This is a genomic window from Pseudomonas sp. PHC1, from assembly GCF_046487845.1.
GTDB classification, from domain to species: domain Bacteria; phylum Pseudomonadota; class Gammaproteobacteria; order Pseudomonadales; family Pseudomonadaceae; genus Aquipseudomonas; species Aquipseudomonas sputi.
This window is the reverse complement of record NZ_JBJXHJ010000023.1, coordinates 1-57,671: the sequence shown is the minus strand read 5'-3', so window position 1 is coordinate 57,671 and position 57,671 is coordinate 1. Positions and strand designations below refer to the sequence as shown.

The 57,671-nt window shown below is 55.4% G+C and carries 52 protein-coding genes, 1 tRNA gene and 1 pseudogene (1 of these 54 running past the window's edge); 19 read left to right on the top strand and 35 right to left on the bottom strand.

The annotated features are described in order from the left end of the window. From ACKJSM_RS23730 to iolC, 11 genes are all read right to left on the bottom strand, one after another. Positions 1-744, bottom strand: the 5' portion of a protein-coding gene (locus ACKJSM_RS23730; protein WP_410239023.1) for an ABC transporter permease. Its footprint begins 279 nt before the window's first position; only the first 744 of its 1,023 coding nucleotides appear in the window; it begins with the start codon at positions 742-744; its stop codon lies off the left edge, out of view. A 57-nt stretch (positions 745-801) separates the two neighbouring features. Next, the gene (locus tag ACKJSM_RS23725) at positions 802-2,367 is read right to left on the bottom strand and encodes a sugar ABC transporter ATP-binding protein (RefSeq protein ID WP_410239022.1); all 1,566 of its coding nucleotides are present in this window, start codon (positions 2,365-2,367) and stop codon (positions 802-804) included. Positions 2,368-2,437: 70 nt separating this feature from the next. Then, positions 2,438-3,364 (bottom strand): sugar ABC transporter substrate-binding protein, encoded by a 927-nt coding sequence (locus ACKJSM_RS23720; protein WP_410239021.1) that lies wholly within the window; start codon positions 3,362-3,364, stop codon positions 2,438-2,440. Positions 3,365-3,525: 161 nt separating this feature from the next. Next, a complete protein-coding gene (locus ACKJSM_RS23715; RefSeq protein ID WP_410239020.1) occupies positions 3,526-4,575 on the bottom strand; it encodes a Gfo/Idh/MocA family protein in 1,050 nt (349 codons plus the stop codon). A 132-nt stretch (positions 4,576-4,707) separates the two neighbouring features. Next, positions 4,708-5,733, bottom strand: a complete 1,026-nt coding sequence (locus ACKJSM_RS23710; protein WP_410239019.1) for a Gfo/Idh/MocA family protein — start codon at positions 5,731-5,733, stop codon at positions 4,708-4,710. Between the two features lie 35 nt (positions 5,734-5,768). Beyond that, positions 5,769-7,700: a 3D-(3,5/4)-trihydroxycyclohexane-1,2-dione acylhydrolase (decyclizing) gene (gene iolD, locus ACKJSM_RS23705; protein WP_410239018.1), complete on the bottom strand. Its 1,932-nt coding sequence runs from the start codon at positions 7,698-7,700 to the stop codon at positions 5,769-5,771. 45 nt (positions 7,701-7,745) lie between these two features. Continuing rightward, complete coding sequence (locus tag ACKJSM_RS23700; protein ID WP_410239017.1) at positions 7,746-8,567, bottom strand: TIM barrel protein; 822 nt, start codon at positions 8,565-8,567, stop codon at positions 7,746-7,748. A gap of 25 nt (positions 8,568-8,592) precedes the next feature. Next, positions 8,593-10,095 carry a CoA-acylating methylmalonate-semialdehyde dehydrogenase gene (locus ACKJSM_RS23695; RefSeq protein WP_410239016.1) on the bottom strand — a complete coding sequence of 501 codons (1,503 nt, stop codon included), beginning with the start codon at positions 10,093-10,095 and terminating at the stop codon, positions 8,593-8,595. 30 nt (positions 10,096-10,125) lie between these two features. Further along, entirely contained in the window at positions 10,126-10,935 is an 810-nt protein-coding gene (iolB, locus tag ACKJSM_RS23690) for a 5-deoxy-glucuronate isomerase (protein ID WP_410239015.1), read from the bottom strand. Continuing rightward, positions 10,932-11,825 carry a myo-inosose-2 dehydratase gene (gene iolE, locus ACKJSM_RS23685; RefSeq protein WP_410239014.1) on the bottom strand — a complete coding sequence of 298 codons (894 nt, stop codon included), beginning with the start codon at positions 11,823-11,825 and terminating at the stop codon, positions 10,932-10,934. Before iolE ends, iolB begins: the two co-directional genes overlap by 4 nt. A 43-nt stretch (positions 11,826-11,868) precedes the next feature. Beyond that, positions 11,869-13,806: a 5-dehydro-2-deoxygluconokinase gene (gene iolC / locus ACKJSM_RS23680; RefSeq protein ID WP_410239013.1), complete on the bottom strand. Its 1,938-nt coding sequence runs from the start codon at positions 13,804-13,806 to the stop codon at positions 11,869-11,871. A 310-nt stretch (positions 13,807-14,116) separates the two neighbouring features. Between iolC and ACKJSM_RS23675 the strand changes: the two genes are divergently transcribed. Both ACKJSM_RS23675 and ACKJSM_RS23670 read left to right on the top strand, forming a co-directional pair. Beyond that, positions 14,117-15,037: a MurR/RpiR family transcriptional regulator gene (locus ACKJSM_RS23675; protein WP_410239012.1), complete on the top strand. Its 921-nt coding sequence runs from the start codon at positions 14,117-14,119 to the stop codon at positions 15,035-15,037. Positions 15,038-15,154: 117 nt separating this feature from the next. After that, on the top strand, positions 15,155-16,276 hold the full coding sequence (locus ACKJSM_RS23670) for a Gfo/Idh/MocA family protein (protein ID WP_410239011.1): 1,122 nt from the start codon (positions 15,155-15,157) through the stop codon (positions 16,274-16,276). Between the two features lie 143 nt (positions 16,277-16,419). Here ACKJSM_RS23670 and ACKJSM_RS23665 read toward each other — a convergent pair. The 9 genes from ACKJSM_RS23665 to thrS all read right to left on the bottom strand — a co-directional run bounded on the left by ACKJSM_RS23665 (position 16,420) and on the right by thrS (position 23,875). Then, a tRNA-Pro gene (locus ACKJSM_RS23665) sits at positions 16,420-16,496 on the bottom strand. 89 nt (positions 16,497-16,585) lie between these two features. Further along, positions 16,586-16,942: a MerR family transcriptional regulator gene (locus tag ACKJSM_RS23660; RefSeq protein ID WP_003179985.1), complete on the bottom strand. Its 357-nt coding sequence runs from the start codon at positions 16,940-16,942 to the stop codon at positions 16,586-16,588. Further along, entirely contained in the window at positions 16,923-17,225 is a 303-nt protein-coding gene (gene ihfA / locus ACKJSM_RS23655) for an integration host factor subunit alpha (protein ID WP_002553164.1), read from the bottom strand. The genes ACKJSM_RS23660 and ihfA overlap by 20 nt, the downstream gene beginning before the upstream one ends. Before the next feature lie 3 nt (positions 17,226-17,228). Then, entirely contained in the window at positions 17,229-19,607 is a 2,379-nt protein-coding gene (gene pheT / locus ACKJSM_RS23650) for a phenylalanine--tRNA ligase subunit beta (protein ID WP_410239010.1), read from the bottom strand. 26 nt (positions 19,608-19,633) lie between these two features. Next, positions 19,634-20,650: a phenylalanine--tRNA ligase subunit alpha gene (gene pheS, locus ACKJSM_RS23645; RefSeq protein WP_011333387.1), complete on the bottom strand. Its 1,017-nt coding sequence runs from the start codon at positions 20,648-20,650 to the stop codon at positions 19,634-19,636. Between the two features lie 109 nt (positions 20,651-20,759). Then, entirely contained in the window at positions 20,760-21,116 is a 357-nt protein-coding gene (gene rplT / locus ACKJSM_RS23640; protein ID WP_002553161.1) for a 50S ribosomal protein L20, read from the bottom strand. A 30-nt stretch (positions 21,117-21,146) separates the two neighbouring features. Next, the gene (gene rpmI / locus ACKJSM_RS23635) at positions 21,147-21,341 is read right to left on the bottom strand and encodes a 50S ribosomal protein L35 (protein ID WP_002553160.1); all 195 of its coding nucleotides are present in this window, start codon (positions 21,339-21,341) and stop codon (positions 21,147-21,149) included. A 60-nt stretch (positions 21,342-21,401) separates the two neighbouring features. Then, on the bottom strand, positions 21,402-21,953 hold the full coding sequence (gene infC, locus ACKJSM_RS23630) for a translation initiation factor IF-3 (RefSeq protein WP_169432615.1): 552 nt from the start codon (positions 21,951-21,953) through the stop codon (positions 21,402-21,404). Further along, positions 21,953-23,875, bottom strand: a complete 1,923-nt coding sequence (gene thrS, locus ACKJSM_RS23625) for a threonine--tRNA ligase (protein WP_007956031.1) — start codon at positions 23,873-23,875, stop codon at positions 21,953-21,955. The genes infC and thrS overlap by 1 nt, the downstream gene beginning before the upstream one ends. A gap of 371 nt (positions 23,876-24,246) precedes the next feature. On the opposite strand from thrS, the gene ACKJSM_RS23620 reads away from it, so the two are divergent. Then, complete coding sequence (locus ACKJSM_RS23620) at positions 24,247-24,549, top strand: hypothetical protein (protein ID WP_085747799.1); 303 nt, start codon at positions 24,247-24,249, stop codon at positions 24,547-24,549. Positions 24,550-24,839: 290 nt separating this feature from the next. Next, the gene (locus ACKJSM_RS23615) at positions 24,840-25,052 is read left to right on the top strand and encodes a cold-shock protein (protein ID WP_007956027.1); all 213 of its coding nucleotides are present in this window, start codon (positions 24,840-24,842) and stop codon (positions 25,050-25,052) included. A 72-nt stretch (positions 25,053-25,124) separates the two neighbouring features. On the opposite strand, the gene ACKJSM_RS23610 is transcribed toward ACKJSM_RS23615, so the two are convergent. Together ACKJSM_RS23610 and ACKJSM_RS23605 are read right to left on the bottom strand one after the other, a co-directional pair. Continuing rightward, positions 25,125-25,442 carry an I78 family peptidase inhibitor gene (locus ACKJSM_RS23610; RefSeq protein WP_236180734.1) on the bottom strand — a complete coding sequence of 106 codons (318 nt, stop codon included), beginning with the start codon at positions 25,440-25,442 and terminating at the stop codon, positions 25,125-25,127. Positions 25,443-25,609: 167 nt separating this feature from the next. Then, a complete protein-coding gene (locus ACKJSM_RS23605) occupies positions 25,610-25,915 on the bottom strand; it encodes a hypothetical protein (RefSeq protein WP_236180731.1) in 306 nt (101 codons plus the stop codon). Between the two features lie 128 nt (positions 25,916-26,043). Between ACKJSM_RS23605 and ACKJSM_RS23600 the strand changes: the two genes are divergently transcribed. Next, on the top strand, positions 26,044-26,256 hold the full coding sequence (locus ACKJSM_RS23600; protein WP_236180729.1) for a hypothetical protein: 213 nt from the start codon (positions 26,044-26,046) through the stop codon (positions 26,254-26,256). A gap of 33 nt (positions 26,257-26,289) precedes the next feature. On the opposite strand, the gene ACKJSM_RS23595 is transcribed toward ACKJSM_RS23600, so the two are convergent. The 8 genes from ACKJSM_RS23595 to ACKJSM_RS23560 form a co-directional block, all read right to left on the bottom strand. Beyond that, positions 26,290-27,318, bottom strand: coding sequence for a nucleoside hydrolase (locus ACKJSM_RS23595; RefSeq protein ID WP_236180727.1), 1,029 nt, complete (start codon positions 27,316-27,318; stop codon positions 26,290-26,292). Positions 27,319-27,361: 43 nt separating this feature from the next. Beyond that, a complete protein-coding gene (gene rbsD / locus ACKJSM_RS23590; RefSeq protein WP_410239009.1) occupies positions 27,362-27,766 on the bottom strand; it encodes a D-ribose pyranase in 405 nt (134 codons plus the stop codon). Beyond that, complete coding sequence (gene rbsK, locus ACKJSM_RS23585) at positions 27,763-28,680, bottom strand: ribokinase (RefSeq protein ID WP_410239008.1); 918 nt, start codon at positions 28,678-28,680, stop codon at positions 27,763-27,765. Before rbsK ends, rbsD begins: the two co-directional genes overlap by 4 nt. Before the next feature lie 23 nt (positions 28,681-28,703). After that, on the bottom strand, positions 28,704-29,723 hold the full coding sequence (locus ACKJSM_RS23580; protein WP_236180721.1) for a LacI family DNA-binding transcriptional regulator: 1,020 nt from the start codon (positions 29,721-29,723) through the stop codon (positions 28,704-28,706). A 3-nt stretch (positions 29,724-29,726) separates the two neighbouring features. After that, positions 29,727-30,704, bottom strand: a complete 978-nt coding sequence (locus ACKJSM_RS23575; protein ID WP_410239007.1) for an ABC transporter permease — start codon at positions 30,702-30,704, stop codon at positions 29,727-29,729. Beyond that, positions 30,701-32,254 (bottom strand): sugar ABC transporter ATP-binding protein, encoded by a 1,554-nt coding sequence (locus tag ACKJSM_RS23570; RefSeq protein WP_236180718.1) that lies wholly within the window; start codon positions 32,252-32,254, stop codon positions 30,701-30,703. Before ACKJSM_RS23570 ends, ACKJSM_RS23575 begins: the two co-directional genes overlap by 4 nt. 55 nt (positions 32,255-32,309) lie before the next feature. Then, positions 32,310-33,266: a sugar ABC transporter substrate-binding protein gene (locus tag ACKJSM_RS23565; RefSeq protein WP_236180716.1), complete on the bottom strand. Its 957-nt coding sequence runs from the start codon at positions 33,264-33,266 to the stop codon at positions 32,310-32,312. Positions 33,267-33,467: 201 nt separating this feature from the next. Then, positions 33,468-33,920: a hypothetical protein gene (locus ACKJSM_RS23560; protein ID WP_236180714.1), complete on the bottom strand. Its 453-nt coding sequence runs from the start codon at positions 33,918-33,920 to the stop codon at positions 33,468-33,470. Between the two features lie 350 nt (positions 33,921-34,270). On the opposite strand from ACKJSM_RS23560, the gene ACKJSM_RS23555 reads away from it, so the two are divergent. The 7 genes and pseudogenes from ACKJSM_RS23555 (at position 34,271) to ACKJSM_RS23525 (ending at position 42,121) form a co-directional block, all read left to right on the top strand. Then, positions 34,271-35,359, top strand: coding sequence for an asparaginase (locus tag ACKJSM_RS23555; RefSeq protein ID WP_236180707.1), 1,089 nt, complete (start codon positions 34,271-34,273; stop codon positions 35,357-35,359). Positions 35,360-35,545: 186 nt separating this feature from the next. After that, positions 35,546-35,815: a DUF1654 domain-containing protein gene (locus tag ACKJSM_RS23550; protein ID WP_373874307.1), complete on the top strand. Its 270-nt coding sequence runs from the start codon at positions 35,546-35,548 to the stop codon at positions 35,813-35,815. 4 nt (positions 35,816-35,819) lie between these two features. Next, positions 35,820-36,188: pseudogene (locus ACKJSM_RS23545) on the top strand (endonuclease); the annotation flags it as partial. A gap of 94 nt (positions 36,189-36,282) precedes the next feature. After that, complete coding sequence (locus ACKJSM_RS23540) at positions 36,283-37,428, top strand: tyrosine-type recombinase/integrase (RefSeq protein WP_410239006.1); 1,146 nt, start codon at positions 36,283-36,285, stop codon at positions 37,426-37,428. After that, a complete protein-coding gene (locus ACKJSM_RS23535) occupies positions 37,421-39,580 on the top strand; it encodes a hypothetical protein (protein WP_410239005.1) in 2,160 nt (719 codons plus the stop codon). The genes ACKJSM_RS23540 and ACKJSM_RS23535 overlap by 8 nt, the downstream gene beginning before the upstream one ends. Positions 39,581-39,584: 4 nt before the next feature. Next, the gene (locus tag ACKJSM_RS23530; RefSeq protein WP_236180693.1) at positions 39,585-41,549 is read left to right on the top strand and encodes a DUF5129 domain-containing protein; all 1,965 of its coding nucleotides are present in this window, start codon (positions 39,585-39,587) and stop codon (positions 41,547-41,549) included. Next, positions 41,546-42,121 (top strand): hypothetical protein, encoded by a 576-nt coding sequence (locus tag ACKJSM_RS23525; protein ID WP_410239004.1) that lies wholly within the window; start codon positions 41,546-41,548, stop codon positions 42,119-42,121. The genes ACKJSM_RS23530 and ACKJSM_RS23525 overlap by 4 nt, the downstream gene beginning before the upstream one ends. 109 nt (positions 42,122-42,230) lie before the next feature. Here ACKJSM_RS23525 and ACKJSM_RS23520 read toward each other — a convergent pair whose 3' ends face one another. The 3 genes from ACKJSM_RS23520 to ACKJSM_RS23510 all read right to left on the bottom strand — a co-directional run bounded on the left by ACKJSM_RS23520 (position 42,231) and on the right by ACKJSM_RS23510 (position 45,315). Then, positions 42,231-42,560, bottom strand: a complete 330-nt coding sequence (locus ACKJSM_RS23520; protein WP_236180691.1) for a hypothetical protein — start codon at positions 42,558-42,560, stop codon at positions 42,231-42,233. Between the two features lie 1,100 nt (positions 42,561-43,660). After that, on the bottom strand, positions 43,661-44,629 hold the full coding sequence (locus ACKJSM_RS23515) for a hypothetical protein (RefSeq protein WP_236180690.1): 969 nt from the start codon (positions 44,627-44,629) through the stop codon (positions 43,661-43,663). Beyond that, positions 44,620-45,315 (bottom strand): hypothetical protein, encoded by a 696-nt coding sequence (locus tag ACKJSM_RS23510; RefSeq protein WP_236180689.1) that lies wholly within the window; start codon positions 45,313-45,315, stop codon positions 44,620-44,622. Before ACKJSM_RS23510 ends, ACKJSM_RS23515 begins: the two co-directional genes overlap by 10 nt. Positions 45,316-45,746: 431 nt before the next feature. Here ACKJSM_RS23510 and ACKJSM_RS23505 point away from each other — a divergent pair, with 431 nt between their 5' ends. The 4 genes from ACKJSM_RS23505 to ACKJSM_RS23490 all read left to right on the top strand — a co-directional run bounded on the left by ACKJSM_RS23505 (position 45,747) and on the right by ACKJSM_RS23490 (position 48,264). Next, positions 45,747-46,043, top strand: a complete 297-nt coding sequence (locus ACKJSM_RS23505) for a hypothetical protein (RefSeq protein ID WP_236180802.1) — start codon at positions 45,747-45,749, stop codon at positions 46,041-46,043. Between the two features lie 468 nt (positions 46,044-46,511). Next, positions 46,512-46,913 carry a helix-turn-helix domain-containing protein gene (locus ACKJSM_RS23500; protein ID WP_236180688.1) on the top strand — a complete coding sequence of 134 codons (402 nt, stop codon included), beginning with the start codon at positions 46,512-46,514 and terminating at the stop codon, positions 46,911-46,913. A 208-nt stretch (positions 46,914-47,121) separates the two neighbouring features. Continuing rightward, positions 47,122-47,568 carry a hypothetical protein gene (locus ACKJSM_RS23495; RefSeq protein ID WP_236180687.1) on the top strand — a complete coding sequence of 149 codons (447 nt, stop codon included), beginning with the start codon at positions 47,122-47,124 and terminating at the stop codon, positions 47,566-47,568. A gap of 81 nt (positions 47,569-47,649) precedes the next feature. Continuing rightward, complete coding sequence (locus ACKJSM_RS23490; RefSeq protein ID WP_236180686.1) at positions 47,650-48,264, top strand: hypothetical protein; 615 nt, start codon at positions 47,650-47,652, stop codon at positions 48,262-48,264. A gap of 716 nt (positions 48,265-48,980) precedes the next feature. On the opposite strand, the gene ACKJSM_RS23485 is transcribed toward ACKJSM_RS23490, so the two are convergent. Next, positions 48,981-49,166, bottom strand: a complete 186-nt coding sequence (locus ACKJSM_RS23485; protein ID WP_236180685.1) for a hypothetical protein — start codon at positions 49,164-49,166, stop codon at positions 48,981-48,983. Positions 49,167-49,592: 426 nt separating this feature from the next. On the opposite strand from ACKJSM_RS23485, the gene ACKJSM_RS23480 reads away from it, so the two are divergent. The 3 genes from ACKJSM_RS23480 to ACKJSM_RS23470 all read left to right on the top strand — a co-directional run bounded on the left by ACKJSM_RS23480 (position 49,593) and on the right by ACKJSM_RS23470 (position 54,296). Beyond that, positions 49,593-50,060: a hypothetical protein gene (locus tag ACKJSM_RS23480; protein WP_236180684.1), complete on the top strand. Its 468-nt coding sequence runs from the start codon at positions 49,593-49,595 to the stop codon at positions 50,058-50,060. Positions 50,061-51,112: 1,052 nt separating this feature from the next. Next, positions 51,113-52,912 (top strand): DNA recombination protein RmuC, encoded by a 1,800-nt coding sequence (rmuC, locus tag ACKJSM_RS23475; RefSeq protein ID WP_410239003.1) that lies wholly within the window; start codon positions 51,113-51,115, stop codon positions 52,910-52,912. Between the two features lie 418 nt (positions 52,913-53,330). Beyond that, entirely contained in the window at positions 53,331-54,296 is a 966-nt protein-coding gene (locus ACKJSM_RS23470; protein WP_410239002.1) for an endonuclease, read from the top strand. A 691-nt stretch (positions 54,297-54,987) separates the two neighbouring features. On the opposite strand, the gene ACKJSM_RS23465 is transcribed toward ACKJSM_RS23470, so the two are convergent. Beyond that, a complete protein-coding gene (locus ACKJSM_RS23465) occupies positions 54,988-57,363 on the bottom strand; it encodes a hypothetical protein (protein WP_410239001.1) in 2,376 nt (791 codons plus the stop codon). Positions 57,364-57,671 lie beyond the last annotated feature (308 nt).

The window sequence follows — 57,671 nt, the reverse complement described above, 5'->3', positions numbered from 1 at the left end:
GCCCGCCAGCCCCGCGAGCAACCCGGCGATGCTGTAGACGATGACCAAGTGACGCTTGACGTTGATGCCGGATGTGCGCGCCGCCTGCATGTTGCCGCCGATGGCGTAGGTGTATTTCCCGTATTTGGTGTAGCGCAGCGCGATATGAAAGATCACCGCCACCACCAGAAAAATGATCACCGGCATCGCGCCATGGCCGATCGCCGTGTAGGAGTCGGAGAGCATGCTCACCGGCTGGCCTTCGGTGTAGTAACGCGCCAGACCACGGGCTGAAACCATCATGCCCAGCGTGGCAATAAACGGCGGAATCCCGGTGATGGCGATGATGCTGCCGTTGATCGCCCCCGCCAGCAGCCCGACACCGAGCCCGGCAATCACGGGAATCCAGACCGGCAAATCGGTCAGTGACGGGAACACCGCCCGGGCGAAATCCGAGGTCTGCGCCAGACTGGCCGCGATCATCGCCGACAAGGCGAGCACCGAGCCCGACGACAGGTCGATACCGGTGGTGATGATCACCTGAGTCACGCCAATCGCCAGCAGGCCGATGATCGACACCTGCAGGATCATCAACACCAACCGCTGGGAGTTCAGCAGAAAGCTCTGGTCGCGCACGATCCAGCCGAACAGTTCGAACACCAGGCCAATGCCGATCAGCACCAGGAAAATGCTCAATTCCGTCGGAAAGCGCCGGCGACTCTTGGCCGGTGCCGTGGCCGGTTTGTTTTCCAGTATCGCGTTCATAACCACTCACCTTTCTATCGCATCATCGACGGCGGCCTCGGCCACCACCGGCATCCATTAATGAACCGAGGACAGGCCCGAAGCCAGTTGCATCACCCGCTCCTGAGTCGCCTCGCTGCGGTCGAGGGTGCCCATCAGGTCGCCCTCGTGCATGACCATCACCCGGTCACTCATGCCGAGCACTTCCGGCAGTTCCGAGGAAATCATGATCACCGCCATGCCTTCGCTGGCGAGATAGGCGATGAGCCGGTAAATCTCGGCTTTGGCGCCGACATCAATGCCGCGGGTCGGCTCGTCGAGAATCAGGATTCGCGGGTTGGTCATCAGCCAGCGAGCCAGCAAGGCTTTCTGCTGATTGCCACCCGACAGGGTGTCGATGCACTGCTCCAGCGACGGGGTTTTCACTCGCAGCTTCTTGCACATGTCTTCGCACAAGGCACGCAAGGCTTTTTGCTGGATGAATCCGTGGCCGGCGTAATGCGGCAGGACGGCCATCTCCATGTTTTCCAGCACCGAGAGGCACGGAAACAGACCACTGAGCTTGCGATCCTCGGTCAACAACGCGAAGCCCTTCTCGATCGCCATGTGCGGATCGCTGATGCGCAGCACCTCGCCATCGAGACGGATCTCGCCACCGTCGCTGGGCGTGATGCCGAAGATCGCTTCGGCGACGTTGGTCCGGCCGGAGCCCATCAACCCGGCGATGCCCAGGATTTCCCCGGCATGCAGGTCGAAGGAGACACCCTTGAAGATGCCATCGAGCTTGAGGTCGCGCACCGACAGCAGCAGATCCCCGATCGGTTTTTCACGAACCGGAAACAACTGGCTCAACTCGCGACCGACCATCATCGAAATCAGACTGTCGCTGTCCATGGAATCGGCCCGCTGCAGGCCGATGTAGGCGCCGTCGCGAAACACCGCCACTTCATCGGCGATCGCGAACACTTCATTCATTTTGTGGGTGATGTAGATGATGCCTTTACCCTGGCTTTTCAGGTCGGCAATGATCGAGAACAGGTGGGCGACTTCCTTGTCGGTGATGGCCGACGTCGGTTCGTCCATGATCAGGATGTCAGAGTCATAGGACACGGCTTTGGCAATCTCGACCATCTGCCGCTCGGCGATACTCAGGTTGCCGACCAGCTCTTCGGGGTCGAGGTTGATCCGCAGGCGCGCCAGCAGTTTTGCCGTGCAGCGGCGCATTTCCCGGTGGTCGATCATGTGAAAGCCGTTGAGCTGCTCGCGGCCGATCCAGATGTTTTCGGCGATGCTCATGTGCGGCATCAGGTTGAGTTCCTGGTGGATCATCGCAACCCCGGCCTGAAGCGCTGCCAGCGGCGTTTCGAAGACCACCGGTTTGCCCCGAAGGCGCAGCTCGCCGGCATCTGGCTGATAAATGCCGGCAATGATTTTCATCAGGGTGGATTTGCCCGCGCCATTTTCGCCCATGAGCGCCAGCACGGAACCGGGGCGCACCCGCAGCTGCACATCGGACAACGCCACCACACCGGGGAAACCCTTGCTGACGTTGAAGATCTCCAGCAGGTACGGCTCTTCGACAGGTATTGCAGTGGGCGGGCTCCCCGTCAAAGGGGTGCTCGAAGCAGTCGCTGAAGCGAACATGATCAGGTACTCCATCAGCAAGGTCGCGATCGCCACCTTGCGGGCTTATTGTTGTTATTGAACGGACGGACTATTTGAACTGGTCAACGTTTTGCGGCGTGATCAGGCGGAACGGCACCCAGACCGCCGATTCGACCGGCTCGTTCTTCGCCATTCTTACTGCCGTATCGATGGAACCGTCGGCCTGACCCTTGGCGTCCTGGAACACGGAAGCGGCCAGCGAGCCCTTCTTCACGGCATCCAAGCCGTCCGGCGTACCGTCGACACCCGCAATCAATACGCTGCCTTTGGCGACACCAGCTTGCTGCAGGGCCATGGCGGCACCGATGGCCATTTCGTCGTTGTTGGAAACGACCGCGTCGAACTTGCGGCCCTGGGTCAGCCAATCGTTGACCAGAGTCATGCCTTTATCCCGCAGCCAGACGCCGCTTTGCTCCTGCTCGACCTTGATGTCCGGGTATTTGGCCAGCACCTCTTTGACGCCCTTGGTGCGGTTGGTGGTGGAGTTGTTCGCCAGGTCGCCCAGCAGAATCACGATATCGCCCTTGCCACCCATCTTGTCGGCCAGGTACTGCATCTGCATCTCGCCGGCCTCCAGGTCGTTGGAAGCAACGGTCACCACGCCTTTGGGCAGGTTAAGGTCGTCGGGACGGCGGTTGACGTAGACCAGCGGAATCCCAGACTTCACCGCCGCCTCGGTGATTTTCTTGGTGGCGGCGGTATCCACCGGATTGACCACGATGGCGTCGACTTTCTGGCTGATGAAGCTTTCGACCTGGCTCAGTTGCTTGACCACGTCGCTGCGGGCGTCTTCGAACTGCAGCTGGACGCCGTCGGGATAGGATTTGGCTTTCTTGTCCATGGACTCACGCAGGTAGGTCAGCCAGGTGTCATCGAACTGGGACATGCTGACGCCGATCTTCATATCGGCCAGCACAGCGCCGCTGGCAAACATCAGGGACAAGGCCAGTGAGGCAAAACGGGTCTTGGTCTTCATGAAAAGTCTTTCTCCACATTCTTGTTGGTTTTATGGATGAGGCATGACGATTTCAGTAAGCGGACAAGCAGTCGAGGCGTTGGATCGTATCGCGAGACAGTGAATCTGGAATCGACTTTATTGGAAAATATTTTCCACATCAACCAGTTTTAGAATTTTTATTATGATTTTGTTCCATGGCTTGTAAACTCGCTCAGCTCCACCACCTGATGACGTTTGAAACTCAGTCGCGCAGCGTCTAGCACGCGGGTTGTCGCCAGTGCATCACGGGCGTCCACGGGCAGTGGGCCACCGTTTTGCAACGCCATTTGTAGCTGCAAATAGAACTGACTCCAGCAGCCCCGTTCGGAAGGAACCCGCTCACGCTCTTCTCCGTGTTCGAACCAGCCCCAACGTCGGTGCTCCTCGACGCCCCAGCGCTCGCCTTCGGTTTTCGGCGAGAGCCCGGCCAGCGCCTGGGCCTCCTGCCCGTCCAGCCCCTCGACGCTGTAACAACCCAGCGTACCGCTCACCCGAAAGCGCGGGCCGGGGCTGTTTTGCAGGCAACTGCCGCCCAGGTGCGAAGTCACGCCGCTGGCGTGGGTCAGGGACATGAAGAAGCCGTGATCGAAGGTCTGGTCCTTTTCCAGGTAATCCAGTTCGGCGTAGACCCGTGTCACCGGGCCGAACAGCAACAGCGCCTGGTCGACCAGATGACTGCCCAGATCGCGCAGGAAGCCACCGCCGCTGCCGTTGTTGACCGACGACGGCGAGTAACGCTCGATCCGCGATTCGAAACGACTGACTTGGCCCAGCACGCCGGATTCGATGAGTTTGCGCACGGTTAAAAAGTCCGAATCCCAGCGCCGGTTCTGATAGACGCTGAGCCGCACATTCTGGCGCTCGGCCATGGTGATCAGGGTTTGCGCCTGCTGCCAGTCGGCGGCGAACGGCTTGTCGCTGACCACCGCCACCCCATGTTCGATGCCGTCCAGCACCAGTGCCGGCCGTCCCTTGAGCGGTGTCGATACCACCAGCACATCGATCCCGGCGTCCACCAACTGGCCGATGCTGTCAAAGGCCGGCACACCCGGATGCTCCGCCGCCAGCAACTGTCGGCGCTCCGCCGAACGGGTGACCACGCCGACGAACGTCGCCGCCGGCAGGCTGCTGATCAGTGGAGCATGAAAAAACCGGCCGCCGTGACCGTAACCGACAAGTCCGATGCGCATACAAGTATTTCCCTGAATAAAACGCGGCCCCTGCAGGAGCGGGCTTACCCGCGATGGCGGCGGCACATTCCACATTGATGTGTCCCGATAGACCGCTATCGCGAGCAAGCGCGCTCCCACAGGGGACCTGCGTCAGCTGTAAAAATGTGGACGATCAGGCAGTACGACATTGACGATCGCCCCGCTGTTCTGCGCTTCGATGCACGCATCGGCGGCAACCGCTGCGGCGAAGCCGTCCCACGCCGACGGTCCACCGACCTGCCCCGCCCGCACGCCATCGATGAACGCCTGCAACTCGACGTCATAGGCCGCGATGAAGCGATCCTTCCAGTCCATCAGAATCGCGTTGGACAGCTTGGCCCCGCTGCGCAATTGAACCTGGGACGGTTCCGGCAGTCTGGCGATGCCGGTCTCCCCCACCACTTCGCACTGGATGTCGTAGCCGTACTGGCAATTGACGAAAACCTCCACGTCGATCCGCGTGCCCCTGGCGGTTTCCAGCAGCACGATCTGCGGATCTTTCAAATGCGCGAGGGCTTTGCTGCTCTTGCGCGGGAACACCACCTGCACCGAGACATAATCGTCGTCGAGCAACCAGCGCAGCACGTCCAGTTCATGGATCAACGTGTCGGTGATCGCCATGTCGGTCTTGTAGTTTTCACCCACGCTCGGGTTGCGGTGGGCGCAGTGCAGCATCAACGGCTCGCCGATCTGGCCACTGTCGATCACCGATTTCAATGCGCGATAACCTTCATCGTATGGACGCATGAACCCCACCTGCACCAGCCGCTTGCCGTGGGCCACTTCGGCCTCGACGATTTTGCGGCAGCCTTCGGCGGTGACGGCCAGCGGTTTTTCGCAGAACACCGGTTTGCCCGCCGCAATGGCAGCCAGCACGAACTCTTCGTGGCTCGGACCCCACGAGGTGACGAGGATCGCCTCGACATCCGGCGCCTGGATCAGCGCGTGGCCGTCGGGATAGACCTCGGCGGTCAGTTTCAGGTCAGCGACGACCTTGGCCGCCTGCTGCAGATTGATGTCGGTAACCGCGACGACCTGGCTGTTGAGCAGGGTCTGGCTGCAACGACGGATGTGATCCTGGCCGATGGCTCCGGTGCCGATGACGCCTAGCCGCAACACCTGGGATAGCAATGACATGAAAGGATTCCTTGTGGTTGTTCGATTCAGGGCAATCAGTACTGACGGGCCTTGGCCAGTCGTTCGTTCAGGGTTTTGGCCACCGCGTCGGTGCGGGCGCTGGTGGAGACCTGCGCCACGCCGACCCGCCACCACGACAGGTAACCGTGAATCATGGTCTTGGGCAGAACCTTGATGTCGATCAGGGTCGAGACCGTCTGCAGGCGCGCATCGGCCAGTGCCGCCTGCAGGTCGTCAACGGTGTTCACCTTGTAGGTCTTGCAGCCGTAGGCTGCCGCGCTCATGGCGAAGTCCACCGGCACGAAAGCGCCGTCGAGCTTGCCGCTCTGCGGGTTACGGAAACGGAACTCGGTGGCAAAGCTGTCCATGCCGTTGCCCATCTGCAGGTTGTTGATGCAACCGAAGGTCATGTTGTCGAACAAAACTACGTTGATCTTGCGCCGCTCCTGGATCGAGGTGGCCAGTTCCGAGTGCAGCATCATGTAAGAGCCGTCACCCACCAGCGCATAGACCTCGCGCTCCGGCTCGGCGAGCTTCACGCCGAGTGCGGCGTTCACCTCATAGCCCATGCACGAGTATCCGTACTCGACGTGATAGGTATTCACCCCCTTGCTGCGCCAACTGCGCTGCAAATCGCCGGGCAGACTGCCGGCGGCAGCAACGATCACCGCGTCATCGGCGAGGGTTTCATTGAGCACGCCGAGCACGCGGCTCTGGGTCAGGCAGGAACCGGTCAGCTCGATGAATTCGCGCAACACCGCCGGATCGAGGTGGTCGTTGATTTCCGGGACGAAATCCCGGGACTGGTAGTCGATCCGATACAGGCGATCCACTTCCTCATCCAGTTGCACCCTGGCCTGACGGGGTTGATCGCCCCAACCGGAACGGTAGCCGCCCAGCGCTTCGGCCAGCGCCGACAGACCTGTCCGGGCATCCGCCAGCAGTTGCACGCCATCGAGTTTCAGGGCATCGCACGGGCTGATGTTGAGGTTGAGAAATTGCACGTCAGGGTGCTGGAACAAGGATTTCGACCCGGTGGTGAAATCACTGTAGCGGGTGCCGACCCCGATGATCAGATCCGCGTCCTTGGCCAGCAGGTTTGCCGCCAGGCAACCGGTTTCGCCAATGCCGCCGACGTTCAGCGGATGGTTGGACACCAGCGCGCTCTTGCCGGCCTGGGTTTCGGCGAAGGGAATATCGAAGCGCTCGGCGAACGTCTGCAACGCTGCGTTGGCACCCGAGTATTTGACGCCGCCGCCACAGATGATCAGCGGTTTGCGCTTGCCTTTGAACAGCGCCACGGCATCGTCAAGCATCGCGTCAGTGGCCAGACGACGCTCGATGCGGTGCACGCGTTTTTGCAGGAAATAATCGGGATAGTCGTAGGCTTCGGCCTGCACGTCCTGCGGCAGGGCCAGGGTCACTGCGCCGGTTTCGGCAGGATCCGTGAGCACGCGCATGGCGTGGATCGCGGCGGTCATCAATTGCTCGGGGCGGTTGATGCGATCCCAGTATTTACTCACGGCCTTGAACGCATCGTTGGTGCTGATGCTCAGGTCGTGGAACTGCTCGATCTGCTGCAACACCGGGTCCGGTTGACGGCAGGCATAGACGTCACCCGGCAACAACAGCAAGGGAATCCGGTTGGCGGTCGCGGTGGCAGCAGCGGTCAGCATGTTCGCCGCGCCCGGCCCCACAGACGAGGTGCAGGCGTAGATCTTGCGTCGCAGATGCTGCTTGGCAAAACCGATCGCCGCATGGGCCATGCCTTGTTCGTTGCGGCCCTGATGGACGATCAGGTCACCGCTGTCCTGCTCCAGCGCCTGCCCCAGACCCAGCACGTTGCCGTGGCCGAAAATGGTAAAGATACCGGCGACGAACTTGCTCTGAACGCCATCGACCTCGATGTACTGGTTGTCGAGGAATTTCACCAGGGCCTGGGCCATGGTCAGTCTTGTTGTAGTCATAACCTCACCTTTCAAATTCAGATCCAATCCCTGCGAGGGGCACTGTCAACTCAGGGATTTGCTCAGGTGGTCCATGCTCGCGCCGATCGCTGTCTGGATATCCGCCAGGCCATGGACACTGTCGGCGAACGGCTCAAACGACAGGTAGCCGCTATAGCCGCCAGCGAGCAGGCTGTTGATTTGTGCCGCATTGCCGAGAATGTCGTCCGCGCCCACCAGCACCCGGTGGCCATCGCCAAGGGTCGCCAGCGGCGCCTCGGTCTCCTCGACACCGGAGATGTGCACCAGCCCGGTCAGCTCGGGGAAAAACTCTTGTTCACCGGCCAGGTGGTGATGAAAGGTGTCATGCACCAGACGGAACACATCCAGCCCGCCGACTGCCTTGATCGCCTCTACCGCCGTGTGTTTGCGGCGCAGCGAGCAGGCCTTGAAACCCAGCGGCTCGATGAATCCGAGAAGGCTGTGATCACGCAGGATCGGCGCCAGCTCACTCAACGCGGTGCGCAGGCCCGACGCACGTTCGGCGACGCTGCGCGGATCGGCGCGATCGTTCAACGGGCACATCACCAGCCCCCGCGCACCACAATCGCGGGCATAGGCAGCCAGCTTCAAGGTCTGCGCGCGGCGTTCGTCACTCCACACGTCAAACGGATACAACGCGTTGATCGACAGCACGCTGATGCCGTGGGCCGCGCACAACTCACGCACGTGTTCGGGCGCGGTGCCGTCATTGATCTCGACGCCTTTGAGGTCGTTGCGGATCTCGATGGCGTCGGCCTTGAGGGCCACCGCCAACTCGATGAACGCCGGCAGGGACAAACGTGGAGCGACCATTCGATTCAGGGCAAAACGCAGGGGAGTACTCATTCTTGTTGTTCTCCGCGCAGATGATTTATTTGGCGGTCGGCATGCTGAACTCCGGGCCCTTGGCAATGCTGTCGGGCCAGCGTTGCATCACGCTCTTGTAGCGGCTGTAGAAACGAATGCCTTCTTCCCCATAGGCATGGTGATCGCCGAATAGCGAGCGCTTCCAGCCACCGAACGAATGCCAGGCCATGGGTACCGGAATGGGCACGTTGATGCCGACCATGCCGACCTTGATGCTGCGGGCGAAGGCGCGGGCGATCCCGCCATCGCTGGTAAAGCACGACACGCCATTGCCGAATTCATGGGCGTTGATCAGTGCTACGGCACTGGCGAAATCCGGCACACGCACGATGCCCAGTACAGGGCCGAAGATTTCCCGCTGATAGATGCTCATGTCGGTGGTGACCTTATCGAACAGCGTCGCGCCAACGAAAAAGCCCGCCTCGGCCCCCGGCACCTTGAAGTGGCGGCCGTCGACAATCAGCTGTGCGCCCTGGGCCACGCCCTGGTCGATAAAGCCCTCCACCCTGGCCTTGTGTTCAGCAGTGACCAGCGGCCCCATGTCGTTGTCGCCTTGCAGACCGTTGCCGACTTTCAACTGATCGATGCGCGGCAGCAGTTTGGCGATCAATCGGTCGCCGACTTCGCCGACCGCGACTGCAATCGAAATCGCCATGCAGCGCTCACCGGCCGAACCGTAAGCGGCGCCGATCAACGCGTCCGCCGCTTGATCCAGATCCGCGTCGGGCATGACGATCATGTGGTTTTTCGCGCCGCCCAGCGCCTGCACTCGCTTGCCGCGTGCGGTGGCCTGCTGGTGGATGTATTCGGCAATCGGCGTCGAACCGACAAACGAAATCGCCTCGATGTCCGGGTGCTGCAGCAAGGCGTCGACCGCCGCCTTGTCGCCCTGAACCACGTTGAATACGCCGTCCGGCAAACCGGCTTCGGTCAACAGGCGAGCCATCAGCAAACTGGCGGACGGATCGCGTTCGGACGGTTTGAGGATGAAGCAGTTGCCGGTGACCAGCGCCAGCGGAATCATCCACAGCGGCACCATCACCGGGAAGTTGAACGGCGTGACCCCGGCACAAACGCCGAGCGGCTGACGCAGGTTCCAGTTGTCGATGCCGCCGCCGATGTTGTCGCTGAACTCGGTCTTCAACAGGTTCGGTGCACCGCAGGCGAATTCGACAATTTCGATGCCTCGGGTGACTTCGCCCTTGGCGTCGGAAAAGACTTTGCCATGTTCGCGGCTGATGATTTCGGCCAGTTCGTCGTGATGACGATCAAGCAACTCCTTGAACTTGAACATTACCCGCGAACGGCGCAGGGACGATTGCTCGGACCAGGCCGGAAATGCTTTCAGCGCCGATGCGACGGCTGCGTCCACGGTCTTCTGGCTGGCCAACCCGACTCGCGCCTGAACGCCGCCGGTGGCCGGATTGAAGACATCGCTGAATCGTTCGCTACCGCTGTCCTGCACCTGACCGTCGATGTAGTGGCCTATGACCGGGGCGTCGCTCATTGTTCTTGTTCTCCGTGCGAAAGTTGGAATTCAGAGATCCAGCAGCCAGCTATGCTGCGGGTCGTTATGGAACTGCCAGACGCGCTTGGGCCCTGCCATCACATTCAGGTAATAAGACTCGTAGCCATATGGCACGCTGACCGGGTGATAGCCCTTGGGCACCACGACGAGGTCACTGTTTTCCACGGCCATGGCCTGATCGATGCTGCGGTCGTCGGTGTAGACCCGCTGGAACACGAAGCCCTGGGACGGGTTGATCTGGTGGTAGTAGGTTTCTTCGAGAAAGCTCTGGTGCGGCAGGTCGTCGGTGTCGTGCTTGTGCGGCGGGTAGCTTGAGGAGTGCCCCGACGGCGTGCGCACTTCCACCACCAGCAGCGAATGGGCCGGTTCGCTGTCCGGCAGAATGTCGCAGACATAGCGGGTATTGGCACCCTTGCCGCGCACGCTGCGCTTCATGGTTTCAGGCCTGATCAGGCGCGGACCGAGGTCCGTGGTGGTCGAACCGGGAGCGGCGCAAACCGCCACTTGCGCATCACTCAATGCCACCACCTGCGCCTGACTGCCGGGTGGCAGGTACGCGGCGAACGGGGATTTGTCTTCGAACACCGACTGGCGATCACCGAGGTTGTCCCAGTTGAAGGCCCCCTGCCCCGGCGCTTCGCCGTGGATGTCGACCCGACCGCTGAGCAGCACAAGGCACAGTTCCTTGTCGCCCGCTGCGACAGGCAAGGTTTCACCCAGGCTCAAGCGATAGGCGGCGAAGCCCACGTATTGCAGCTCACCTTCAGCCAGCTCGACCATGGTCCGGCCACGGGCATTGCTTTTGACCAGCAGGCTCATCGTGCAGCCCTCTCATCGAGCAACGCACGCAAGGTGTCGAAGCCTTTTTTCGCGTAGACATAACTCGGCGCCACTGCCGGATCCTGCTCGGCCTCGACCACCAGCCAGCCGTGGTAATCGGCCGCCAGCAGCATGTCCAGCAACTCGGCGAAGTCGATGTCGCCATCCCCCGGCACGGTGAACGTGCCGTTGATGATGCAATCGGGGAAGCTCCACAGATTGTTGCGTGCCAGTTGCACCACCGGCTTGCGCACGTCCTTGAAGTGCACGTGGCAAATGCGCGACAGGTGTTTGCGCAGCACCTGCAAAGGCTCGCCGCCGCCCATGTAGCAATGGCCCGAATCGAACAGCAGCCCGACTTCATTGCCGGTCAACGCCATCAGGGTGTCGATGTCCGACGGCGATTCGACGTAGGCGCCCATATGGTGGTGGTACGCCAGACGCACGCCTTGTGACAGCGTGAAGCGCGCCAGCTCGGTCAGCTTGTCGGCGTATTGCTGCCACGCCTGCTCAGTGTGAAAACGCGGGCGCTCGACCAGCGGAATTCTCTGGCCCTGAATGGAATCGGCCACTTCACCGTAAACCAGCACATTCGCGCCGTTCTTCGCCAGCAACTCGACATGGCTGGCAATTGCGTCGATTTCCTCGGCCACCGAACGCCGCGCCAGACGACTGGAATACCAACCGGACACCAGCGCCAGGTCATACGGGCGCAGTACATCACCAACGCCTTTGGCGTCCTTGGGAAACTTGCCGTTGAGTTCGAAGCCTTCATAACCGATGGACTTGCCTTCGCTGAGGGCGGTGCTCAGCGGCGTTTCACCGCCGAGGGACGGCAGGTCGTCGTTGCTCCAGGAAATCGGGTTGATGCCAATTCGGATAGCGGGCATGGCTGCACCTTTTATTGTTATTTCTGGAATGTTCAACCGCGGCTCAGGCCCGAGCCATACGCCAGGCATCGATCAGTTCGACGAAGGTGCCCTGTACCTGGCGGATCAGCGTCTCGTCGTCGATTTCTCCGGCCAGCCAGGCGCGACTCGGTTCCTGAAGAATCGTCCGGCCCACGGCGAACCCGCGGCAGGTCTGGCTCTGACTGGCCTGTTGAAAGCCTTCGGCCAATGCGGATGCCGGTGCATTCAGGCCCAGCAGCACCACACCTCGGCAATAGGGATCGCGCGCCCGGATCAGTTCGTCGAGCTGTTGCCATTCCTCGGCGCTTTGCGCTTCGATCTTCCACCACGCCGGATAGATGCCCAGGTTGTAGAGGCGTTTGAGCGCGCGATACAACACCTCGGGATGCGGCGAGGGATGATCCTTCGGCGGGATGATTTCCAGCAGCAGTTCATGACCGCTGACTTGCGAGGCCTGATACAGCGCCTTGATCTGCGCTTCCTGCTCCAGCCTCAGCATCGGCTCGTCGTCCGGATGGAATTGCACCAGGCATTTGATGATTTGTTCTTGCGGCCAGGCGATCAGGTTGCTGCCGATCGAGCGCCCGTGTTCGAAGGCCAGCGGCCGCGAACCCTGCACCTCGACCGGACGCGCCACCCACCAGCCACGACCGGTGGCGGCGTTCAGCGAGTCCTGGCCGAAACGCTGATCCGCCAGCAGCCCGACATCCGCCTCGATGCCCTGCTCGCGCAGATCGCTTTCGACCCGTTCCACGGCCTTGATAAACAGTTGCTTGAGTTCGCCGATGGCGCCGAGGTCGCGCCCGCCCTTCTGGGCCAGTTCCACCAATTGTCCGCGATGGTCGAAGGCAAAGATGAATAATTGCTTCCACTGTTTGCGCGGCACACTGACCTGATGCAGACGTTGCAGGGTGGCGTCCTGATCCGGCCGGGTAATCGGCACAGGGCTGCTGAACAGGTAATCGAGTTCGGCCCGGGTCGGCATCGCCGGCGCGCAGGCATGACGCGACACCACCAGACCGCCGCAGGCATTGGCCAACTGGCAGCAACGTTCGTCGCTGGCATCCTCCAGCCAACCACTGAGGAAACCCGACATGAACGCATCGCCGGCGCCCAGCACATTCAGCACCTCGACGCGCACGCCGGGATAAATCGCGCCGTCTGCAAGACGTTGCGGAATCTCGCCGTGAATCACTGTGCAACCTTGCGGACCGAGCTTGACCACCAGTGTCGCCGCGCTCAGACGCCGGACATTGCGCAGTGCGATGAGCAAATCCTCTGAACCGCCGGCCATCAGAAACTCTTCTTCGGTTCCGACCACAAGATCGAAGCGCGGGAGGATGGTCTGTACATGCTGAGTGACGTTCTGATCGGCAACGAAACGGGTTTCGCCGTCCGCCTTGCCGGCAAGCCCCCACAGGACCGGCCGGTAGTCGATGTCCAGCACTCGTTTGACGTTGTGCTTTTCGGCATAGTCCAGTGCCTGGATGCTCGCTTTGTAGACGCCGTCGGTGGAAAAGTGAGTGCCGGTGATCAGCAAAGCCTTGCTGGAGGCGATGAAAGCTTCGCTGATGTCTTCGGCCCGCAGCGCCATGTCGGCGCAATTCTCACGGTAGAAGACCAGGGGAAAGGTTTCCCGATCCTTGAGACCGAGCAGCACCATGGCGGTCAGACGCTGCGGATCGACCTTGATGCCACTGACATCGCAACCTTCACGGGCCAGGGACTCAATCAGGAAACGCCCCATGTGATCATCGCCGGTCCGGCTCAGCATCGCCGACCTGAGCCCCAACCGGGCGGTGCCGAACGCGATGTTGGCGGACGAGCCGCCGAGGTATTTGGCGAAGCTGCTCACATCCTCCAGCCGTGCCCCGACTTGCTGCGCATAGAGGTCGACGCCGAGGCGCCCGAGGCAAATCAGATCCAATTGACGTCCACTGGCAAAACGAGTCTGGCCCATGCTGGCTCCTGTTATTTTTATCAGCCTGTGCCCTACGCGGTGACCGCGCCGGACACTCTTGGTGGATGCAGACTAAAACGAGCCGGATCGAATAATCAATAAATATTCCAATTATTTTTAACATGGAATATTTTTTCCAATAAACTTCAGTACAGGTGCTCCAGACGCCGTGCATCGTTTCAGCAGGCATCGCGCTGGAGCAAGCCCAAGATTTTGTCCGGGCCGAGCCTGTAGACTGCGCACAGCCAACCTATTGTCAGGGGACGAGACGTACAACCGTCCCTATAAGAACAAGCCAGAAGGATTATTTATGTCCCGCACCGATCAGCCGGCTACCGCCGAGAGCACGCCCGAGAGCGATCTTGCCAGCCCTCCGATCAATGCCGAGCGCCTGCTGCAGCTCATCACCCGTGAATACGAAAGTCTGCCGCGCCAGCTCAAACGCATTGCCAGTTACATGAGCCAGCAAAGCGACCGGATCATGGTCGACCGCATCAGCGACATCGCCCGCGAATGCGAAGTGCACCCGTCGGCCATCGTGCGGTTTTCCCAGCGCTTCGGTTTCAGCGGTTTCAGTGAAATGCAGGCACTGTTCCGCGAGGCATACACCCATAAAGCCACGCCGGTGCAGAACTACCAGCAGCGCATTCGCAGCATGATCGCCAACAAGTCACAGAAAGCCAGCGGCGGCGATCTGGCCCGCGAATGCATCGACGCCACCCTGTCGGGCATCGAACGACTGGGCCAGGAACTCGATGACCGGGCTTTCGAAAAAGCCGTGGATCTGGTGGTCAACGCCGACAACATCTATGTGGTCGGCGTGCGTCGTTCGTTCGCCGTGGCTGATTATCTGGTCTACAACCTGCAACATACCAACAAGCGCATCCACCTGGTCTCGGGCCTCGGCGGCAGCTATCGCGAGCAGATGCGCAGCGTGCGCGCCAATGACCTGGTGATCGCCATCAGCTTCACGCCGTACGGCAAGGAAACCCAGCACTGCCTGCGCATTGCCCAGCACCATCAGGCGAAAACCCTGATCATCACCGACAGCAATCTCTCGCCGCTGGCCAAGCGCGCCAACACCCTGTTGCTGGTCAACGAAGGCAGTTCGTTCGCGTTCCGCTCTCTGAGTGCGACCCTGTGCCTGTGCCAGGCGCTGTTTATCGCTGTGGCCTATCGACTGGAGTTGAAGGTGGATGAAATTCACGAGCAGGTCGGATTTGAAGACTGAGCAGACCGCCATCCCAGCGAATCCAACAATTAAGAATTTTTATTCCACAATTTGAACAAATTGAATATTTATTCTATAAACAGGTTCTCTGAAAACAAGAACTCAAAGGATCCTGTCATGCGTGAACTCGGAATCGGCCTGATCGGCACGGGCTTCATGGGGCGCGCCCACGCTCTGGCCTTTCGCAACGTCAGCGGGGCATTCGAACTGCCCTTCACCCTTCGCCTGGCTACCCTGGCTGACGCCGATCCCGCACGCGCACAAGCCTGCGCCACCGCCTGGGGTTTTGAGCAGGCCCATGGCGACTGGCAGCGATTGATCGACGACCCCAAGGTCAACCTGATCGCCATCACCACACCTAACCACTTGCACTACCCGATGGCCATGGCCGCCCTTGCTGCCGGCAAACCGGTTTACTGCGAAAAGCCGCTGGCGGTGAACCTCGAACAAGCGCGTGCCATGCACGTGGCGGCGAAGCATGCCGGCGTCGTCACCCGGGTCGGCTACAACTACCAGCACAACCCGATCATCGGCTTGGCACGCGAGCTGATTCTGAGTGGCGAACTCGGCGAGATCATCAGCTTTCAAGGTGAATTCAGCGAAGATTTCATGGCCGATCCAGCTTCGCCCTGGTCGTGGCGCTGCGAACCCGAACATGCCGGTGGAGCACTGGCGGATCTGGGCAGCCACCTGCTCGCCATGGCGCGCTACCTGCTGGGCGATGTCGAAGCGGTGTGCGCCGATTACCAGACCGTCCATCGCCAACGCCCAACCACAACCGGCAGCCAGGAACAACGCCGCATTGCGGTCGATGACCAAGCCCATGCTCTGCTGCGTTTTGCCAGCGGCGCGCGCGGCACCTTCAGCAGCAGCTGGCTCAAGCATGGCTACAAGAATCATCTGAGTGTCGAAATCAGCGGCACCCGAGGCACCCTGGCGTTCGATCAGGAGCGCCTGAACGAACTACGCCTGTGCCGCGCCGGCCAGCACGGCTTTCAGCGTGTACTGGCCGGACCGGACTTGCCCGGCTACGCAGCATTCAGCCCGGCGGCGGGGCATCAGTTGGGCTACAACGAGCTGAAAACGCTGGAAGTGTATGAGCTGATCATGGCAGTGGCCGGGAACGGGCAAACCGGGACTGATTTCGAGGAGGCGTTTGAAGTGGAACGACTGGCGACGGCGATTCGGGTCGCGGCTGAGGAGCGACGTTGGGTGTCTGTCAGTGAAATCACTGGCTAGTTTTGTGTGGGCACAAAAAGCCGATCTGGATGATCGGCTTGAGTGTCTGACTTTGATGAGGAGGGAAACTGGATCCCCCTGCAAAAGTCACTGCTCATGAAAAAGCCCAACTCGCTAAAGTTGGGCTAAGTCATTGAAATATATGGTCGGGACGGAGTGATTCGAACACTCGACCCCTAGCACCCCATGCTAGTGCGCTACCGGACTGCGCTACGCCCCGACTAGGCGTGAAACTCGTTCTTCATCTCGAAAGACGCTCAAGAATATATCGCAAGCTTTTGAAAACTGGAAGTATTTAAAAGCAGGAAATTATTTCTTGAGAACCACCAGAACATCTTCGAGCTCGGCGATCATCTGGCGGATCATTTGCTTGTATTGGGTGGTGTCGTCTTTGGCTTCATCGCCGGACAGACGCAAGCGCGCGCCGCCGATGGTGAACCCCTGATCGTAAAGGAGCGCGCGGATCTGCCGGATCATCAGCACGTCCTGGCGCTGATAATACCGGCGATTTCCGCGGCGTTTGACGGGGTTGAGCTGAGGAAACTCCTGCTCCCAGTAGCGCAGCACGTGCGGCTTTACCGCACACAGCTCGCTGACTTCACCGATGGTGAAGTAGCGTTTGCCCGGGATGACGGGGAGTTCGTCGTTATGACTTGGTTCCAGCATAAGCCTCAACTCGGGCCTTCAACTTCTGCCCTGGACGAAAGGTGACCACACGGCGAGCCGTGATCGGGATTTCTTCCCCCGTTTTCGGGTTGCGGCCAGGCCGCTGGCGTTTGTCCCGAAGGTCGAAATTGCCGAAACCCGACAATTTGACCTGCTCGTTGTCTTCAAGAGCGTGCCTGATTTCCTCGAAAAACAGTTCTACCAATTCCTTGGCTTCCCGCTTGTTCAGGCCCAGCTCTTCATACAGACGTTCCGCCATCTCAGCTTTCGTCAAAGCCCCCATACGTCACTTCCTTAACGTGGCGTTCAACCTTTGTTCGAGCGAGGTGAGGATGTTTTGCGTCGTCGAATTCACCTCATCGTCATTAAGAGTGCGCGATGGATGCTGCCAGGTCAAGCCGACTGCAAGGCTTTTTCTATCAGGATCAATGCCTTTACCCTGATACACGTCAAATAGCCTGAGGTCTGTCAGCCATTCACCTGCATTTTCACGGATTACGTCCAGCACAGCCGAGGCTGCAACGTCTTTGTGCGCAATCAGAGCCAGGTCACGGCGCACTTCAGGAAAGCGCGACAACTCGTGGAATTTCGGCATTTTCCCCAGAGCGACTTCAGCCAGAACCAGCTCGAAGACGAAAACCGGACGGTCGAGACCCAGGGATTTCGACAATTCAGGGTGAATCGCGCCGATAAAGCCGACTTCACGCCCATCCCGCTCGATGCGTGCGGTCTGGCCCGGATGCAGCGCAGGATGCTTGCCCGGTGCAAAAGCGAACTGATCCAGCGCACCGGCAAAGCCGAGCACCGCTTCTACGTCAGCCTTGACGTCGAAGAAGTCGACAGTATCGCGACCTTGCGCCCAGCCTTCCGGCAAACGGCTGCCGCACACCACACCGGCGATCATCGGCTCTTGCTTGAGACCTTCCAGCTGACCGACAAAGCGCAGACCGCTCTCGAACAGACGAACACGATCCTGCTGACGGTTGAGGTTGTGCTGCAGCGCCTTGACCAGGCCCGGCCACAACGACGAACGCATGGCGGCCATGTCATTGGAGATCGGATTCGCCAACAGCAGCGGCTCGACGCCTGGGCTGAACAGCTCGAACTGCTTCGGATCGATGAAGCTGTAAGTGATCGCCTCCTGGTAACCACGAGCGACCAGCAGACGACGCAGTTCCGGCAAATCGCTGCGCGCTTCGGCCTTGGCCTGTGGCGCCAGACGAGCTTGCGGGTAACGAACTGGCAGGCGGTTGTAACCGTACAGACGTGCCAGCTCTTCGATCAGATCGACTTCCAGGCTGATATCGAAGCGATGGCTCGGCACTTCTACGCGCCACTGCCCTGCTCCGTCGGCGGAAACCTTCAGACCCAAAGCATTGAGCAGACGCTCGACTTCGGCCGAATCCATTTCCATGCCCAACATCTGGGTGATGCGCTGCGCACGCAGGGTAATCGGCGCGATCGACGGCAGGTGCTGCTCGCTGACGGTCTCGATAATCGGACCTGCTTCGCCACCAGTGATTTCCAGCAGCAGGCTAGTGGCGCGCTCCATGGCTTCACGGGCCAGTTGCCAGTCCACACCACGCTCGTAGCGGTGCGAAGCGTCGGTGTGCAGACCGTAGGAACGAGCCTTGCCCGCCACAGCGATCTGGTCGAAGAACGCACTTTCAAGGAATACATCGCGAGTGGTCGCGGACACGCCGCTGTGCTCGCCACCCATCACGCCGGCAATGGCCAGAGCACGAGTGTGGTCAGCGATCACCAGCGTATCGTTACGCAGGCTGACTTCCTGACCGTCGAGCAGCACGAGCTTCTCGCCCTCTTCCGCCATGCGCACCCGGATGCCGCCATTGATTTCGGCGAGATCGAAGGCGTGCAGCGGCTGACCCAGCTCAAGCATCACATAATTAGTGATGTCGACGGCGGCGTCGATGCTGCGGACTTCGGCGCGACGCAGGCGCTCAACCATCCACAGCGGCGTCGGCTTGGACAGGTCAACGTTACGAATGACACGGCCCAGATAACGCGGGCAGGCGGCAGGTGCCAAAACTTCTACCGAGCGCACCTCGTCATGCACCGCTGGAACGGCCATCACCACCGGGCGAGTGACCGGAGCGTCGTACAGCGCGCCAACTTCACGGGCCAGACCGGCCAGGGACAGGCAGTCGCCACGGTTCGGAGTCAGATCGACTTCGATGCTGGCATCTTCCAGGTCCAGATAAACACGGAAATCTTCGCCCACCGGCGCATCGGCCGGCAGCTCCATCAGACCGTCATTGCCTTCACCGACCTGCAGCTCGGATTGCGAGCACAGCATGCCGTTGGATTCGACACCGCGCAGCTTGGCCTTCTTGATCTTGAAGTCGCCCGGCAGCTCGGCACCGATCATCGCGAACGGAATCTTCAGGCCCGGACGCACGTTTGGCGCACCGCACACGACCTGAAAAGTTTCCGCGCCATTGCTGACCTGGCATACGCGCAACTTGTCGGCATCGGGATGCTGCTCGGTGCTCAGCACCTCGCCCACCACCACGCCACTGAAAACACCGGCGGCCGGCGTAACGCTATCGACCTCAAGACCGGCCATCGACAGACGGGCAACCAGCGCGTCGCGATCCACCTGCGGGCTGACCCAGCCACGCAGCCATTGTTCACTGAATTTCATCCTGCTCTCCTAAGAATTCGTTACGACTAGCGAAATTGCGCGAGGAACCGCAAGTCGTTGTCGAAGAACAGACGCAAGTCGTTCACGCCGTAACGCAGCATGGCCAGACGCTCAACGCCCATGCCAAAGGCAAAGCCCGAGAACTCTTCCGGGTCGATCCCGGACATGCGCAGCACGTTCGGGTGAACCATGCCGCAGCCCATCACTTCCAGCCAGCCAGTCTGTTTGCAGACGCGGCAGCCTTTACCGCTGCACATCACGCATTCCATGTCGACTTCGGCGGAAGGTTCGGTGAACGGGAAGTACGAAGGACGGAAACGCACGGCCAGTTCTTTCTCGAAGAACACCCGCAGGAACTCTTCGATCGTGCCTTTGAGGTCGGCGAAGTTGATGTCGCGATCAACCAGCAGGCCTTCAACCTGATGGAACATCGGCGAGTGGGTAATATCGGAGTCGCTGCGATACACACGGCCTGGGCAGACGATGCGGATCGGCGGCTTTTTCGACTCCATGGTGCGGACCTGTACCGGCGAGGTATGGGTGCGCAGCAACATGTTGGCATTGAAATAGAAGGTGTCATGCATCGACCGGGCCGGGTGGTGGCCTGGGATGTTGAGCGCCTCGAAGTTGTGATAGTCGTCTTCGACCTCGGGGCCTTCGGCAATGCCGTAGCCGATATGGGTGAAGAACTGTTCGATACGTTCCAGAGTCCGGGTTACCGGATGCAGACCACCGGAGGTCTGACCGCGGCCCGGCAGGGTCACGTCGATGGATTCGGCAGACAGTTTGGCAGCCAGTTCGGCTTCCTCAAACAGAGCCATGCGCGCATTGAGAACGCCTGTGACACGTTCCTTGGCAACGTTGATCAGGGCGCCGACCTGCGGACGCTCTTCTGCCGGCAAATTTCCCAGGGTCTTCATCACCTGAGTCAATTCACCTTTTTTGCCGAGGTATTGAACCCGGATTTGCTCCAGGGCATTGATATCTTCAGCGCTTTGCACAGCCTCTAGTGCTTGAGAGACCAGCGCATCCAGGTTTTCCATGTACAGACTCCAGATACAAAATAGGGGAAGAGCTTGAAGGCTCTTCCCCTATTTATGACGTTTAACACCTGGCCCCACAGAGGTGAGGCCGGGTGACTGTCGGGGGTACTTAAGCCAAGGTGGCTTTAGCTTTCTCGACAATCGCAGCAAACGCCGCTTTTTCGTTCACTGCCAGATCAGCCAGAACCTTACGGTCGATCTCGATGGACGCTTTTTTCAGGCCAGCGATGAAACGGCTGTAGGACAGACCGTTAACACGAGCACCAGCGTTGATACGAGCGATCCACAGAGCGCGGAACTGACGTTTTTTCTGACGACGGTCACGGTAGGCGTATTGGCCTGCCTTGATTACCGCTTGCTTGGCAACACGGAATACGCGGGAGCGTGCGCCGTAGTAGCCTTTAGCAAGTTTCAGAATTTTTTTGTGACGTTTACGGGCAATGACGCCACGCTTTACACGAGCCATGAGTTACTTCCTCTATTCTTGATCCAAAAATTAACGAAGGCGCAGCATGCGCTCGACTTTTGCCACGTCAGACGGATGCAGCAAGCTGCTACCGCGCAGTTGACGCTTACGCTTGGTCGACATTTTGGTCAGGATGTGGCTCTTGAAAGCGTGCTTGTGCTTGATACCGTTAGCAGTTTTCAGAAACCGCTTAGCAGCACCACTTTTGGTTTTCATCTTTGGCATGTTCGGATACTCCGCATTCAGTTGATAAACATAATCAGAAGGCCTGCCGTGCCCTGTTGATTACTTCTTCTTTTTCGGGGCGATGACCATGATCAGCTGGCGTCCTTCCATCTTAGGATGCTGTTCGACCGAACCGTACTCGAGCAGGTCTTGTTCAACCCGCTTGAGGAGTTCCATCCCCAGCTCCTGGTGGGCCATCTCACGGCCGCGGAATCGCAAGGATACCTTGGCCCTGTCCCCGTCACTCAGGAAACGTACCAGGTTGCGCAGTTTTACCTGGTAATCCCCTTCCTCCGTCCCTGGACGAAACTTGATTTCTTTTACCTGAATCTGCTTCTGGTTCTTCTTCGCCGCGGCAATCTGCTTCTTCTTTTCGAAGATCGATTTGCCGTAGTCCATCACACGGCAAACCGGTGGGACTGCGTCGGCAGAGATTTCTACCAGATCAAGCTTTGCTTCTTCAGCAATACGAAGCGCTTCATCAATCGAGACGATGCCAATCTGCTCGCCATCAGCGCCAATTAACCGAACCTCGCGTGCCGAGATATTCTCGTTGATCGGGGCTTTCGGTGCAGCTCGTTTATCTTGTCTCATTTCACGCTTAATAATAATTACTCCGAATCTGGGCGACCACGCCGGGAAACCGCTTGCGCGAGAAACTCAGCGAACTGGGCGACGGGCATCGAGCCCAGGTCAGCACCTTCACGAGTACGCACAGCGACAGTCTGCATCTCGACTTCCTTATCCCCAATAACCAAGAGATATGGAACCTTGAGCAAAGTATGCTCGCGGATTTTAAAGCCGATCTTTTCATTTCTCAAGTCGGACTTGGCACGAAACCCGCTTTCGTTGAGAGTTTTTTCGACCTGAGCGACGAAATCTGCCTGTTTATCAGTGATATTCATGATCACTGCCTGGGTTGGCGCGAGCCACGCAGGGAATGCACCTTCGTAGTGCTCGATCAGAATCCCGACGAAACGCTCGAACGAACCGAGGATCGCACGGTGCAACATCACCGGATGCTTGCGGCTGTTGTCTTCGGAGACGTATTCGGCTCCCAGACGCACAGGCAGGTTGAAATCGAGCTGCAAGGTACCACACTGCCACACGCGGCCGAGGCAATCTTTCAGAGAGAATTCGATCTTCGGACCGTAGAACGCCCCCTCACCCGGCTGCAGATCGTACGGCAGACCCGCGCTATCAAGAGCTGCAGCCAGCGCAGCTTCAGCGCGATCCCACAGCTCGTCGGAACCGACGCGCTTTTCCGGACGAGTGGACAGCTTCATCTCGACGTCGGTAAAGCCGAAATCGCGGTAAACATCCATGGTCAGCTTGATGAACGCAGCGGATTCAGCCTGCATCTGCTCTTCGGTGCAGAAGATGTGCGCGTCGTCCTGAGTGAACGCACGCACACGCATGATGCCGTGCAGCGCACCCGAAGGCTCGTTACGGTGACAGGCACCGAACTCGGCCAGACGCATCGGCAACTCGCGGTAGCTCTTCAGGCCTTGGTTGAACACTTGCACGTGACAAGGGCAGTTCATCGGCTTGATCGCGTAGTCGCGGCTTTCCGACTCGGTGGTGAACATGTTGTCGGCGTAGTTGGCCCAGTGCCCGGACTTTTCCCACAGGCTACGGTCAACGACTTGCGGCGTTTTGATTTCAAGATAGCCGTTGTCGCGCTGCACCTTGCGCATGTACTGCTCAAGTACCTGGTACAACGTCCAGCCATTCGGGTGCCAGAACACCATGCCCGGCGCTTCTTCCTGGGTATGGAACAGGCCCAGGCGCTTGCCGATCTTGCGGTGATCGCGCTTTTCAGCTTCTTCGATACGCTGGATGTAAGCCGCCAACTGCTTCTTGTCAGCCCAAGCGGTGCCGTAAACGCGCTGCAATTGCTCGTTCTTGGCATCACCGCGCCAGTAGGCGCCGGATAGCTTGGTCAGCTTGAAGGATTTCAGGAAGCGGGTATTCGGCACGTGCGGACCGCGGCACATGTCAACGTATTCTTCGTGATAGTACAGGCCCATGGCCTGCTCGTTCGGCATGTCTTCGACCAGGCGCAGCTTGTAGTCTTCGCCACGGGCCTTGAACACTTCGATCACTTCGGCACGCGGAGTGACTTTCTTGATGACGTCATATTCTGTATCGATCAGCTGTTGCATGCGCTGTTCGATAGCCGCCATGTCGTCCGGAGTAAAAGGACGCTCGAAGGCGATGTCGTAATAGAAACCTTCGTCGATGACCGGCCCGATAACCATCTTTGCAGTCGGGTACAGTTGCTTGACCGCATGGCCGACCAGGTGGGCGCAAGAGTGGCGAATGATCTCCAGCCCCTCTTCATCCTTTGGCGTGATGATTTGCAGCGTCGCGTCGCTGTCGATGATATCGCAGGCGTCGACCAGCTTGCCGTTGACCTTGCCGGCCACGGTGGCCTTGGCCAAACCGGCACCAATGGATGCGGCGACCTCGGCTACGGAAACCGGGTGATCGAATGAACGTTGACTGCCGTCGGGAAGAGTAATAGTTGGCATGGCGCCTCCTCTCCTAGTGGTGACCCCTACCAAAGGTCACGTGGGTTGGGATGAGCCAGTACAAGATCCGATCCTGGCCATTCAATGACGAACGCCTGCCTTACAGCGGCAGGAGCCTTGCGGCCAACCGGAAAACCGAACCAGAGTGACTGGGATTCAAATCAGAAAATTCGTGCACTGCCGCTACCGGGACTGAAGGTCATCCGGAGCCTGCGAACGCCCGAGCCAGGCATGCTAGCACAGATGAACGGTCGCCGATGCACTGTGGTTTTATCGGGAGGCAAATCATCTGTTTTATGCCAGAGTGCTGAACTTGATCGGCCTTCGGGCCCTCAGATAACAAGACATTGACCCACAAGGAGCATCCTCGCATGCGTCTTAATACCCTGCTTGCTGCAGTCGCCCCCCTCGTCTTGCTGCTGCCGCTGAGCGCCCACGCTGACTGGCCAAAGGGCGAGCGTGAGAAATACATGGCTCAGTGCACCCAGGCGGCCACTCCGCAAATCGGTGCCGCTGCCGCAAAATCCCACTGCGCGTGCGGTGCCGATGCCATCAAATCCTATCCGGCCAGTGACATTCAGGCGCTGATGGACAACAAGGCCAGCCAGGAATTGCAACAAAAAGCCCTGGGGCAAATTGCCAAATGCAAGGCCAATACCCCGGCGAAAAAATGATGAAAAAGGCCTTTTCACTGCCCCCAGCACCGCTGAAAAGCATCTGATTCAGGCCTTTTCGTACGATTTATGCAGGTTTTACAGGTTTTTTTATTGTCTTTATTTTTCGCTCGAGGCCTTTTAAACCGGGGCCTCCAGCCGAAACAGGCAGTAAAGAAAACACGACTGATTGGCAAACAGCACGTCCGGGGGGCTACCAAAGCGAACATTTCGACTATGATACCCCGGTGTGCCCAGTTGGCCTGAGCAGCACAGTACTACTGAAAATATATGTTTCTTGGAGATACACCATGTCTAATCGCCAAACCGGCACCGTTAAATGGTTCAACGATGAAAAAGGCTTCGGCTTCATCACTCCTCAAGGTGGCGGTGACGACCTGTTCGTACACTTCAAAGCTATCGAAACTGACGGTTTCAAAAGCCTGAAAGAAGGCCAGACCGTCTCCTTCGTGGCTGAGAAAGGCCAAAAGGGTATGCAAGCTGCACAAGTCCGCCCAGAGTAATCTTCCGGCGCACTAAAAAAACCCCGTCCATGTGACGGGGTTTTTTATGGGTGAAACAAAAGCCCGAGAGGCTCAGCCACAGTTGACGCGAGTGATCACCAAGTTCTGATCGGTATTGAGGTTGAGGCGATCAGAGCGGTACTCCAACGTAATCATGTCATTAGGCTTTAGGAACCGAGCGTTCTGCGCACCGGCCTTCTTGCGCGCCTGCTCCAACAGCTCCGGCGAAGCTTTCTTGCCGAGAGCGAACTCCGCAGCTGATGCCTCACAACGATCATGACCCGCCTCAGTCGTCACGGGATCCTTCTGCGATTCACTGGAGGTTGTACCGCAACCCGCCAACAGAGCAACGATCATCAGTGCACCCAGTGACACGAACTTGCAAGGCATTGAAGCCTCCTTATTTCAATTTTGAGCAGAGATCGTGCGACCGCCAATACGGCGTTTGGTTTCACGGTGAGTGCCATCACCCTGCCCCACGATCGGAAAAACGCCGAGTGTGCCTTAGCCAAGCCTGAAGCATCACCCCGTAAAACGTCACTGAATATTAATGACGTTCAGTAGACGTCTATGTAGTCGTAGGAAGGGTTCGGCCAATTGTCCTTGAGTGCATTGAAGATCTGCATGACCCAGACTTCATCGCTGGCCGCGACATTTCCCACATATCCCGAGCCTTTAGCCCAGGTCTCCAGGCGAAACAGCAGGCCATCGATGTCCTGCCCACCAGTGACACCCGAAGAGATATAGGCAATCCCGCCCTTGGTCACACGCAGCTGAGTGTGATCATCATCACTGGCCGACGCCAGCATCTGGCGGACAGCATCAAGGCTAAGGCCGTCGGGGCTATTCAAATCGATCTGCACTGCTCAATCCTTGTTTTATTGCGGAAACAACCAAGTGTCGCATAGCCCCACGCTCATGCCTAAGTCGCAGTGCCAAACGTTCGGCAAAGTGGTTAACTCAGGACTCAGATCCTGTGACCGAGCCTGCCATGACTACCGTGAGTATTACCGCCGACATCAAGGCCACCTGGCCACAGGGGCACAGTTCTTACAGTCCAGGCAGTCCGGAAGAATTGGCATTGATCAGCATCGATTTACTGGTGAAGACGCTGGGACCGCAGGGCGCACAGTCGTTCATTGCCCAATTGTTCGAGAAGTATCCCGATGACTTCAAAGGGACATCGGATACCGAGAGGGAGTAAAAGCCCGCAAGCTGACACCTGCGGGCGCATGGCTTACTTCAGACGTTTCAGACGCTCGGTCAGCAGATCGAAGAAGCCCTGGGCGTCGCCGTTCTCAACCCAGAAGGCGTTCTTCGGTGCCTTGAGGCCGTCATACCAATCGACAATGGTCTGGCCGAACGTCGGGCCTTCACGGCTGTCGACGACCACATTCACCGAACGACCCGTGAACAGTTCAGGCTTGAGCAGATAAGCCACGACGGTGGCATCATGCACCGGACCACCCGGAATGCCGTAGTGCTCCATATCCCCTTTGATGTACTCGTTGAGAATGTCGCCGACAATCTTGCTTGCATTGTTGTTCAGCGCCGCGATCTGCTTCAGGCGCGCATCGCTGGTCAGGATCTTGTGGGTCACGTCCAGCGGCAGGTAGGTCAGTTTCACGCCGCTTTTGAGCACCACCTCCGCTGCCTGCGGGTCGGCGTACAGGTTGAACTCGGCCACTGGCGTGATGTTGCCGCCGTTGAAGTGGGCGCCCCCCATGATCACCACTTCCTTGATCCCCTGAACGATCTCCGGTTCCTGAATCAGTGCCAGGGCCAGGTTAGTCTGTGGACCGAGCATCGCGATGGTGATGCTGTGCGGCTTGGCTTTTTTCAGGGTGTCGATCAAGTAGTTGACCGCACTGCCTTCGGCCAGGCCTTTTTTCGGCTCGTGCACGGTGACACCCGACAGGCCTTCCTTGCCATGGATGTTTTCGGCGTAGATCGGCGTGCGCATCAGCGGTTTCGGCGCACCGGCGTACACCGGGACCTCTTCTCGCCCTGCCCACTCACGGGCCAACCGGGCATTGCGCGAAGTTTTGTCCAGACGCACGTTGCCGGCCACGGTGGTCAACGCGCGAATGTTCAGTTCCTCCGGGGAGGCCAGGGCAAACAACAGGGCGACCACGTCGTCGGCGCCCGGATCGGTGTCGATGATCAGGTCGATCTTTTCTGCCGCCTGGGCGCCGGTCGCGGTTATAACGGACAAAAGCAGCAGACTCCGAATCAGTTGATGCATTTTTTGAGCATAGCGGTGCATGGCGCACTCCTTGTGCAAATGAAATCGAAAGGGTTGAATCCTGTTAGAACGTAACACCGGCTACCAGCACGATGTTGCAGTACGGCTGACATTCGCCCGTACGAACAATCGCTCGTGCCTGTCGGCTGAGTACCTTGAATTGCTCGTGACTGAGCAGGTCACGCCGCCCCAGCGAGCCTTCGTTATTCAGCTCGTCCAGCGTGGACAGCGCAGTCGGTTGCTTGTCGAAAATCTCCTTGGCCAGCGCATGGCTTTCCACCTGCATTTCGCTGAGCACGACTTTCAGGGTACTGACAAAGTCCGGTACGCCGTGCGTCAACGCCAGGTCGATCAGCTCGACACCCGGCGGCACCGGCAGGCCAGCGTCGCCGATCACGACCATGTCGCCATGTCCAAGAGAAGCAATCAGCCTCGACAGGGCGACATTGAGCAAAGGAGTCTTTTTCATGCGGGTTTGAATGCCTGTACGTCGGAGGTGGTAGGAATGGAGGGCTGGGCACCTGCCCGGGTGACCGACAGGGCCGCAGCGACTTGCCCGAAACGAATGGCCTCGTCCTCGGTTTTGCCGGCCGCCAGCGCAGCCGCAAATCCGCCGACAAAGGTATCCCCCGCGGCAGTGGTATCGACAGCCTTTACTTGGGGTGCAGGAAAATGCTGGTAACCCGTGTCGTTGGCGAACAATGAGCCTTGAGCCCCAAGTGTGATGATGACCTTGCCAGCGCCCAGTGAAATCAGGTGCGCCGCAGCTTTTTCAGCGGTCTCCAGCGAATCCACCGGCAGGCCGCTGAGGGCGGCGGCCTCGCTCTCGTTGGGAATCAGGTAATCGATGGCGGCAAACCAGTCCGCCGGCAGCGGGCGACTGGCCGGCGCCGGGTTGAGGATGACCATCTTGCCCAGCTCACGTCCACGTTTCAGCGCATGGCCGACCGTCGCATCGGGGATTTCCAGCTGGCAGATGATCACGTCGGCAGCCTGCAGCACGGCGTCGAACCGGTCGATAACCGCCGGAGTCATCGAACCATTGGCACCGGCCACGATGACAATCGCGTTCTGACTGTTGTCATCGACCACGATCAGCGCCACGCCACTGGAATCCTCCACCACACTGACCGACTGACAATCGATCTGCTCGGCCAGCAGGGCTTCGCGCAATTGCACGCCATAGGCATCGTTGCCCACACAGCCGATCATCGACACCTGCGCACCCAGTCGCGCGGCAGCTACGGCCTGATTGGCGCCCTTGCCACCGGACACGGTCGCGAAGGAATGGCCGATCAGCGTCTCGCCGCCCCGGGGCAAGCGCGGCGCCCGGGTGACCAGGTCCATGTTCAGACTGCCTATTACCACTACATTTGCAGACATACATCACTACTCTTCAATTCGTTTCAGCGGTATTCGGTGAACACGCCGGACAGCGGTGCAGTCGATTCGCGCAGGACAATACTCGGGGTCACGATCCGCTGATCCGTCGCCAGATCCGGGGCAGCAATTCTTCGCAACAAGACTTCCGCCGCCATTTCACCTAACTGAAGGATCGACTGGCCCACGGTCGTCAGCGCTGGATACACGTAGCGACTCATCTGAATGTCGTCGAAGCCGATCACCGACAGCTCGGCGGGCACCCGCACGTTACGTTCTGCCGCCGCTCGCAACACGCCAATGCCGATCATGTCGTTACCGGCAAAGATCGCGCTCGGCGGGTTGCGCTCAAGCAGGACCGAAGCCGCGCTGTAACCGCCGGTGCTGGTGAAGTCGCTTTCCAGCATGCGCGACGGGGACACCGCAACACCGGCTTCTTTCATCGCGCGACAAAAACCGGCCTGACGCATTTGCGCGACGCTGGTGCTGGCCGGACCACCGATCGTGGCGATATCGCGATGACCGAGCTCAAGCAGATGCCGCGTCGCGAGGTACGCGCCATATTCGTGATCGATGCGCACCAGATCGGCATCCACACCTTCGAGCCCACGGTCGACAATCACCATCGGCGTCTTTACGCCCGCCAGTCCTTGCGCCAGACCGCTGTCGCCACCCGCAGAGGCGACGATCAAGCCGTCGATGCGTTTTTCCAGCAGGACCCGCAGGTAGCTGCGCTGCTTGTCCGGGTTGTCGTCGGAGTTGCAGAGAATCACGCAGTAGCCGTTGCGCTCGCAGTAATCCTCGATCCCGCGCGCCAGTTCGGCGAAGTACGGATTGAGGCTGTTGGGTACCAGCAACCCGATGGTAGCGGTGGTTTTCGCTTTCAGCGAACGGGCCACGGCGCTCGGCACATAGTCGAGACTCTTGATCGCCGCCTCGACCTTGAGCCGCACCTCTTCGCTCACCGGTCGGGTTTTGTTCACTACGTGGGACACGGTCGTGTAGGAAATTCCTGCAAGTGCCGCCACATCCTTGATCGTTGCCATTTATCAGCCCCGTCGGCTTGCGCGTTGACTGCGATAGGTATCGAGCACCACGGCGATCACGATCACCGCGCCGGTGATGATGCGCTTGGTCGGCTCAGTCGCGCCAATCTGCGCCAGACCGGCCGCCAGTACGGAGATGATCAATACACCGAAAAAGGTACTGATTACCGAACCACGTCCGCCCATCAGGCTGGTGCCACCGATCACCACAGCAGCGATCACTTGCAGCTCAAGGCCGGAACCGGCGTTCGGGTCGGCCGCTTCCAGCCGGGAAATCTGGAACAGCGCCGCCATACCGGCGAGCAGGCCCATCAGGCTGAACACCAGGATCTTGTAAGGTTTTGGATTGATCCCCGCCAGACGCACCGCTTCTTCGTTAGTGCCAATGCCGATCAGGTAGCGACCGAACACGGTACGTGTGAGAACAGCCTGGGCAACGAAAATGACCAGCAAGGCAATGATGAACGACGGCGAAATACCAAAGGCGATCGGGTTCGACAGCCACGCAAAGGAATCACCGATGTAGGCTGTGCGCGAACCGGTCATCTGATAGGCCAGGCCACGGGCCATCTCCAGAACACCCAGAGACACGATGAACGACGGAATTCGCCACGCCACGGTAATCGAGCCGGTAACCGTGCCGGCCAACGCCGCGACGGCCATACCCAACAAGGCAGCCGGCAACACGCTCCAGCCCCAGCCAAGAATCGCCACGCTGACAGTAGAGGCCGCGAGTGCCAGTACCGAGCCTACCGACAGGTCGATCCCGCCGATGATCAGGACGAACGTCATGCCCACCGCCAGCACCATCAGGTCGGGAATCTGGTTGGCCAGAGTACTGAAGGTGTTGTACGACAGAAAATGGCTGCTCATGACCGAGAACAGCGCAATCATTGCCAGCAATGCGCCGGCGAGGCCCAGATAAGTGCCGAGGCCGTAGAAATTGCCACTGGATTTGCCGGCGGAAGATGCAGTTTTCATGGGAGATCCCTAGGCGCTGCTTCGTTGAGCAACGCATCACGTTTCTGGTAGCCGGCAAACGCGGCGGCAAGCAAGTCATCCTGGGTCCAGCTGTCGCGCTCGAAGGTGTCGATCAGACGCCCCGCCGACAACACGCCGATGCGATCGCAGATCAGCATCAGCTCGCGCAAGTCGCTGGATACCACCACCAGCGCCTTGCCCTGGCGGGTCAATTCGCCAAGCAATGCATAGATATCGAATTTGGCGCCGACGTCGATACCGCGAGTCGGTTCATCGAACAGCAGCACCGAACAATCGCGCTCAAGCCAACGCCCGATCACCACTTTTTGCTGATTACCGCCGGACAGCTCGGACACCAACTGCGTCGGGCTGGAACTGCGGATGCGCATGGCGTCGATCTGCCGCTGTGCGAGCTTCGTTTCATCGCCGTTGTTGACGAATCCACCGCTGGAAATTTCCGGCATGTTGCCCAAGGCAATGTTGGCGCTGATCGACTGGCTCAGCAGCAGGCCTTCTCCCTTGCGATCCTCGGTGATCAAGGCGATGCCATTGCGCACGGCATCGACTGGCGAGCGAATGCTCACCGTTTTTGCCGGAGAACCGAGTGCAACGGTGCCACTGTCCGCGATATCGGCGCCGAAGATCAGCCGCAAAAGTTCGGTGCGCCCCGCCCCGATCAGACCCGAGATGCCAAATATTTCACCGGCGCGCACTTCAAAGGACACGTCTCGAACCTTGTCGGAGCGGGTCAGGCCTTTGACTGTCAAGGCTGGCGCACCGATATGGCGAGCCCCTAGATCGATATGCTCGCCCAATTCGCGACCGACCATCAGAGTGACCAGTTGCTCGCTGTTGTAATTGGCCATCGGCTCAACGCATACCAGGTTGCCGTCGCGCAGTACGGCAATGCGCTGGGCGACCCGGGCCAGTTCTTCCAGGCGATGGGAGATATAGATGATCGAGACACCACGCGCCTGCAACCGGGTGATCTGCTCGAACAACATCTCGACTTCGCGCGCGGTCAGCATCGCGGTCGGTTCGTCGAGAATCAGCACATGACAATCGCCGATCAGGTTGCGGGCGATTTCGACCATTTGCTGGTGACCGATGCCCAGCTCGCCGACCAAAGTGTCCGGGTCGATGGCATCGAGGCCAACTTGAGCCATGGCTTCGATGGCAGCCTTGCGCAGTTGCTTGCGACTGATCCAGCCACCGTTGCTCGGCAGGTTGTCGAGGAACAGGTTTTCCGCCACCGATAGCGTCGGCAGCAGATTAAGCTCTTGCATGACCATGCGCACACCCAGCTCTTCAGCCTGCGTGCGGCTGCCGGGGCGATAATCCTTGCCGTGAAACTGCATCTGGCCGGTGGTGGGCGTGACCAGCCCGCCGATGATCTTCGACAGGGTGCTTTTGCCGGCACCGTTCTCACCGGTCAGCGCCAGCACTTCACCGCGCATCAACGTCAGGTCGATGCCGGTCAGAACCGGTTGCGCATAGGTCTTGCCGATACCGCTGACCGAGAGGACAGCGTTCGGAGCGGAAACTGACATAAAAATCTCCATGCGCTCGCCCGGGCGGACGAGCGCCGTTGTGTCGCCAAAGGACTTACTTGGTGACCAGCTCGACAGGCGTTTCGATCACGCCATTTGCACCGCTGTCGACTTTCTCGCCCTTCATGATTTTCAGCGCGGTCTCGATGCCAAACACCGCTTGCTTCGCGGCGTACTGGTCGGCCGTCGCCAGAACGCGGCCGTCCTTCAGCATGGGCTTGATGGCATTGATGTTGTCGTAGCCGACAACCTGCACCTGACCGGCCTTGCCGGCAGCGCGCACGGCGGAAACGGCGCCTACGGCCATACTGTCGTTGCCGGCCAGCAGTGCCTTGACGTCCGGGTACTCGCTGAGAATCGAAGCGGCCACCTTGTTGCCCTTGTCAATTTCCCAATCGCCGGACTGCAGGGAAACAACCTTGATCTGCGCAGCCTCCATCGCATCCTTGAAGCCAGCGGTACGCTGCTGGGCGTTGGTCGTCGTGGAAACGCCTTCAATGATGCCGACTTCGTCACCGGCCTTCAGCTGCTTGGCCAGGTACTCGCCCACCAGACGCGCGCCTTTGCGGTTGTCCGGGCCTACAAACGGAACGCTGATGTTCTTGCTTTTCACCACAGCCGGATCGAGCTGATTATCGATGTTGATCACGGTGATACCGGCATCGACGGCCTTCTTGATCACCGGCACCATCGCCTTGGAATCAGAAGGCGCGATGACCAGCGCGTTGACCTTAGCCAGAATCATCTGTTCGACGATGCGCGTCTGCCCCGCCGTATCGGTTTCGTCCTTGATGCCGTTGGAGATCAGGTCGAAATCGGCGGAATGTTCTTTCTGGTAGGCCTTGGCGCCGTCTTCCATGGTCAGGAAGAATTCGTTGGCCAGGGATTTCATGACCAGAGCGACTTTGGGTTTTTCAGGGGACTCGGCGAAAGCCGAAGAGACAGGCAGTGCGGCGGATGCGGCAGCCAGCATGGCGACAGCAAGAAGACGTCCAGCGAATGGCAGCTTCATGGGTTCACTCCGATCTTATGATTATTGTGAGCAACGCTTGCGCTGGCGTAAGCTCGCTGTACCCCACGACGAAATCAATTCACCGCGAAGACCGCGCAAACGTTTGCGTAGACCGAACTATGCGAATCACGCCGACATTTGTCAACAATCAGAAATCGGTATCTTATTGCAGGGCGAATCCACGAATTCGCCCTCGAGTGTTCAAGCCGTAGTGTTGACCACGTTTCCGGCGGAAGAACCCTTCGACATTTCCTTGACCAGTGCAGCCGAGACTTCCAGCAGGGCACCGCTGGTTTGAGCGATCTGCCCCTGGATGGACATCACCGCTTGCGACTTGGCTTCTGGCGTTGGATAACTCGCAGCCTGCGCGGCAGCCAGTTGCTGTTGCTGCTCCTGAAGCTGCTTCTGCAATTCCTGCATGCGTTTGAGCAGCGTCTTGATAGTGACGCTCAGATTATCACCGCCTTCAGCCGTGCCTGTGCTTGCCTCCTGGGCAGGAGTACTGGTTCTGATCTGATTGGTTTCAACCTTTTCAGTACCCAGTGCCTCGTCGGACGCGTCGGCTTCGGCTTCACTCATTGCATTGATCGTTGCTGCGGTTTTTCCGCCGATCGTGACCGCACCGGGATTTGAAATACCGATCGTCAGTGACATGTTAACTCCCTAAATTTCAGTGTCCTTTTAGCTCCCATCGGCCCGGGGGGAGGTTTCTTTAGCAGAAAACGCAAAAACGGCAACCTGATTTGCATCGACAGATGCAGTAGTCCTTTTCGGAGAGCCGAACAAGAAAGCCTCCACTGTTCGGAATACCGAATAAACGGCTCCTGCAAAAAAAACAAAACTCAACAAATACTGATATAAATCAGAAGGTTAAATACTTCTCTAAAGCAAAGTACGACTGGTACAGATCCTGCTCCCTCCCTGCACCCCTGGCATTCAGATCGGCCCGGGGCGCATCTAGATGAACCTGCATCAGCACCGTCTCACTACTAGAGAGAAAAATAATGACATCTGCTTTGAAGAATTTCGTTCCGGGCGCTTTGGCCCTTCTCCTGCTCCTGCCAACCGCCCTCCAGGCAAAAGAAGCTGAAACCCAGGCCAAACTGGCGAACGTGGTGGTATTGGCCACCGGCGGCACCATTGCCGGCGCTGGCGCCAGCGCAGCCAATAGTGCGACCTATCAGGCCGCGAAGGTGGGCGTCGAGCAATTGATCGCCGGCATTCCCGAACTGAGCAAGCTGGCCAATGTGCGGGGCGAACAGGTCATGCAAATCGCCTCGGAAAGCATCACCAACGAAAACCTCCTGCAGTTGGGTCGTCGCGTTTCCGAACTGGCCGACAGCAAAGACGTCGATGGCATTGTCATCACTCACGGCACCGACACGCTGGAAGAGACCGCGTACTTCCTGAACCTGGTTGAAAAAACCGACAAGCCGATCATCGTCGTCGGCTCCATGCGCCCCGGCACCGCCATGTCGGCGGACGGCATGCTCAACCTGTACAACGCCGTGGCCGTCGCCAGCAGCAAAGAAGCTCGCGGCAAAGGCGTATTGGTGACCCTGAACGATGAAATCCAGTCGGGTCGAGATGTCAGCAAGATGATCAACATCAAGACCGAAGCCTTCAAAAGCGCCTGGGGCCCGCTCGGCATGGTGGTTGAAGGCAAATCCTACTGGTTCCGACTGCCAGCCAAGCGTCACACCATGGATTCGGAATTCGATATCAAAAACATCAAGACTCTTCCCGATGTAGAAATCGCCTATTCCTACGGCAACGTCAGCGACACAGCCTACAAGGCTTTTGCCCAGTCCGGCGCCAAGGCGATCATCCACGCTGGTACCGGCAACGGCTCGGTTTCCTCCCGCGTGGTTCCGACCCTGCAAGCGCTGCGCAAGGACGGCGTGCAAATCATTCGCTCCTCGCACGTCAATGCCGGTGGTTTCGTTCTGCGCAACGCCGAACAGCCTGACGACAAATACGACTGGGTGGTTGCTCACGACCTGAACCCACAGAAAGCCCGCATCCTGGCCATGGTTGCGCTGACCAAGACCAACGACAGCAAAGAGCTGCAACGGATGTTCTGGGAATACTGATCTGCTTTCGTCCGATCCTTTCCTGATCGGGCACTGGCTTCCCCCTTCGTCAACCTGACGAATGGGGAAGCTCCCGCCTCCTCCAAAGAAAAATTTCACCCGAGTGACATCAAAACCGGAAAACCGCTGTCAGAGGATTTTCTTGAATTTTAAGCAGTTGCGAAAATGCCTACAGTTAAATACTGTATGCACGTACAGCTTAATAAGGATAACCTCGTGGCCACTTCCCCTGATGCTCCTGACGCTTACGAACGCATGGGCATGCGCGTTCAAAAAATCATCAACTCCCCCACCGCACAAAAAGCCAAAGCCGCACTGATCTTCCGCCTCCCGGAAGAGCCGGCGGACGCGTGGGAGCGCTTGCTGGAGGAAATCGACGAGAACGACAACGTCACCCTCGCCTACCGTGACGATGGCGGCGTACAGATTTTCTGGGTTGTACCGAAGGAAGATTGATTCAATGATTCTGCGTTTTGCTGCTGTGCTGTTGCTGTTTATCTCCCTTGGTGCGCAAGCTGGCGCACCGCGTACGTTCACCGAGGCCAAGAAGGTCGCCTGGAAACTGTACGCCCCACAATCCACCGAGTTCTATTGCGGGTGCAAATACACCGGCAACAAGGTCGATCTGGCCGCCTGCGGCTATGTCCCACGCAAGAACGCCAAGCGGGCGTCCCGCATCGAATGGGAGCACATCGTTCCCGCGTGGCAATTCGGCCATCAACGTCAATGCTGGCAGGAAGGAGGTCGCAAGAATTGCACACGCTACGACCCGGTTTATCAGAAAGCCGAAGCCGATCTGCACAACCTGGTGCCGAGCATCGGCGAGGTTTATACGGTAGAGAACCAAATCTGACGAAACGTTGACGCTCCCTAACTCACTGATTTACCTTGAATTCAGACAAATAAATTCGAGGCACTGCCCTGTGAGGATCCGTTACGTAGAAAACATCGCATGGTCGGGCGGCGCCATCAGCACCTACGCGATCCTCAAGGATGGGCCGCTTGAAGCAGACAGTATCGTCCCTGCACCCTCCCTTTTTTTGACGCATCTGGCTCAAAAGGGCCACTTCAAAAACAGCCTCAAGGCAGCCGCAGACGACCTGAAAAGCTTCTTCCAAGCCTTGAGCGATCACGATCAGGATTGGAGGAATCTCAGGGACACGGATATGTCCGGATACCTTTATTCGCACCTAGCGATGCAGAGGGCGTTTGTAGACAAATCAATTCAACGGCATATTTCAACACTGAGATCATTCTATAACTTTGCGTGGGAAACTGGCCTACTTATCTCACCTCCGAAATTCAGTTACACGTACCGTACAACAGAATTAAAAAAGCAAGGCGACGCTAAGAAGAAAGTCAACTTCGACTTATATAATCAGTACGTCGACAAGAGCTTATTCGAAACACTATTGGGCAACGTAATTACAAAGTCCGCCTTTGAAAAAGAGCGAGATGAATTGGTACTTCAGCTTGGATACCATTGCGGACTTAGATCTAGCGAAGTTACCGACCCAAGAAACCTCATTACCAGTGATTTGCGGAAACTCATAGCGAGCGCAGAAAAGATTGAGAGCCAAACGATTACTGTATCGATTATTGGCAAAGGCGAGAAATTAAGAAAAGTTGATATCCACCCTAAAGCATTCAGAAAGATAAAGTTCTTTATAGAAGGCCGAAGAAGTTCGATACCAGATGGCTCATTGATATGCAAGGCCGATGGCTCATCCTTATCACTGGAACATGCCACATACGTTTTTAGGGTAGCCAAGAAATCAGCTAGCGCCCATATCGATACCGTCATAGCAAAACTTCACAAAGAAGATCCGCTCATGCATTTCATCAGCGATATATCTTTCCATTCGCTGACATTTCATGCTATGCGACATACATACGCAACAAATCTTGTTGACTTCTGCTACAAACATGGTTACGACCCTTGGCAATACGTACCAGAACAAATGGGGCATGAAGATGAGGAAACAACAGAAGAATATGTAGTCTTCGATGGTAAAATTCATCGTCGAGAAAAAATAAGGCGGGCACTGAACGATGAATCAGATGAATGATGATCCTAATGTTGAAGACCATAAACCGAAACTCTCCTCTCTGGCTCCTAGCTCATTATTAAACTTTAGTCCATCAGATTTTTTTGCGATTGTGGCAGTGCAGAAAACTATGGGTGGTCAAGTAGAGCAGATGCGCGTTGACATTCCAGAGCAGTTCAAGTCCTGCCCTGTTTTTTTGTGTCTGATTCGTTATCTCAACAGTGGTGCACTCAAAAAAACGTCCCCGCATAACGCCTACTCTAGGGTTAACAGGTTCAAAAACCTTGAGAAGTGGGCAATCACAGAATACCCCAACGCGTCAACATTGCCAGACGCATTTATTCAAGATTATGTTCGTTATTTTCGGACAGTTAAAGAGCTTGAACAAAACTCGATTTGCGCATACATGTCCGGATACCGGACGGCATTCCAATGGTTTGTCGAGGATACGCACGGCGAGCCCCTCCAATCGGAAGCAGCATCCAAAATCAAAAGGGTAATGGCGTATATCCCATCTGTCTCCAATAGGGCAGCGCGCGCCACAAAAAGCCTTGGGCAGATTACAGACCAACTCGAAAAAGACGAACTGAAAATTGTACGTTCGACAATCCGGTTTTGCTGCCAATTTTTGAAAGAGATGAATAGACAGCGCCTAGATTTGTTCAGCAACCCAGAAGTCATGAACAAAGTAGCAGAGATACTGTCGCAATGTGGTGATGACTTTGAAGAGCTCAAATTCAGCACAAAAAATAGCAAACGAAGCGTTCAGTACAAACCCTTAGCATTGGCTATCCTCCACAGCGACAACCTGCAGCTTAAAGAACGTTTGTTGCATAACCAAACTGATTTCCGTTACGCACAAATTGAACAAAGCCAACCTTTAACTCTTGAACAAGCAAATCTGCAGATCAAGCGAGGCTTGCGTGAATCAGGAGCGTTAGATACTCAACCTGAAAATATTGAAGACACATTATATTTTCATAATATCGATTACCTATTCTTGATCAAACACACGCCAAGCGAAGAACTCGCTTTTGCATGGCTCCTTGCCACCGACCGGATACAACTGACTGGCATACTAGACATGTTGGTTAGTGATCTACGGATAACGCCAAGCGCTGCATCTCCAATTTACATTAAAAACCGCAGTGCGAAACGTATCAGAGAGGTAGCTGCACATCCGCCAAGATCAATGCAATACGAAGCCTACGCCGTTTTCGAATCACTGAAGCAAAGTTTTCGTAGATTTTTCCCTTTGAGCAGTGAAAAGCTATTCGACCTGCCTACTACCGGTAATATCCAATGCATCGATAGCGCTGTATTCAGACCTTTGGCAATGGCCTCTTATCCACAAACCGCCCAATACAAAGCGCAGTTTTCCTCATCGCAAGAAGTGGAGCTTTTCTCTGATATTGTTCGACGTGTATCAGAAAACAATCGGGCTATCTGGCGAAATACTAAGACGAGACGAGAAAATGAATCTCGTGGCGTTACTGGAGAATCCCCTACACCGGTGAAGAGACAAACAATCACTGTGACCGCGATAGCCCAATCCCGAGCCATTCTAGATGTTGACGAAGGTAATGCCTCCAACGAAGCTTTTGAAAAGTATTCACAGGAAGTAGTTGGTGCTGATGCAACAGCGCATTCTGTAGGCGTAAAGAAGGTTGTTTACATCAATGCCAGCGAGACAAAATATCGCCTAGACAAGCGCGCAAAATTCGCCACCAGTGTCGGCCATTTAATGGTTGAAGATGCTAGAAAGGTTCAAGCGGCGCTAAGCGAAGAAAGTTTCATTAGCATTGAAGACCTGAAAGTCATGCTAGGTTGGGCGGAGCAAAAGAGCGACCAAGGAGAGCTGGAGGAATTTGACAATTTGCTATTGTCTGCTCAGCAAGCTGGATTTACGGTTTCACCTTTTGGGGAATTGGAAAAGGGTAATGAAAAATTCATTATTACAAATCCAATCACAGCCGCTTTGCTTCTCAATTACCGCGATGCATGCATTAATCATCTCCAATCTCTTTCCGTGGTGGATGACCTGAAAGCATTTTCCATTGCAATGCAGGTAGCTCACATTGAAAGCGCGCTTGAAAAATTCGATCAGAAAACAACTTTTCAGGGAAAAGAAATGATGGATAAGTTTACTTTCCCTACGCCGATTATCAGGTGAGACGATGATACTAGAAAGAGCTGTAGATAACGCCCTTATCACGTTATCGTCCCAAATTGAATCAATGCCCAATCAGTTAGGAGACGATTGCTTTCTGATCCAGGAGCCTCTTCATGGAAAATTCTACACTGTTAGTTTTGAGTGGAATTGCTCTGAGTCGAAGAAAGTTTTTGCACAGATGTATTTTCTGCAAAGCGATATTTCCCAAGGGTATGCTGATGACAAGGGGCGAATTGTCGTAAGCAGTCTATCAAGCGCGCGCCAGGAACTGGCCTACCTTCGCGATATCTGTGAATACTGGGAAAGCTACTTCCCAGACAGGGCACTGCAGTCCCTCTCCAGATTAGAAATGCAGACAATGTATCGTTATTTTATGGTACGTAAGGACAACACCAAAGAGGCAATAGGCGTTCTCGGCACTTCCACAATGGTAATGTTGAGTAAAATTTTCGACAGAACAAATACCATGGTGCACACGGGCGAGCTACCTGATGGAACCACTCATCGGATGACTGAGCTCTTTAGAAAGACCATCATGGAGCCGTTGCTCGCCCCCTTAGAGATTGAATATTCTGAGTGGAAAAAAGGCGGCAGCTACGGGTCGATTCCCATGACCTGCGCCTCAATAATGCTAGCTGAGGCCATAACGCTAATAGAATCAGACGAAGCGAAAATTGCAGTTATTTTCTTTAGCCAGTGGCGCAAGCTCAAATCAAACATTGCGAATTGGTTCGGGACAAAAGATCGGTTAGCTTTATTTCGAAGGATTCAATCTCCTAACTACAAGCTGACTCGCTTTGAGAGGGATTGGGCCGAATCTGCGATAGAAATGGGTGAAGCCATTGATAATGCAACCAATGCATCCTTCGACCGCTTACCGTGGAAAACTATTGGCGAGCTCACTGAGTTTTGCCGTTTGCTTTCAAAGGCCAGTATCGCAACCATTGCGTTGTTGAGCGGCTTTCGTATTCATGAAATTCAAGGCATGAAGATAAACGACTATAAGAAGGATCCCGATGGCTCCTGGTGGTTTAAATCTGTAAACAATAAGACGGAATCTGGATTCTCTCACCCCAGATCCTTACACGGTCTGGCAGCGGCTGCTGCTGACTTGATGAAAGCTATTACGGTTGTAGACACTGACGTATTCAATCTCCCATTAATTCATAGCGGATACCGGGATGGCGCTTTTCAGGTAGCTCGCGGGTGGGGGAAGCTCAGTGCAAAGGAATGGCTTGCTGACGCGGGTTATAGCATTGGTAATTTAACCCTTTGGTTTAAAGAGTTTTACCAGACTCACGTAGTCGAAAAACACCCTGAAGCAGGAAAGATTCACTCTGCCGTATCTCCGCATCAGGCCCGGCATACATTCGCCGAATTTGCTCTGCGCAGGTTTGACGGTAATGTAATGGAAAAAATTCGTGAGCACTTCCGGCATTCGCATGGCTCCTTCCACACTCGAAGATATACGGGTGAAAAATTAAAAGAGTCGATTCGAATGAGCATGGAACGTGACTATCTGAAAGAAGTCATGGGAAGAATCGCCGTAGGTGGTCTCGATGATCGTTTTTATGGGCCTGCAGCGCGGCGAATCGATAAAGAAATGGCAGAGATTTCCATTTTTTCCGCTGATGAGTTTGAATCCCACCTTAACGACTTAGCAGACCAGTTCGTGCGTTTTACCGCTTTCGAGTGGGGCTATTGTGCATTGCGCCAGAGCGAGCAAAATATTGCGAAATGTCATGACCCTGCTACTGGAATCCCGAACGTTGACCAACGTAGCGCACCCGAAATATGCGCAGGTTGTCCGCATAGCATGAATAATAATCTGCAGAAACATGAGCTTGAGCGAATAGCTATTTCACACCAATTCATTGCCGAGAATCATCCCCTTAAGTCCTTAGGAAAAATCAGCTCTGAGGTGGTCAGGAAAATCTCTAAACGTCTGGATGAAGGTGTGGCCGCATGAGATTTAGCCTTGGTAATTATTCCAATGCTGCGAAGCCGACCGAGGAACCCGAATGGGTAACCTCGGACACGAAGCGAAACCTCTACCAGGCTGTTTGCAAGGCTTATGAGCACATCAAGTCTGAGATTGAGGCAGGAGCAAATCTCAGATTGAACAAACGAAAGATTGTTGCTCGGGACATAGCTAAAGCAGGCAATGTCCACGACAGTTTGCTGAATAAAAGGAGGCAACCCGAGATCCATGAACTGATATCTCAACACAATGTTGCTTTAGAACAATTGTGGGACAGTTGTGCTGCAAGGCGGTACGCAACAGGTAGAAAGCTGACAAAACGTCAGATTCAGAATGAATCACGCACGCAAGCTCAAGAAATCGAAAGGCTTTCCAATCTGAAGCTTGCTGATGCTCTCGCAGCTGCTATCGAGAATCAAATGGTGGATAGCCATAAAACATTGATCGTGACAATTGAACACCTCATAGCAGAAAACGCAGATTTACAGCACAGAAATGCTGAACTCTCAAAACAGCTTCGCCAGATGATGAAAATGCTTAATACCAAGAAAGAAAAATGATTCAAGTGTGATAGAGAGCGGCACCCTACCCTACAAGCGCTTATCATATGCTATGCGTCATTTGATCAATATTGCTGCAAGCGTGCTAATCATCTTGGCCAACCTGCTCCTATTTTTTGGCCAATTCATGCTTGACGCATCCTTGGTAATACGTGTTCTTGACGGCAGCAGGTTTCAATCTTGATTTACTTTTGTAGGTTTGCTCGGTTATTCCTAACGCCATCTTTGGCATCCATGGCTTAGAATATGTGCGTTTTTTCAGATTATTCTTCGCGCTGTACAATGTGACACCCGAAAGCTTGGATTGTTGCGCAGAGCCCGCGACCCCTGCTCCCCATTTGCAAACTTCAATTTCATTCTTGGTAAGATTTTTCGCTTGCGCTGGTAAGGTCACGATGGCTGCCGTAAGCGCCACCAGTACCAAATTCAATATCCGCATATGATTCCGCTGTATTAATAGAAAGGTAGGTTGTGTCATCTATATCGGGCAATAAGCTTTGTTGGCTAAATACACACTATCTATTTATCCTACCGGAAATCATGAATGTTGCAAAGTCGCGCGCCGAACCAGATACTAATAAACAATACCTGCAAGGTTTGCCAGGAAATAATATCCTCATCCGTTGAGCGTAATGATATATGAGCATATCGAATAGTAGTTCGAACAAGGGTTTACCATCACGGCCACGTCCGGCACCGAATCGACCGTTACCGTGCGACGACCTTGACAACTATGGAGATTACCCGCCAGAAGAAATGGATCTGGACGACGTTGAGGTAATTTGGTGGTCAGTAGGGACGACAATGAACAAGAAAGCGCTACGAGCAAAACTGGCCGTTCTGGCGAAAAGAAATGCGCAAACATATGGCTGCTACCATTATGTGCCGATATCGGACGCGCAATGTCGTGGACGGTATCCTAGGGGTGTCATTAGGGTTATCAAGCAGGTACTTAAACAATATAAAGCAATCGGTGCGTACGATAATCGGTTGTCAATCCAATCAGATATTTGGCACGAGATGACGAGAGCAGCGTTGGATTGGATTCCGGTGAAATCTGTACCTAAGCATTTGCGAGGTACGCGCCTGGAATCTGAGTTGGGTCTTTAGGATACTGTTTCGTGCGTGCCCCTACAGGGGACGGCTGTCGTAAACCGAGCCTTGACGCGAGCGTCTGCGTCTCGGCCCTCCGGGCTTTCATCCTCACGCCTGCGCGCTCCGCCTGCTGCTGTACAACTGCCTCCCCCTTCGCTATGGAGCTTTAGCAAATATCGACAGCGTTTGATTCATCCTTCAATAAATGGAAGAAGCCATAGTGGAGTAATTGTTTGATTGAAAAGACAAGCTACCGATATCAACCATCAGGAAGTTCGTCATATCCATGACGCGTTGCTTATGCTCCTGGTGCGACTAACCGCCTCTCAGAAGCTAACTCGACAATCCTTTCGATGTGCGATGCTCGCAAGATACTGCGAGCATTGATCATTCTTCTCAGAACAGGGTTAGCATCAATCCTCATTCCGCATCTAGACGGACAGATCAAGCTGCGACCAGCAAGATTTCCTTTGACTCATACGCGCGCTCGAGCAAGCCAGGATTACGGCTCTCCAATTCGATCACGTCAGCTTGGTAGGTAAGCGCTGGCAACACATTCTTACCTTGCCGCAGAAAACTACGCAGATCCTCGAATTGTTTGTGGTCAATATTTGATGCGACGTTGCGATCATTGGTGAGGATTTCTATGCGTCGAGTATTAAGCGATATCAGGTCACTCTCAAGCCGTGATACACACTCATGGCTGTATTTGAATGCTCCAATTCTCATTTGAACGTGCGCCGTCAGCAGACCCAAGTTGATCAGGCGATCTTGGAGCAAACCAATCTCATTGAGGCGCTCGACGCTACTCGCACCGATTGATGCATGCCTCTCCAAAACGAGCTTGGTGAACTGATATTCCTTGTGCAAGGGTGCAATGAGGCCCTTCAGTTGTTCGACTTCTCCCATCTCGCAATACTGGCGTGCGGTCTGAGTCAACGCCCAAAACTGAGCCTTATCCATCATGAAACCACGGTCATGAAGGTCGCCCACGATCTGCAAGGTCTGATTAATGGCATGCGACTGAGCATGTATCAGCTCGCTAATACCGTCGAGTTTTTTACAAACGATCACGAATCCCGCGGTGGTAACCGCCAAATTCAATCCAGTCATAACAACGTTGGCTGACTGCAAACCTTGGAGTACGCCCATACTTTGTTGCAGGTGGCCCATTCCGCTTTCAAGCGATTCGAGGCCCTTGGATAGCGTTGCTTGAAGCTGCTGTAGACGCTCCTGAGTTAGCTGACTATCACCTGGGAATAGCAAGTGCCCTACGATCTGCCCGCCTTTTCCGGTATTCGGGGCATACCTAACTACTCCACCGTACAAGCGGTATAAACCACTTTGAATCTTGGCTAGCACGTCTGGTAAATCTGGCAGCGATCGCACCAATGCGTCAGCGTTTATAGGCATGAGCGCAGTTCCTCTTGATAAGCGGCAAAGTCGGCTTCATACCGAATTCGACGGATTCTGGCGATTTGAAGCACCGCCGGGACGGTAATGCGAAATGCGGGCGAGGTCACTTGGTAAATGGTAACGCCGGCTGCTAACACTGCCAGCGGTGGCGCGACTAGCCCTACCAAGCGACTACCAACCGCGCTCGATGCTGCAGCTGCGCCTCCAGTTGCAGCGATACTGCCAAATTTGCTAGCGGAGGAAACCAACGTCTTCACAACCTGCGCAACCTGATGCAATAGTTCTGCATGACTTGAGTAAGTCTTTATACCTTTGATCTGGCTCAGCGCCTGTCGCATGACAAGCTCTTCTATATCAAAGATGTCATGCGAGGCAGTCGGTTTTCCGTCGAGATTTTTCGCCACATCGGTGGCCAATTCCAGATAACTGACGCCACTCGACCTAAACATATTGGCGATGCTGTTGCTTCCAAACGCACGAATCTCAGCTTCCAACACATCGGGTATAGAACCGAGGGAACCTTTCGCACGATGATTCCGGATCGTAATCTTGACCTTACTGTCCAGGGCTACCCTTCCCTTCTCATTATCCGTGATGAGATCGGCCAAGACATTGAGATCAGCAGATGAAGCATTCGATAGCAGATCGACCAGTGGAAGGTCTCGCGGAACGACGGTTGTCATGGTTCTCCCTGTTGATTCAAAAGAAAGCCGCAAGTCTCAAAATTCTAGCCTTTTAGCCATCACGATGTCTTGCCTACGAACGGGCAAACCTAATGTCGGCCAGAAATATTGATCCGTGCGATAGCAAGGGTATGGGCCGGTCGGGAGTCGTTCAACGTGAGACTTTCGATGATTTGAATAGGCCGCAGGTGCGATCAATATTGTGCTGCGATTGGGCATGCACTGTACCAAGGCCGCCGGGCAAATTGAATCATCGTTCTGCGAAGCGCCTCCCGCTAGAGATGCTCCCGATCCCCGTTTCTACGCCACAGCCCCGCGAGAGTTGACTCGATATTTCTTGGCGCAAAATCACCATGGCTTCACAATCTGAATCAATAGAGCGCCACTGATTTAACCCCCGTTTTAAGAGAATTGCCGTGCCAGATGCAAAAATGCTTACAGCTCGAGAGGTCTACCAAATACTGCGAGAAGCTGCTGCCCAGGCACGACCGACTCGGCGAGTTACCAAAGCTGCATGGGATGAAATTTACTGTGGATTGATGACCGTCGACGTAGATGGCTGGGTTATCACGCTTTACAACGACTGCGGCTCTTTGGATTACTGCGACAGCTGTTACAGCCCTGATGGCCGGAAATACGATTTCTCCTCCCGGGACGTTTCAGATCCCATCGAGCTCCTTTCTCCTAGCGAACATCGCCAATTAGAGGAGTTGCTTCGCTATATCTAATCCACCTTCGCACACTGATTGAGGGCCTCTGGTAAATTTCTGGTAGAAAGGCGGTCATGGTTTTGGGCGAGCCCCTGCTCGGGGATGGCTGTCGTGAACCAAGCCTTGGCGCGAGGCGCAAGTCTTGGCCCTGCGGGCGTCCATCCTCACGCCTGCGCGTTCCGCTTGCCTTCGCCCCGCCTCGCCTTCTGAGATCTGTAACGTAGTTTTGTGCGCTGTAACGTAAGCAGAGTTACAAAGCACAAAACTACGTTACAGACCATTGATTGCTAGCTGCTGGAGCCGTTCGCCGGTCAGAAGCGACCGACTGCTCAATGAAGACGGATAGTTAAACTCGGCCAACACAGATCATATTGTGGAGCATGAAATCAGTCACAACGAGCGCAGAAAACGCTGTGCTTAATCGTCTAGAATGCCCTCCTCCAACGCACCGCTCGAATTGACTGGCTCAAAATCAGGAACGTGTTTATGTCGCTTAAAATTGCTTTTGCTTCTGTGCTTAAAGCAATGCGCGCCGGCAAGGGGTTGACTCAGAGAAACCTTGCCGAAGTCAGCAGTCGAACATACGTCTCGAAATTGGAGCGAGCTCAGTCAAGCCCCACGCTGGAGATGATTACTGCCCTGAGTGGCCCGCTGAATGTGAACCCTCTCACTCTCGTGGCCATCACTCTCTGCGCAGAGTCAGGGCAGTCAGTTAGCGCGCTGCTGCGTCGTACCCAAGAAGAACTGGCGGATCTAGCCCAGGCTGGAGTTCTCAGGGATTTGGACATTCCGTCTGACGTGCTGCAAGTGCCGCGCCCCTCTACTGAGCCCTCAAGGAATCGCTCGTCGACGACTTCTCAGCAAGTTGAATTCTGCTTCGCTGAATAGATTGCACTCGTAGCGCCTTATCCCCCCCCTCTCCTGATTTCCAGCTGTGCTTGCCACTGTCTGATGGTCAGCGTATCAGCAAGCCGAGCCCCGTTTGCCCCCTCAAAATAACATACGTACAACATACCTAAGCATATGATGACTTGACCTCATAACTAAGCATACTGTAGGCTTACTCACAACCTACACACAGCATAGAGTGATTTGCATGCAATCGAATCTCAGTGCAGCTATCGATAAGCTTAAAACCTCGCAAGACGGTAAAACAATCAAGGGGACTCGGGCGTTGATTTCGGCGATCCAAGAAAAAACCGGATTTCCTCAGTCGCGAATTGCCGAAATTAGCCAATGTAGCGTTGCTGGAATACAGCGCTGGGTGAGTTTGGACAGCGGGCAGAAAGCACGTCTCGCACCACTGATCCAATACGCACGCTCGTTAGCTGAGCAGTCTGAGAGTAGAGGTGTTGCAATCGAACAGTCCCCTGTGATCGCAAGCTCATTCGCTGAAGCTATGCGTGCGCTCACTTTAGGTGACATCGAGAAAGAGCTCAGAACCAGCCTGCAACGCCTGTCGGGAGTAGCCTTGGAGACCTGCGAAATCACCAGGCTCGAATCCAGAGACGGATTGGTTAACTTCGAATTGCGAATCAAATAGGCCAGCGAAAGCGTCGGGAGTAAGGAACCTACTCTCAGCGTAGGTATGGCAACACTTCGATCAAAATTGGGAAAGCTGAGCATGTATGACATTCATGAGCACCGCCACCGTGTAGCTGTTTGGGGCGCTGGCCGAGCCTACTCTCGGCAAGGGCCTGGCCACACAATTGCGGTGGCAAAACACCTGATAGAAAAATCTGGTTTGGGAGCCATCAACACAGCAGATCAACTGCCGCCTCCCGATGAAATGAATGAGTTTATTCACCAGCGAATTCAAGCGGTGATTGATGCTTCCAAAGGTCTCTACTACACGAAGCGCGCCAAAGGTGAACCGGATGTTCGCAAGGCATTAGTGTGCACCTACGGCCGGGCACAAAAGCTTGTAAACATGTACTTGAAATTGAAGATCGTCTGCGCTGGTTACCATGACCATCCACACGTGAAGGCAATGCACCCACCACTTGATGCAGTGCTTTTGAAGGCATTGGACTCCTCGGACGCGATTGACCAGGAAAGCGACCTTCGAGTCTTTCGTGAAGAGCTCCAAACTGCGAAGGACATGAGTAAAACTTGGACAACGTTTGATCGCACCACGTACGACGCTTACATTTCGGCCATACGTACTTTCCAAGGAAATCAGCCGCTCTGGGCGATTGAGCGATTGTGGAATCCTGAACGCGAAGCGTTACCTGTCTGACTTCTTGGTAGCAGGTAATCGGAGGGGCATGCATTGTGCACCGCTGCCCCCATCCACTTTCAACGCAGCAAGCGTTACTAGCGAAAAGCACATTAGAGATCATTGACTTGAAGCTTAAGCATTTCGTGAGATAACCGAGGGCATCGCCTAACTCCGTTTCGCTACTGGACGTCTACTCAAGCTGTTTCTCAATCCTTACAAGGCAGCCTGCATCAGCAACAGAGCTCTATATATGTATTGATTGCCATAAGCTGACTCAAGCGACTTTGCGACGAATGAGCTCAAGGTGTCCCCTGCTACACTGCCGTCAAGTTCTCAAAATGCAAAACGTTGCAAGCCGATACCTTTATGGTCACGTCGGGCTACGATTTCAGTGCGGACGAATGATGATAAGTAATCGCAACGGATTAAAGCTCCTCCAAGCAGGGAGCTTGGGCATGCGCGCCCTAGCTCAGCCAGAATGCCATCGAGTAGGGTGAGGTTAGGCGTAACAGCATCTGGCTGCCGATTCGAAGTGGGCCACGCTTCATCCGCTGGCTGATATCAAAGATTTGCGCAGGCGTGCATTCATTCCCAGCGGGCGCGTCAGCCTCCTCCAGAAGTTGCAGAAGGATGGAGTCCGCCAACCTAGCTCCGGCGGGAGAAACGGCAGCTTTTTTCTTTGGCGCTATTGCTGGCGTCTTGAATTCGAGGACTTTATCCGACATAACTGGCCCTCACTTCGAAGCTTTCTTTGCAGCCGGAGGTTCGTCAGCACTGGCAATCAGCGTCTTGATTACGGTATCGCTTATGATCTGACCAATGCCTCCTAATGTCTTGATACGCCCTTCCCTAGCAGCCGCTCCGGAGCTTTCGTTGCCGGTACGTGGGTTGTGATATTTTGCGGTGAATGGATCGGACATAGCGGCGATACCTCTTGTTGAGATAGACCAACTAGATAAGGTTAGTTCCTGGGTAAGAAGCGAGATTTTTTACCGATCAATGGCTCGCCCCAGGGAGCCCACCGAGAGTTCGGAGCTTATCTCGGCTGCCACCTGAACCCTTCAACCGAATTTGATTAAGCCACTAATCGTAGACCGCAAAGCAATAGCCTAGAGTTGATCTGTGGAGTGCCGCTGATCACCTGCGGTACGAATGTGCGACCATTTACAAGCATGAGGCACGGATCAATCACCGCGATATACGATCGCAACAGGCGCGCCGTCGCGGCCATATGCTAGGATCAAAGTTGATAGTTTTCCTCGGACGATTAGCTCTTGCAGGCTGCAAAGCTGCTACAGATTTCAATCAATCAAAAACATCATTCCATACAACGACGGAACGTTTCGATGTCTTTTCTCGTACCAGTCCTACTCGCCTTCCTGACTTTTCCTTTCTTACAAAGCCCCCTCTGCAAAGGACAATACAGTTTTGCGAAAACCTATTTCGGATGGGGGCTTCTAGGGACAGTTGCACTGTCGATTGGCATTTTCTGGCTGCTTGCCCCGATCTTCTTTCAACAGGATCATGGCAGAGGTGATAGAACGATTTCAGTCACCTTCAGGATTTGGAGTTTAGTTACTACTTTTTACATGATAGGGGTCTGCATTGGTCTCAATCACATCCGTAAAAGGGATAATCGTCCGCTGTTGAACCTCTACATCATCATGCTCATCGTTTGCACTGCTGTGTTGTTTCTATCCAGCTTGGCGGCAGCACCCGTTTATTGGTTCATTTACGGACTAACTGCCTTCATCGCATACAAAATTCGGACGAATCAAAATCCTAGTGATTCACCGAAATCCTGGAATGACTGAAGCGATCGTAAGCCAGCGACCTACTTGCCATTACTTGTCCAATGAACAACACAAGGTCGAGGAACGAGTCGCATCGTCACTCGCCAGCAAGATTGTCTCTCCTGTCAAACCCCTTCACTCCTCGAACGCATTGCAGTCAACGCCCCCCTCCCTCCCACACTATTCGTTCCACCGATACAAGGCATGCCACGGTGTGCCTCGTTGGTAGTAGGACAGGTCGTCCATTTTTGTGGGTACGACAGAATCTAATGCCTCGGTACTCCCACCTATGACTTGCGCCCCTTCGACGAAATGCTGGAGTTTGTGACCGACGTGCCGCAATGGGCTGGGAGTTATTTTGCGAGCTCGCATAAGACGAAGGCTGATGGCCCAAGAATGTTCGTAACTACCCTACTGACGCGACAGACTAAAGACGTGGGGCAACGAAGCTTTCCGTTCCATCATGCGCTCCTAGATGCCCGGGACATTGCGCAGATGTGCCGCAGGTAGCTGGAGCTTTAGATAGGCGTATGCATGACGGATTTTGCTTTTTTTAATAAAACAATTTCTTTTGAAGTCAAAAGTGTAGCCGCGACTACGTCGCGAAGGTGCGATTTGCTGATGCATCAAAGGCTTTGTCGCCTCACCACCTGGTTGATGAGCGAAAAAATCTAAACCGAAGGAAAGATTGGAAAGAAAAAGAGCAAACGCTAAGCAATCGATTGATCGCCCCAAGGCCACCACAATGCAAAGAAGTGTACGCCTTAGGAGATTGATGTTTTTTTGGTTTCAAGAGGGGGGCAGTTTTTTTGTCGAGTTGAGTTTTCAAGCGGATCAGCCTGCTCTCCATGAAGCCTATATGCGTTTGGCCATCATGGTGAAACGTGGTCTATGCTCGGCATTGCACACATAATTGTTAGCCCTCTCGATCTAAACGCCTGTTGTCGCGCGCGTTTTGATATCAGTCCCCCAGCAATGGGCCCGGCGCAAAATGTGGGTGGGGAAAAGTGAGGCGTCATCGCCCTTGAAGGGGACGATTGCTTTGAAGGCAACCTAAAAGCAGGAGATTCATCGTGGAGCAAAAATGGATGTTGGTCGCACTACCACTAGCTGCTTTCATCGTTGCATGGATACTTGCCAGCTGGCGCGCGCAACGCAACCATCAACAGATGGTCAAGGACATTGAGATCACTCGTTCCGCTTTAGAACAGGCTAAGGCTGAGTTAGTAATCCAAGAGACCAAGCTCGCTCAGTTGTTGGAGCAAAAAGCCGCCCTGGATATCGCCTATGGACGGATGGAAACGGATCGGGACAACAATAAAGATCAATTAGCCAGGCTGGATGCGGAAATCGCTGACCTTAAAACCGAGCTCAAACGCGCCCAACAATCAGAACAGGCAGCCCGTGAGAGTAACTCGAGGACGCAGGAAACCGCTGCGAAGCTACAGGATCAAATAACCAGCAACGCTGTCACATTCACTGAACGATTGGCCGAGCGCGATCAACAGCGCGAGAAATTGGAAACTCAGCTATCGACGGTCGAAACTCAGATCAAGCAGACTGCATCCCAGCTCGGAGAGACGCGCGAATTGCACGCGCAGGCTCAGACCCAGTTACTAGAGAAGCAAAATGAGCTGAGCACCTATAAAGCGTGGTGGGAAACCACCAAATCTGAACTCAAAATTGCGCAGGAAAACTACGCCGCCCTAGAAAATGCTCACGTAAAACTCAATACTTCATTGCAGGAAAAACAGCTGAGTTTTGACGCTCAATTCAAGCAGTTGAACGAAAATAGGGAAAGTCTTACTAAAGAATTTGAACGCTTGGCCAACGATGTGCTGGAGCGCAAGGGTAAGGCTTTCAAAGAACTCAACCAAGAAAGCATAAACAATCTGATTGCCCCACTGCAGACGGAGATGAAAGGTTTCCGCTCGCGTATCGAAGACATCCATACCAAGGACGCCGAACAAAGAGTTGAACTGCGTACCGAGCTGAAGAACCTCCAGATCTTGAACAAAGATATAACCGACCAGGCGGAAAAGCTAACTACGGCCCTGCGTGGCCAGAAGAAAGTCCAAGGCAACTGGGGTGAGTTGATGTTGGAAAACGTTCTCGACAACTCCGGCTTGCGCTTAGGCACTGACTACAAACGCGAGGTGAGCTTCAACACGGAAGACGGCCGCCAGCGTCCGGACGCCATTGTTTATCTGCCGCAGAACAAGCACATGATCATCGACGCCAAGACATCGCTGGTCGCTTACACCGATTTTATCAATGCCGAGGATGACTTAATAAGGGCCCAAACTTTGGCCGCCCACACCGCAGCTGTGCGTGACCGCATCAATGAGCTAGCCGATCGAGATTATTACCGCCTCGCAGGACTGAATTCGCCGGAAGTGGTGATCATGTTTATCCCGATCGAATCCGCCTACGTTGAAGCACTACGGCATGATGAATCGCTTTTCCAGCGAGCGATTGAGCGAAATGTACTGGTAGCCACTCCGACTACATTGTTGACCAGTCTGAAAATCGTCAAGCAGCTGTGGAGCTTTGAAGATCGCAATAAACATACCGCAGAACTGGCCAATCGAGCCCAACGCTTCTACGAGAAGCTTCATGGTTTCCTGACAAGCATGCTGGCTGTAGGCAACCAGCTTGATAAAGCTAAGGATACTTACGAAAAGGCGTTGGGACAGCTTTACACAGGTAGGGGTAACTTGATCAAGCAAGCGTCTGACTTCAAGGAACTGGGCGTGTCCGTGCAGAAAGAGCTACCAGCTGAACTGCTGGAGCGGGCAAAGCTGGAACTCGATACAGATATTGCGCTTGCAGTCGAAGCAGAAGTAGCCAAGCCGTTAATAGTCGCTTCATAAAAAGCTGCGGGTAATGTGAGATTTTCTGAGCATGCGAGTGCCCGGAAAATCTCGTCTCTGTTATCGAGTTAAAGAGCGATACTAGCAAAAATTAGGTGGACACCCTCGCTCCTATCCCCAGAACTGCAATGCGTAAACGAACTTTTCATTCCAAAGCCTCCGTAAACTCATATCCTCCAAAAACACCGAAAACACCGGCGACCCGCTATTGATAGCCATGGCGCCTGCGCCGTGGCTATCGCAGCTAGTAACATTACTGTAGATATGTAGCAAAACTTCATTGGCACATAGGGTCGACCCAGCAAACCAGCCGTTGCGCCACACTTGGTTTTTCGCTCTATCTTGAGGGAGTTAAGCACCCTGCCGTAAGCGATCAACGTATAATGCCGCACCTTTCAAACGTTGATGAAGTTTTCAGATGAAGAAACTGCTGTACGCCCTATCGCTACTCTTCCCACTAATCTCCCCTGCCTTTGCCAGCCCACCGGCGACATTCACCGAAGCGAAAGTCATTGCCAAACAAAAGGTCTACCTTGACCAAGCCAATAGCTCCATGGGCGAGCTGTACTGCGGCTGCAAATGGACGTGGGTTGGCAAATCTGGTGGCCGTATTGACCCGGCATCATGTGGTCTGAAGGCAAGAAAGCAAGAGACTCGGGCAGAGAGAACTGAGTGGGAACATATTGTTCCAGCCTGGACATTCGGCAACCAACGTCAATGCTGGAAAAACGGTGGTCGAGAGAACTGCGTAGAGGATGATCCGGTATTTCGAGCAATGGAGGCAGACCTGTTTAACCTCTACCCGTCCGTAGGTGAAGTGAATGGCGACCGCAGTAATTTCAACTACGGAATGGCCTCCGGAATCGCTCCGCAGTATGGGCAGTGCAAGACCCGAGTGGATTTCGATCAACGCGCTGCCGAACCTCGCGATGAGGTTAAAGGTTTGGTAGCTAGAACCACCTTCTACATGTTCGATAGGTACAAACTCAACATGTCTCGCCAGCAACAGCAGCTACTGATGGCTTGGGACAAGCAGTACCCGGTTTCGCCTTGGGAGAAAGAGCGAGATCGACGCATTGCTGCAATCATGGGGCACTCCAATCCATTCGTGACTGGCGAACGTCAGTGGTCACAAGGATACAAGACGGTTGGTGATGGGGTAGTTGGTGCCCTCCCTATTAATCCTCCGAAGGCAGCGGCCAAGCCAACCCTTGCGAGTGCGAACGGAGTAGGCGCTATCATCGGCAACAGAAAGAGTCAGGTGTACCACCTCTCTGTGGGATGCCCTGGTTATGGTCAGGTGTCCGCGAAAAATCAGATCTCGTTCTCTTCGGAATCTGAAGCCCAAGCAGCGGGATACCGCAAAGCAGGCAATTGCAAATAGTTGCTGCACCTAGTAGGACGGCCTCGCACAAGCGAGGCCTGCTGCATTTTTTTACCGGCGCTATCGCGTCAATCTAAGAGAACCCAAATAGGGCTTCACTAAAAGACCTACAGGCCACGTCGCTCTGACACTGGGTTGAGGTGCATTACCGTTGGCTTTCTAAGCGGTGTTCAGACTCTCAGCAAATTAGCCACCTTTCCTCAGATAGCAGGGACAGCGGTTATACCTCCCCCCGACGAGAGGCCTTACAAAATGGCAGGGACATTATCCTGCACATCGCTGAAAATGCTGCCATGGAACACGAGAATAGGAGCATGGCATGAAGTGGCTAGGTCGATTGATAAGGTTCGTTTGCCGAGACAAAAGATCAGATCGCGAGCAAGCCAGAGATCGCGCTTTCATCACTTCTCTCAATAGTCTGCAGTCTCTTCGCGTTACTCCAGACGGCGGTATGTCGATAGATCCAGATGAGATACGAGAGCAGGTGATTTCGAGTCGCCGGTCACTCAAGCGTTTCGTGCGATGACCATTACGGTTCATTCAGTGTCCACGCAACCGAGCCTATGGCTCGAAGGAGCGATGGCAAGGCAGCAATGGCACGACCAGGCTTTGCCAATACAGTCATTCTCTCACGGCGTAAAAGCCGCCACCTTTCTAACTCGCTTTCAAATTGCTTAGCCACCGCATGCTCTCATTCATCATCGATCTGGCTGGCCTCAGCCTGATTGGCTTCGATCGCTTTGGTCGCGGCCACCCCTCCCCGCTTGGTGAGGTCTATGCCGATGATCTTGATGTCTTCGACGCTAGGAAACCTCGAAGCGATGGCCAACCAGTGTTCTTGTAATGCGATTACTAGATCATTAAACCCGACCCGGCCTTTGGTGGGAGTCTCCCACATCGCCTGACCTCCATGATTTACCAGCAAAAAGATCCCGCAGCTTGAGCTTATATCGCGGAGGTAATCCCCGCAGAGTTGGTTCTCAAGTCGTTCGAAATGCCCGGGGCCGCTCCAGTTCTGTGAAAGCTTAAGTTCGACAGGTACGGGCGCGTAGTAGTCGCTGTTTTGAAATCGATAATCAGGGCGCTTGTCATCGGCAAGCTGCTCTTCCTGAGGCACGACGTAGCGTCCCGCAGCACGATCCCTTAACCACTTACCAATGAACTTCCGAATGGAAGTCTCCTGATTGGCCTGGAGCAAAATCTCTGCGTAGCTGGAGTCGCTATCTTCTAAATCGTGCTTTAAGTCCAGAAGACGATCGATTGCCAGATTCCAGAGGTCACGGTGGGTGGATGGCGTGCTTTCCAGCGACTTGTGAAACTCGACGACCTTTGATGGCTCCCATGGCGGAGTCTGCGAGTCGGCCGTAGCTTTCTGCTGGGCGTAGAATGCGCTCCAGGGACGTAGTCGCTCCGCAGGGTGGGCCTGTGCGATTTCCTGCAATGCTAGGAATGATTCCTTCCCCGGTGTCTCTCGGATAATAGCTAAAAGCCCATCACGAGCATTTTGGGCGTCGTCCCTAAGTCCTGGCGAATAGACCCCTTTTCCTGCACGGTCAATGTCTTCTGCAATACGTATGTATGTATGCATCAGCAGATACAGCGCTTTGGCATGCTCAACCGTTTTGTAATTCTGCCGACAACGGCTGGCAGCGTGGCTTCCAACAATGGCATTCAGGCAAAGCATGGCAAACTTGGCTTTTTCCTCATCTGACGACAGCGAGTCGATGCGAGCTGCCAGTGCCGGAATAGCAAGCACCGGCTCCACTCCAACCCAGACGGCGTACCAGATCGGCGCAATCTTCGGATTGACCTCTTCTACGGCACACTTCGTGGCGAGTTCGGCCAGAGTTTCATCATGGACTGACGAGCCCTGCACAATGTTCAACGCGAGCTGGAGCGATTCGCGGTCGCTGATGTGCTGTGCCAATCTAGTCATGAGCGGAGAAGCTAGCTCCTCGTACATCCAATCCCCACCCCAACGCAATCTCTGTAGCACACGATTGCCGCCTGACTCCAAAGGTGGCGCATCCATCTCGTAATAGATTTCACGCAGCAGGACTTCTCGGATAACACGCGGGTATAGCCCGAAAAGTCTGGGAAACCACTCCGGAAAGCCGTTCAGCTCAAGCAGCCCGTAACGAGCTGCGTATTCAGCGTCATTGGCGGACATCTGCGAAAAGAGGGATGGCTCCTCTTTGGACTCAATAGCGAGCCCTGTCAACCCAAAAATCACCTGATATGGGGTCGAATTGGCAGGGGCCCCCTCGGATGGCAGAGTTGGGCAATAGCCCCGCCAGAAATTAACAGCGCCGGCACGAAACACTTGGGCAACTGGCAGGCCGAACTCAGTTATGAGCGACTGCCAATTGCCGCTGCTCCAAGTGTTTGACGACGATGAGCCCTCACGCATCTGTTCCATAAGATAAGCTTGGCTTCGAGTCATCACTCCTGGCTCGGGGCTATTTATCAGCGCCACCTCAGAGGCTAGCCCCTCCCGCCAAGAGCGACGATGCTCTAACTCTTTAGCTTTTTGTTGGGCTGCTTCCTCTTTCCACTGAGCCTGCTTGATCTCCCATTCCTCAACTTTTCGCTCCGGTGGGTTTAACAAAATTTCGAGCTTCTCGCGCAGCTCGTCGTGCGCCTCAGTTGCTTGTCTGAGCTGAATCTCCCAAGAGAATGGTTTGTCATGCTCTGTGTAAATGTTGAAAGCCATACTGAGCGCCATCAGCCGATCGTGCATATTCGTGAGGCTAGCGATGTGGTCGCAGGCGAGGCTAAAGTTTTGCCTATTGAGCGACCAGAATGGCCGAAAACCAAGCATCTGCCAGACGTGAATTACAGGTTCACCGCGATGCACTTGACCGTTACGAGCTAATCCAACGTCATACCAGAACAACTTGTAGTCGAGCTCCGGCCAAGTAGGCACCATCTCTCGGAGGTTCTTTCCGAGCTCTCGAGTATCTCGCTCATCATAGATGTGCGCCTGGGCCAGCTTGCTCAGAATCGCAAGGGACGACTCATCCAGTGCAAACGGGTCTCGTTCTTGGAGCAATCGGAGCACTGCCATACCAGCTATTTCTGCGAGCCAGCCGTGCCTCTTAGAGATAGCGCTAAAACCGTACCCTTCAGTTGGAGACTTGTCTAAAAGCACACCGAGCCCGCAGATGTAGGCAGGAAGGTTTTCTAGCGGACAATCCATTGTCAGGGAAGAAAGTTTTAACGCCAGGCTATCTCTACCGCTATAGCGTTCTTTCTTCGCACATCTCTCAACCGCCTGTAGCAGCCAAGGTAGCCATTGTGTAGTGGTCAACTAATCCCGGACACGACTTTAAGTTTTTCTTCGGCGCGAGCTGGTGCCAACCCACCATTGAATTG

Coding starts and splice junctions, on each gene's coding strand:
- ACKJSM_RS23520 (WP_236180691.1), bottom strand. CDS start 42,560: ATGCGGATATTGAATTTGGTACTGGTGGCGCTTACGGCAGCCATCGTG.
- ACKJSM_RS23570 (WP_236180718.1), bottom strand. CDS start 32,254: ATGTCAGTTTCCGCTCCGAACGCTGTCCTCTCGGTCAGCGGTATCGGC.
- iolD (WP_410239018.1), bottom strand. CDS start 7,700: ATGACTACAACAAGACTGACCATGGCCCAGGCCCTGGTGAAATTCCTC.
- ACKJSM_RS23500 (WP_236180688.1), top strand. CDS start 46,512: ATGTCGCTTAAAATTGCTTTTGCTTCTGTGCTTAAAGCAATGCGCGCC.
- ACKJSM_RS23700 (WP_410239017.1), bottom strand. CDS start 8,567: ATGAGTACTCCCCTGCGTTTTGCCCTGAATCGAATGGTCGCTCCACGT.
- ACKJSM_RS23610 (WP_236180734.1), bottom strand. CDS start 25,442: ATGCCTTGCAAGTTCGTGTCACTGGGTGCACTGATGATCGTTGCTCTG.
- ACKJSM_RS23535 (WP_410239005.1), top strand. CDS start 37,421: ATGAATGATGATCCTAATGTTGAAGACCATAAACCGAAACTCTCCTCT.
- ACKJSM_RS23485 (WP_236180685.1), bottom strand. CDS start 49,166: ATGTCCGATCCATTCACCGCAAAATATCACAACCCACGTACCGGCAAC.
- rplT (WP_002553161.1), bottom strand. CDS start 21,116: ATGGCTCGTGTAAAGCGTGGCGTCATTGCCCGTAAACGTCACAAAAAA.
- ACKJSM_RS23470 (WP_410239002.1), top strand. CDS start 53,331: ATGAAGAAACTGCTGTACGCCCTATCGCTACTCTTCCCACTAATCTCC.
- rpmI (WP_002553160.1), bottom strand. CDS start 21,341: ATGCCAAAGATGAAAACCAAAAGTGGTGCTGCTAAGCGGTTTCTGAAA.
- ACKJSM_RS23675 (WP_410239012.1), top strand. CDS start 14,117: ATGTCCCGCACCGATCAGCCGGCTACCGCCGAGAGCACGCCCGAGAGC.
- ACKJSM_RS23660 (WP_003179985.1), bottom strand. CDS start 16,942: ATGCTGGAACCAAGTCATAACGACGAACTCCCCGTCATCCCGGGCAAA.
- ACKJSM_RS23565 (WP_236180716.1), bottom strand. CDS start 33,266: ATGAAGCTGCCATTCGCTGGACGTCTTCTTGCTGTCGCCATGCTGGCT.
- thrS (WP_007956031.1), bottom strand. CDS start 23,875: ATGCCAACTATTACTCTTCCCGACGGCAGTCAACGTTCATTCGATCAC.
- ACKJSM_RS23510 (WP_236180689.1), bottom strand. CDS start 45,315: ATGACAACCGTCGTTCCGCGAGACCTTCCACTGGTCGATCTGCTATCG.
- ACKJSM_RS23555 (WP_236180707.1), top strand. CDS start 34,271: ATGACATCTGCTTTGAAGAATTTCGTTCCGGGCGCTTTGGCCCTTCTC.
- ACKJSM_RS23575 (WP_410239007.1), bottom strand. CDS start 30,704: ATGAAAACTGCATCTTCCGCCGGCAAATCCAGTGGCAATTTCTACGGC.
- ACKJSM_RS23595 (WP_236180727.1), bottom strand. CDS start 27,318: ATGCACCGCTATGCTCAAAAAATGCATCAACTGATTCGGAGTCTGCTG.
- ACKJSM_RS23525 (WP_410239004.1), top strand. CDS start 41,546: ATGAGATTTAGCCTTGGTAATTATTCCAATGCTGCGAAGCCGACCGAG.
- pheS (WP_011333387.1), bottom strand. CDS start 20,650: ATGGAAAACCTGGATGCGCTGGTCTCTCAAGCACTAGAGGCTGTGCAA.
- ACKJSM_RS23580 (WP_236180721.1), bottom strand. CDS start 29,723: ATGGCAACGATCAAGGATGTGGCGGCACTTGCAGGAATTTCCTACACG.
- iolB (WP_410239015.1), bottom strand. CDS start 10,935: ATGAGCCTGCTGGTCAAAAGCAATGCCCGTGGCCGGACCATGGTCGAG.
- ACKJSM_RS23725 (WP_410239022.1), bottom strand. CDS start 2,367: ATGTTCGCTTCAGCGACTGCTTCGAGCACCCCTTTGACGGGGAGCCCG.
- iolE (WP_410239014.1), bottom strand. CDS start 11,825: ATGCCCGCTATCCGAATTGGCATCAACCCGATTTCCTGGAGCAACGAC.
- ACKJSM_RS23600 (WP_236180729.1), top strand. CDS start 26,044: ATGACTACCGTGAGTATTACCGCCGACATCAAGGCCACCTGGCCACAG.
- pheT (WP_410239010.1), bottom strand. CDS start 19,607: ATGAAATTCAGTGAACAATGGCTGCGTGGCTGGGTCAGCCCGCAGGTG.
- ACKJSM_RS23560 (WP_236180714.1), bottom strand. CDS start 33,920: ATGTCACTGACGATCGGTATTTCAAATCCCGGTGCGGTCACGATCGGC.
- ACKJSM_RS23505 (WP_236180802.1), top strand. CDS start 45,747: ATGCTTACAGCTCGAGAGGTCTACCAAATACTGCGAGAAGCTGCTGCC.
- ACKJSM_RS23550 (WP_373874307.1), top strand. CDS start 35,546: ATGCACGTACAGCTTAATAAGGATAACCTCGTGGCCACTTCCCCTGAT.
- iolC (WP_410239013.1), bottom strand. CDS start 13,806: ATGGGCCAGACTCGTTTTGCCAGTGGACGTCAATTGGATCTGATTTGC.
- ACKJSM_RS23615 (WP_007956027.1), top strand. CDS start 24,840: ATGTCTAATCGCCAAACCGGCACCGTTAAATGGTTCAACGATGAAAAA.
- ACKJSM_RS23715 (WP_410239020.1), bottom strand. CDS start 4,575: ATGCGCATCGGACTTGTCGGTTACGGTCACGGCGGCCGGTTTTTTCAT.
- ACKJSM_RS23515 (WP_236180690.1), bottom strand. CDS start 44,629: ATGCCTATAAACGCTGACGCATTGGTGCGATCGCTGCCAGATTTACCA.
- ACKJSM_RS23710 (WP_410239019.1), bottom strand. CDS start 5,733: ATGTCATTGCTATCCCAGGTGTTGCGGCTAGGCGTCATCGGCACCGGA.
- rbsD (WP_410239009.1), bottom strand. CDS start 27,766: ATGAAAAAGACTCCTTTGCTCAATGTCGCCCTGTCGAGGCTGATTGCT.
- ACKJSM_RS23530 (WP_236180693.1), top strand. CDS start 39,585: ATGATACTAGAAAGAGCTGTAGATAACGCCCTTATCACGTTATCGTCC.
- rbsK (WP_410239008.1), bottom strand. CDS start 28,680: ATGTCTGCAAATGTAGTGGTAATAGGCAGTCTGAACATGGACCTGGTC.
- ACKJSM_RS23465 (WP_410239001.1), bottom strand. CDS start 57,363: ATGGCAGTGCTCCGATTGCTCCAAGAACGAGACCCGTTTGCACTGGAT.
- ACKJSM_RS23620 (WP_085747799.1), top strand. CDS start 24,247: ATGCGTCTTAATACCCTGCTTGCTGCAGTCGCCCCCCTCGTCTTGCTG.
- ACKJSM_RS23490 (WP_236180686.1), top strand. CDS start 47,650: ATGTATGACATTCATGAGCACCGCCACCGTGTAGCTGTTTGGGGCGCT.
- ACKJSM_RS23480 (WP_236180684.1), top strand. CDS start 49,593: ATGTCTTTTCTCGTACCAGTCCTACTCGCCTTCCTGACTTTTCCTTTC.
- ACKJSM_RS23670 (WP_410239011.1), top strand. CDS start 15,155: ATGCGTGAACTCGGAATCGGCCTGATCGGCACGGGCTTCATGGGGCGC.
- ACKJSM_RS23695 (WP_410239016.1), bottom strand. CDS start 10,095: ATGAGCGACGCCCCGGTCATAGGCCACTACATCGACGGTCAGGTGCAG.
- ihfA (WP_002553164.1), bottom strand. CDS start 17,225: ATGGGGGCTTTGACGAAAGCTGAGATGGCGGAACGTCTGTATGAAGAG.
- ACKJSM_RS23720 (WP_410239021.1), bottom strand. CDS start 3,364: ATGAAGACCAAGACCCGTTTTGCCTCACTGGCCTTGTCCCTGATGTTT.
- ACKJSM_RS23495 (WP_236180687.1), top strand. CDS start 47,122: ATGCAATCGAATCTCAGTGCAGCTATCGATAAGCTTAAAACCTCGCAA.